We start from the raw sequence: 57,671 nt of genomic DNA, 5'->3' as shown, positions 1-57,671 counted from the left end.
CATAATATGGCGAGTATCATGATTCATATCTAAATTATCAAGCTCAGGATATGCACACTCTTGCTCTACAACAAAGACATCAACTCTTAATTTTAAAACTTGATAAAGTTCAGTTGTAGTTAATTGTGAAAATGATTTTGACACTTTTTTTATCATAAACTGGTTATCTCTTTCTCTATTTTTTGGCGCAGCGAACCTGAATTTTTTATATCTTGTTTTGCGTAAATATAACCAATAACGGCACCACATATCATACCAAACAAATGACTTTCAAAGCTCATGCCTTCTTTAATCGGTAATACGCCCCAAGCCATGCCACCATATAAAAATATAACAATGACTGAGATAACAACAGATTTAATACTGCGACGTACAAAACCATAAAAAACAACATAGGCCCAGAGGAAATATACCACGCCGCTCAAACCGACATGAATTGACGTGCGTGCAAATATCCACACCAGTAAACCGGGCAGTAAGGTGCCCAAAATTAATAATGTCCAAATTCTATTGGGTTTAAACTGCCATACTAAAGCTGAAAATAAACTAAATGAAATTAAGTTATTAATTAAATGGGACCAACCACCATGAAGAAAGGGATGAAATATTATGCCGTATAAACCTGAACTCTCTCTTGGTATCACACCATAATGATTTAATTGCATGGCAAAAAGTAAATTAATTAAATGAATCGAAACCAGTAAAATACAGGTTGTTATTAGAAAAGGGAGCAGTTTAGGTTGGGAAATAGAATTCATGCACTATATCTCCTAAAAAAGAATGGGAACATACAATATTGTATATTCCCATATTTAGTTAATAATTAAAGTAACAAGCCCAATATTCGAGCTTACTACTTATCAAAAAATTAATTTAATAAATGTTCAAGCTGATCACATAACTGCGATAGGTTTACTTGATCGTGCTCGATAGTCATATCAACATAACCATCACCTCTAAATGCACGGTCTAGCTCAATTAATACATGCGTTTTATGCGCTTCAGGCACAAAAGATAACTCAACTTCCTTCAAACCAAATAAGCTCGATGAATTAGGTTTGTATTCTAGTTCTTGATAACAACCTGAAGTAGATTGAAAAGTTGATGCCTGTAAAAAGCCTTTTTCGACGTCAGATTTAACTAAATTAAAACCACATCTGTCCATCGCTTGCATAAAGGTTCTAACAGCATCATTTGGATAAACATAAATAGGATCTTTATCTGTCGGATCCAATGCCATATCTATATTTAAACCCGTAGCTAACCAAACTTGTGTTTGATTTAAACCTTGGTTTAATTCTGTTATTGGTGTTTCTGAGTGTAAGCGTGCTTCAAAAGGAATACTTTTTAGCTCACCCGCGGCTACAGTACAATGATCAACAATATGCCAACTTTCGATAACATGATTGGTAAAATAATCGCCCTCCTCACCTTCCACTTTAACCTTTGTCATTAAGGCTAAATCGAGACCAGAGATCTCTTGCTCAACATCTCCGCCCTGAATTAAAATTTCTGCACTGAATTTTTGCCCAGGTTGTAAATGTTCAGTCTGTAATATCGTATCGACTTTTGCAGCGCCGATCCCTACTGTTGCCAAGATTTTTTTGAACATCTTGTACTCCTCTATTTTTCTTTACCTGCATATTAACGCTATTTATTTGTAATTGTCAGCGAATATTTTCACCTAATTGAGTAAAACAAAAAAACATATTAAATCTGATCTTATATTGAACTATTAGAGTAAGCTATTGTTCTAACTCATTTGAATTGGAAAAAATGTTATGGAACTTAACTCTACACGCTTCATTAGTATAATATCATTACTCAGTCTTATCTTTTTATCAGGCTGTAAATCTACTGAAACAATCGAAGTTAAAAACGGTTTTATCAGTAATTATAAACAAATGGAAAATGTTGTTCGTGAAGATAGTACAATTCAACAGCGCTGGACATCAAGAAAGTTAACGCGAAAAATAAAACCATTACAGCCACAATCTTTTTTTATTAAACCAGTAATCTACTACCCAAACCTTACAGTTGATGACCAATTTAATCACAAGTCAGCTGATATGCTTAAGACTTATTTTGATACTCAGCTCAAAACTGTTGTTGCTAAACACTTCCCAATATCAACAACTATAGGTCCAGGTGTATTTGTTTTAGAACCTGCGATTACGAGCATGCGTATATCACTAGAAGATTTTTCACCTTTAGAAGTATTGCCATTTAAAGCGGTTGTATCAAGTATTAATTACGCTATTGGCGGCAGAGATCGCGATGTGGAAGTCCGTTTAGAAAGTAAAATTAAAAATGGTGCCAATGATGATTTATTAGTTACTTCAGTCCTAAGAGGTGAGGCGTTACAGCTAGAGAATGATACTGAAAAATTAGATAAAGAACATATTAAAGCATTATTAGATTCTTGGGTTCTTCAATGGGATAAAGAGCTAGCAAACTATAAATCAATTATAGAAGAAAGATAATAAAATCGAAAACAATGCGTTTTTAACTTATAAAAAAGCTAAAACACGCCCTTGATCATATAAATAAGCGCTTAAATTAGTTACAATTTATCCAAACTCCCTTTTTATTTTAAGTCTATGGAAATCATTTTTTTCGCAACGGCATTTATTTGTGGTTTCATCATATTACAAATGAAACTCCCCCCACTCATTGGCTTTTTAGCTGCTGGATTTATTCTAAATTTTGCAGGTTTTGAAAGCACTGAATTACTGTCTAAAATAGCCTCTATTGGCATTACCTTATTGCTATTCAGCATCGGCTTAAAACTCAGAGTTAAAAACTTAACCCAGCTACAAGTTTGGGCGCCTGCTAGTTTACATATCATACTTAGTTGCGCACTGTTTTCTGGGTTTATTTTGTTGATGAGCTATTTTGGCTTATCTTTATTTAGCGAACTCACTTTAGAATCATCATTATTAATTGGTTTTGCATTTAGTTTTTCTAGCACGGTATTTGCTGTAAAAGTATTAGAGCAAAGAGGTGAAATGGCGAGCTTACATGGTAAAATTTCAATTGGTATTTTGGTAATGCAAGATATCTTTGCCGTGGTATATCTCGCTATAAGCACAGGCAAGGTCCCCAATATGTGGGCCTTAGTATTACTAGGTACTTTACCTGCGATCCGTCCTGTACTTTTTTGGATTTTAAACCACTCAAAACATGGTGAAATACTACCTTTATTTGGTTTTTTCTTTGCACTCGTTGGCGGTTATCAGGCTTTTGAATTTGCGGGTTTAAAAGGAGATTTAGGTGCATTAATTATAGGTATGTTATTTGCGCCACATAAAAAAGCCAGTGAGTTAGCTAAATCACTATTGAGTTTTAAAGATTTATTACTTGTTGGTTTTTTTCTTACAATTGGGCTAAATGCAGATATCACGCTTGAAACGTTAATTGTAGCTCTAATGTTTGTACTTATTTTACCACTTAAAACAGCGCTATATTATATCTTAACAAACATATTTCATTTACGTGCCCGCACATCATTACTAAGTAGTTTCACTTTGAGTAATTATAGTGAATTTGGCTTGATTGTGTGTGCAATGGCTGCAAGCAGTCAATTAATCTCAGCACAGTGGCTAGCAGTCGTAGCTATCGCCGTTTCAATTACTTTTATTATTGCATCTCCGTTAAATAATCACGCAAATGAAATTTATGTAAAGCTTGAAAATTGGCTTACTAAATTTGAATCAAATAAACGCTTAAAAGATGAACTTCCCGTTAATTTAAACCAAGCTAAAGTTCTTATTTTTGGTATGGGAAGAATTGGAACCGGTGCTTATGAAACCATTTACCATAGCTTCCCTGATTCAGTTGCCGGTGTTGATATCAAACCTGAGTGTGTAGAAAAGCACATAAAAAGAAATCGCTTTGTTATTTTAGCTGATGCAACCGATCCTGATTTTTGGCAAAGGGTAAACCACTCTCATGTGGAAATGATAATGCTCGCAATGCCAAAACATGTGCAAAATATATTTGCTTTAGAGCAATTAAAAGCGTCAGGTTTTTCTGGACAAGTAACAGCAATTGCTAACTATCCAGATCAACAAAAAGAATTGGAAAGTTTAGGCGTTGATTCAACCTATAATTTCTATTTAGAAGCCGGTAGTGGTTTTGCCGAACACGTAAAATCGAAAGTATTTAACTGAAAAACCACCTATATTAATAATCTTTATAGGTACATTCTAAGTTATACCAAATAGTTATCAGAAACAGTTTTACACACCACCAACTGCAACTGATAACTATTTTTATTTACCTTCAGTATATTACAAAGTTTTTCCGATGTTTTCATACTTTTTAAAATCACAATAACACAAATCCATTTACAAACATTTACATGTAAGTTAGCAATCTATTAGTTAAAGATCGTACAATTGATATCGAAATACCTCACAAGTGTATATTTTCACTACAAAGAAGTTATTCATAACTAAAATTATAAAAAAGCTAGTTTATAAGAATACCAGTTGGGAGCTTAAATGATGTCTAAAGAAATAAACAAACAACAATTTAAAGCCGTAGCCGCAGATCGTCAGAGCGATGCACTTATAAAATTGCAGCAAGAATTAGATCATATACAAAACTCCGGTATTAGCCCTTCACAGCTAAGAGAATTACTTTTTCAAAAAATGTTAGATATGTATCACGTCCCGCAAAGTCATGAACTCAGATCACTAGAAGCTCCTAGTCGATTAGATGATCCAAAAATAAAACAAACATTGAACTCACATGGGTTTTTCCGTAAATCATCAAACATCATTCACTAATTTAAAAAGGGCCTATATCCTCTTTTAAATAGACCGGCACTGCCCCTACCGGTCTACCCCCTAACAATTCCAATAAATATGTGACCAATCAAATGGGCTATATAAACCCACTTCTTTTAAATTACTGCTATTAAAACTTAATTACTAAGTTAATAGAATTGCTATAATGCAGCACTCCTTTAGCAATAGGTTAAATTCATATGGATAATAAAACGCTTATTGAAGCAATAAATGTCATTATGCCATTTGGTAAGTACACTGGGCGCCCACTATTAAACCTACCAGAGCCCTACCTTGTTTGGTTTAAACAACAAGGTTTTCCCCGAGGGAAGTTAGGGGAGCAATTAGCACTTATGTACGAAGTTAAACTAAATGGCTTAGAAGGTATGCTAAAGCCTCTATTAAAAAAACCTTATTAACGCTTTAATATTCTAAGATATTATTACCCGTTCAACCTTAATTAAAATAGGATCTCTCTGTGAGTCAATTAAGCCAGTTATCACCAAAGCCGCTTTGGTCTATTTTCGAAAAAATCTGTTCAATTCCTCATCCAAGTAAACATGAACAAAAAATATCAGCATGGATCCAGCAATGGGCTGCAGATCTAAGGCTAGATATCAAAGAAGATAAAGTTGGCAACTTAATCATAAAAAAACCAGCTACTGAAGGCATGGAAAATAAAAAAGGCGTTATTTTGCAAGCCCATATGGATATGGTTCCTCAAAAAAACTCTGATAAAGATCATGACTTTGTAACCGATCCCATTGAAGCTTATATTGACGGTGACTGGGTTACTGCAAACGGCACAACTTTAGGCGCTGATAACGGCATTGGCCTTTCAGCGAGTTTAGCCGTTTTAGCGAGTAGCGATATCAAACATGGACCGATTGAAGTACTTGTTACCATAGATGAAGAAGCGGGTATGACAGGTGCATTTGGTCTTGAATCGGGTTGGTTAGATGGAGAAATACTACTCAACACGGATTCTGAAGACGAAGGTGAAATCTACATGGGCTGCGCTGGCGGTATTGATGTTAATGTTAAGCTGCCAATTGAAGTTGAAGCTACAAGCACTGATATATGCAGCTATAACTTAACCCTAAAAGGTTTAAGAGGCGGTCATTCAGGTGTTGATATCCATTTAGGCCGTGGTAATGCTAACAAACTACTTGCACGATTTTTAAAACTTCATCAGCAAGATTTAGATATCTCATTAAGCGCATTTAATGGCGGTAGCTTACGTAACGCTATTCCGCGTGAAGCAAATATACGCATTAATGTTGCTACTGATAACTCAGCGGCATTAGAGCAAACAGTTGCATCATTTCAATCTTTATTATTAAGTGAATTAAGCATTATAGAGCCTAATTTAGAATTAAGTTTAGAGAAAGTATCACCTGAAAAACAACAATTTTCAAAAGCAACACAGTTTGCATTTGTAAATTCCGTAAATGCGTGTATTAACGGTGTTGTTCGAATGAGCGATGAAGTTGAAGGTGTTGTTGAAACATCTACAAATCTTGGTGTTATAAAAACTGAAGACAACCTATTACATATTCAATGCCTAGTACGCTCTTTAATTGATAGCGCACGCTTAAATACACAAAACATGATCACTTCTACATTTGAGCTTACAGCTGCCTCTATTGAGTGTACCGGCGCTTATCCTGGTTGGGAACCTAAAACAGATTCACCAATAAAAGATATTTTACGTGAAACTTATCAAACAATGTTTGGTACTTTACCTAACATAATGGTGATTCATGCGGGCTTAGAGTGTGGATTATTTAAAGATGCTTATCCGCATTGGGATATGGTGTCTTTTGGTCCAACTATTTGTTTCCCTCACTCACCAGATGAAAAAGTAAAAATAGATACTGTTGAGCCTTTTTATCAGCTTTTACTACAAGTGTTAGAGAATATTCCAAATAAATAATTAGTATAATTTCACCCAATTTAAAAAGATTCGAATTAAATTAAAATAATTTTGAACCTTTTTTAAAAGTGGCACTCTGAGTTAGTGCTACTTGTTGAAATTCAGTTATCCCGAATAAAAAAGCGCTCCTAGATGGGCGCTTTTTCTTTTTCTAAAACTTTTTAGTTTTATGCTATTTAGATTGCAGCTGTATTTATTAGACTTGGTATTAATCTTTATTTATAACTGGCAACTCAATCACAAAACAAGCACCACCTAAATCGGTCTTTTCTAAATAGCACTTACCCTTATGCCATTGAATTATTTTACTCACAATCGCCAAGCCTAGGCCAAAACCCCCCGTCTTTTTATGGCGACTTTTATCTAAACGCGTGAAAGGTTTAAATACATTCTCCCATTCACTTTCTTCTATACCAGGGCCATCATCTGCAACTTTTATTAATACTTTATCATCTACAGCAATTAAACTTACCTGAACTAACTCGTCTGCATACTTTACCGCATTACCAATTAAGTTTTGCACAGACCGGGTTAAAAAGTGACCATCACAATAATGTAAAAGCTCATCCTCAGATACCAAACGTATAGCACAGTCTGCGTTAAAGCTTAATTTATCAATTAAGTTGTCAGCTAATTCAACAAAATCAATAGGCGCAATATGCAATGCCGGCGTTTCTCTATCCATCTTAGCAAAGTTAAGCATTTCAGTTACGAGTGACTCTAACTCCGCAATATCGTAATTCATGCCATTGATATACTTTTTACTTCTGTCATTTAAATCTTTATCGTCCATCATAGCAATGGCAAATTTAAGACGAGCTAATGGTGTTCTAAATTCATGGGAAACAGATGAGGTTAATTCTTTTTGAGAATCTAATAAACGCTTAATACGCTCTTGCATTGCAGATAAAGTATCTGTTATTGGTAACAAAACAGAGTGAATTCCCGGCCCTAAATCCATATCTTCAGGTGCGTTCATGCTTTCACACATACCTCTGAGCCTTTCAAAATCACGCCAGACAACATAACTCCATAAACCAATAGGTAAGCCTATAAATGCTAATATAATTAAATATGGCCAACTAGAATCATATACAGGTGCAACAACAGAAATAGGTCCGATCTTCAATAATTTATCTTTATGATATTTAATATACCAAACAGCACGGTCTTCACTATCAAATAATAATATAGGGATATTTTTTTGTAACTTAATTTCTTGATGGGGTAAAAACGCGATATCAGATAACGCAATTTCCTGCGCTGAAAAGTGTTTTTTCAGCTGTGAAACTCCGTCATCTGTTTTTGATAAAAGCAGTAAACTTTGACTAAATTCAGCACCTAACATTAATGCATCGGCACCTTCTTTATGTGGCCATAACTTTTCCATTGTGCCACTAAGAAGAAATAATGAAATAATAATGTAGAGATATAAGCTGACAAAAAGCTTTCTCATTTAACTGCTAATCCTTATTTAATAGCAATCGTAAATCCATTATCCACTGTGCAGATTTTTGTTAATACGATTTGTTTTATACATTCCAAGCGTCAGAAACAAATAGATAACCTTGTCCCCAAACAGTTTTAATTCTATAAGGTTTATCGCTATTATCACCAAGTTTTTTACGTAATCGAGAAATACGCACATCAACAGTTCTATCTAAGCCATCGTATTGACGGCCTATCATTTTCTCGTGAACATGCTCTCGACTTAAAACTTCTCCTGCACTATTAGCTAATAACCATAATAACTCAAATTCATGAGATGTAAGTGATACTTCTTTATCACTTAATTTTACAATTCGGCTTGTTTTATCAATATTTAAATAACCGAACTTTAATTCCTCTGTTGTTTTTTGCGGTTGATGACGGCGTAATAACGCATTTACACGTGCTAACAAAACGCGAGGTTCTGCTGGTTTTATCACATAATCATCTGCGCCTAACTCTAAACCAATTACTTGGTCAAAGTCTTCGCCTTTTGCGGTTAGCATCAAGATAGGTAAAGAGTATTTATCACGTACTTCTCTACAAACACTAAAGCCATCTTTACCTGGTAGCATCACATCTAAGATCATAAGATCTGGCATATCTGATTCAATACGGTTCATAACCTGAGCACCGTTATCAAGTACTTCAACCGTCAAACCATTATGTTCTAGGTATTCACGTGTTAATTGTTGTAAACCTAAATCGTCTTCTACCAATAATACTTTAGCCATATCTCTCTCCTTTAAAAGAAACTCCAGGGTGAACGTAAACGACGTCGCTGAGTCTTTAAGTGTGAACTCTGAATTTCGACTTTCGTTTGGGCCAGTTTGTTACCCGTTTGTTGATTTATGAGAGAGTATACAGTCTCAACCTGAACGTAAGCTTTATAAGATAGCTTTGCTTGGCTAGTTTTTTGCCAACATTGCACTTGTTCACCATTTTCGAGTAAACAGATATCTTGTTTTTTCGCTAATTTCCATTCAAAGTTAAGGTTTAACTCACAGAGCGTTTTTTCTTCACTTAACACGCAGACTTTTGGCGATACGCTAAGTGAAGGCTGACTATTTTTAGCAACAGCATCCCCTAGCGCTAACAAAAGTGAGAGCGAAAAAATAATAACAAGACTTGTGGTTAATTTCATATTAAAAAATGTATTTTAAACCCATAAAAATGTTAACGGCATAATCATATTTGAACAAAGGACTATTACTTGTATCAGAGTAGTCATCATAACTTAATTTGAATAACACCGCTTTACTTTGCGATAAAGGATAGGTTAATTGTAGATGAGCGTAGGGTTGCCAAGTAGAACCTAGTTCATATGTAACACCTAGGTTATCTCTTTTGCTTAGACCATAATAATAATTATTGAGTTCTGCTGCTTTATGCCAAATACCAATCACAGGTTGTACAATTAAATTGCCGACATTAAAACTATGCTCTAATTCTAAACCTGCACGCCAACCATTATGTGTATTGCTGATATCAGCTAATAGATTAATCCTAGCCGTAAAGTGCTCATGAAAATACTGATAGTTAAGTCCGGAATCAATTGCCCACCTTCTTTTGGCGACAGCATTAGAGTCTATATTATGGGATTTTTCATCACCAATAACTTGCTCAGAGTTATCAGTAAAGGCGATAGTGTTTTTAAAAAAAACATTTGAAGGATTCCAAAAAACAAAAAACCTTTTCTCTGGATTTAGCTCTGCAATCAAACTAATCACATGATTTTTTTCATCTAAAAAAGTGTAACCGAATTGCCCATTATCAAAATAAAAGTGTTCATCATAATAAGCAATATCTGGTAGCAGTAATAATGGAAAATCATCACCTCCATGTAATGGGTTTTTAGCAACCCCAACACCGACACCTAAACCTAAATGCCATTGACCTAGCGCTACTTCCGAAGTATCCATTTTTACTTTTTTAGCACTGGCTGCAAAGCTAAAACTACACAGTAAAATAATTAAAATGTAACGCACTACAGTCCCCTTGTAATTTAAAAGTATGCATTTTGAACATACTTTACCAAGATATAACACTACAAACACCATGTAGTTACAATTGATAACAAATGAATCACCTTTTGCTTCAGAATGTGAATTATTGACTTTTAAGTTTTTGAGATATTTGCCACATAGCTTGAATCAATGGGTTTTGTAAATTTTTTCGTTGCACACATAAACCTATTTCAAAATCTTTTGGTTGATATGGCGCCTTGAGGACCTGAACTTTATCTTGTAATGGACTGTTATCCAAAACAATTTGAGGCACTAAAGCAATGCCAAAACCTAAACTCACCATAGATACAATAGCTTCATTACCTGCAACTTGGGCATAAATTTGAGGCGTTATATGATTTTTTTTCCACCAATGCTCTAACCTTTTTCGGTTCAAACCATGTTCTGGTACGATATAAGGCAAGGATTGCCACGGAATTTCTTGACCTGCACTTGAAATGATATTGCTAATATTACATTGCACTTTAGGCGCAATAAACTGTAATGCAGATGAACCCGTAGCACAAAAAGCCATATTTGAAGGCAACTGATCTGGCTTTGCTGCAATCGCCATATCTTCATAACCATCCAGTATGCGAGATATTGCCACGCCAGGATCGCCAGTATTAAGCTTAATTTCTATTTTTTGATGATGCTGGCGAAATGTTTCAAGCAATCGATATAAAAAACTATAAGATGCTGTAACAGAGCAATACAAACTGAGTTCGCCTGTAAGCTCGGTATGGTTTTCATCTAAAGAAGATTTAAACCTGTGCCATTGGGCTAAACTGACATTAGCATATTCAATAAAGTCCTTACCTTGTTTAGTCAAGCTCACAGTACGATTATCTCGATTAAATAACTCAACACCGACTTCTTGCTCAAGTTGTTTAATATTTCGACTCAGTGTTGAAGCACTTATATGGCACCGTTCACTTGCGCGACCAAAATGCAAGGTTTCAGCTAATGCTAAGAAGAGTTGTAGCGATCGATTATTCATATATGGTTCAAACTTTAACATTTCACTTTATGCAATACTCTAATGCAAATATATCATTTTACGCAAGGTAATTAATTGTATAGATTGAACTTAGGGTTTAAACAAACCAACTAATTTTTTTTGTAGGATGAATATTATGACAGCGAATTATTTCAACTCTTTAGCATTACGCGAGCAATTGGCACAACTTGGCCAATGTGAATTTATGAACGAATCAGAGTTTTCTGATGGCGTTAAAGCTTTAGATGGTAAAAAACTGGTAATTGTAGGTTGTGGCGCACAGGGTTTAAACCAAGGTTTAAATCTACGTGATTCAGGTCTAAATGTAAGCTATACATTACGTGAATCTGCAATTGCAGAAAAACGTCAGTCATACATCAATGCGACTGAAAATGAATTTCAGGTTGGTACCTATGAAGAACTCATCCCTGGGGCTGACTTAGTACTTAACCTGACTCCTGATAAACAACATACAGCTGTTGTATCTGCTGTTATGCCATTAATGAAGCAAGGCGCAACACTTGCTTACTCTCATGGTTTCAATATTGTTGAAGAAGGCATGCAAGTTCGTGAAGATATCACAGTGATCATGGTTGCACCTAAATGTCCTGGTACAGAAGTACGTGAAGAATACAAACGTGGTTTTGGTGTACCAACATTAATTGCTGTTCACCCAGAAAATGATCCTCAAGGAAAAGGTTTAGCCCAGGCAAAAGCATATGCAGCCGGCACTGGTGGTCATAAAGCAGGTGTTCTTTTATCTTCATTTATTGCTGAAGTAAAATCTGACCTTATGGGTGAACAAACTATCCTATGTGGTATGTTACAAACAGGTTCACTACTATGTTTTGATAAAATGGTAGAAAAAGGCATCGATGCAAGTTACGCATCAAAATTAGTTCAGTACGGTTGGGAAACAATCACAGAAGCGCTTAAATATGGCGGTGTCACTAATATGCTTGACCGTTTATCTAATCCAGCAAAGATCAAAGCGTTTGATTTAAGTGAAGAGCTAAAACAAATCATGCGTCCTCTATATAACAAACATATGGATGACATCATGGGCGGTGACTTCTCAGCTGGCATGATGGCTGATTGGGCTGAAGATGATGCTAAATTACTAGGCTGGCGTGAAGAAACTTCTCAAAGTGCTTTTGAGAAACAACAAAATACTGATTCTGAAATCTCAGAGCAAGAATTCTTCGATAACGGTATCCTAATGATAGCGATGGTTAAAGCAGGTGTTGAACTTGCTTTTGAAACTATGGTTGCTGCAGGTATTAAAGACGAATCAGCATATTACGAGTCTTTACATGAAACACCGCTTATTGCTAATACCATTGCCCGTAAGAAATTATTTGAAATGAACCGCACTATTTCAGATACAGCAGAATACGGTTGTTATTTATATAACCATGCATGTTTACCATTACTGAAAGATTTCATGGTAGGTATTGATACTGACGTGATTGGTAAAGGTCTATCAACTGAAACTAATAGTGTTGATAATGCCCGTTTAATTGAAGTAAATGCAGCATTAAGAAGCCACCCAGTTGAAGTGATTGGTACTACTTTACGTGGTTACATGTCAGCTATGACTAAAATTGTTTAGTAATAATTACTGACAATATAAAAATTCAAATTTTCGCTTGTCAAAGCCTAGCTATTTTTAGCTAGGCTTTTTTAATATTTACTCTTTTATATGTCTCGCCAACTTAAAGAATAGAGTATTTATTCCAAACTTTTTCCCAATCAGAATAATTGCCTTTAATTCAATAATCACAATGTGATAGCATAACTGTACCTTTTTCATCCATTCTAGAATTATGAAAATCACAATTACCCAAAAAGTTGCATTAGTTGCTGCTTTTGTTGCCATTACTGTTGCTACAATTATTGGCACAACCTCAATTCAATCTGCCAAATCAATCACAGAACAACGCATGATGGGATCTGAGCTACCGAGTAAAATTAAAGAAATAAAAAATTACTTAAGTAAAGAAATAAACATTTTACTTATGGCCAGCAAACAATTATCTGGTAACAAATTTATCGAACAATGGGCTAAAAACAATAGTGATAACGATGAATTACTGCTCAAAGAGCTAAACCGGTTAGTTAAGCAATACGACCTTGCAACCGCATCTTGGGCAAATAAACAAAGCAACAACTACTGGAACCAAGAAGGTTTTTTAAGAACATTGAATCACACACAAGATTCATGGTTTTATGATTTTAAAAACTCCAATCAAGCATTTTCCATTAGTATTTTTCAAGAAAGTGTGGGTGATGTAAAAATGTTCATTAATCACCAAGAACTCAATGGAATGGGCTTAGCTGGTTTAGCTAAAAGCATAGATGAAATGCAAAACCTACTGCAAAAATTCACAATTGAACAAACTGGGTTTGTTTATTTAGCCGATAAAACAGGTTTAGTAAAACTACATTCTGATAATCAGCTTGTAGCAAAAGCTAATTTAAATCAAATATACAATTCAAATGTGCAAACTCAGCTATTAAATAATGCTGAATTTTCTTTAATTGAAACACAACATCAAAACCAAACAATCTTGCTAGCTGCTAGTCCAATCGATAACACTGATTTATATGTTATTGCTCAAGTACCAAAAGCTGAAGTGTTTTCGCAAATAGATACATTAACGTGGAAAATCATTAGCTTTTCAGTGGTAGTAGCAATAATAGCCTGCATAATAGGTTTATATTTAGCACGTAGCATTAGTGCGCCACTGCAAAAAATCACAAATTTGTTTGAAGAACTAGGTCAAGGCGATGGAAAAATCACTTATAGATTACCGACAAACAGCCAGCCAGAATTAAACAAATTAAGCTTAGGATTTAATCAATTTTTAAATAAAATTGAACAAGCATTACGTGATGTTTTGCAACAAAGTCATGCTATTAAAACGACTTCAGATGATGTTTTTTCACAAGCGCAGCATCACTCATCTCAAATGAATTTACAAAAAGAACAAACTATTTCTGTTGCCGCTGCAATTAATGAGATGGGTGCAGCGGTGCAAGAAGTTGCGAGTAGTGCTGCAAATACAGCAGAGTATACACAGCAAAATCATCAACAAGCCTCTTTAATACAAAATCAAGTTCAGCGATCTCAATCAGATATCAAAGACTTAGCAAATGACATTGATTTAGTGAGCAATAAAATCAATACATTAGCTAATAAAACACAAGAGATCGGCTCAATTTTAGATGTAATACGCTCTATTTCAGAGCAAACTAATTTGTTAGCTTTAAATGCGGCTATTGAATCAGCCAGAGCTGGTGAGCATGGCCGTGGCTTTGCTGTTGTTGCCGATGAAGTTCGAGGCTTAGCAAAGCGTACATCTGACTCAACAGATCAGATTCAAAAAATGATTGAAGAGCTCAACAGCACATCACAGCAAGTTGTAACAGATATCCAAAAATCACAATCTAATGCCACTCATAGTGTTAGCTCTATGGAACACGCAGTTTCTCATTTAACTGATGTGGTTGAAAAAATAGAGCAAATAAATGATATGGCAACAATTATTGCGACAGCGACAGAAGAGCAAAATGCAGTTGTTACTGATGTGAGTCAAAATGTTGAAAATATCAGTGCTATTAATGAAGAGTCCATGAATAATCAAATCACCATTGAAAGTGCGATTGAGTCACTGTCAGTTAATGCACAGTCTTTAGATTCATTAGTTGATACCTTTAAACTACAGAGATAGAACTCAGTTTTATACGTCTTTCAATAAGGATTTAATATCCTTTATTGAAAGACTTTGAAGTTGAATCCTATGAAGAAATATTCGAATTAAGTGATGAACTTAAAGCACAACTAGTGAAGAACATTCCGAATAAAAACCCTCAATGAAAACTGCTAAAGATTTATTACATTTTATTTTTAACTCCGCAAATTACAACCTAGATTATCAATCCGGCGCCACGCTTACTGCCAATCAAACATTTAAACAACAAAATGTAAACTGCTTATCATTATCTAAAAAACGCCACACAAATAGCATCTCACTACTCACCAGCTTGGGGTAATTTAGGCATCTTATTTGAGATGACAGATAGTATTGAACAAGCCCAAGTAATAAAAAGAGAACTTGATACTAAAAGATAAAGTAACCCTTATTACCACATTGCTAAAGGCAATGAAGCTTATGTGCAAAAATTTTATAGAGAAGCCATCTCATATTATAAAAAATCAACTGAACTTGACAGAAAACTTCATGAAACTTATTTTGGTTTAGCTCGTAGTTTTTATCAATTAGGCGATTATAAAAAAGCCAAACGCTATTTAAAATCCGAAAAAAAGAATGCCTTTTTCATTGAGGATATAAACTCCTATCAAGGTAAAATAAACAGTTTAAATGCGATGGTAAGTTAATGTTTTTCAGATCTATATATTTTATTTTGCTACTTTTTAGCACCAATGCCGTTACACAAATATATCACTCAGATCAGAGCTTACTCAAAGACTTAAAAGCTTTAAGCTCATCAAAAATGCAAGGACGAAAAACTGGTAGCCAAGGTTCAAAGCTGGCTGCCCAGTATATTATAACGCGGTTTAAACAATTAAATTTATACCCTACAATTGATAATTATCAGCATAAATTTGAGTATAAAAGTGGCTTTTTTAGCACAAAGCAAGGGGTAAATATTATTGGTACCTTGCCTGCAAAAAACCCCCTATGTCGTATTTACCGCACATTATGACCATTTAGGACACTCAGGCAGTAAAATATATTATGGCGCAGATGACAATGCCTCTGGCGTTGCTGCCATGTTAAATATCGCTAAACGGCTACAAAAATTAGATTTAAACTATCATTATATCTTTATAGCGACTGATGCTGAGGAAATCGGGCTGTATGGCTCTAAAGCATTTTTATCCAGTGCGCTTGTTAATACTGATGATATTGCTTTAAACATTAATTTAGACATGCTGGCGGTTGCACCCAAACGCGGGTTTTTATATGCGTTTAGCTCAATAAAATTAAAACCACATAAAGAAATCATTGAAGTAGAAAGTATTGATGGTATTGCTAAAACACTTTTTATTAGCTCAAACAGGCAAATGAATGCAAAACAAAAAAAGACAGAATAGATTGGCGAAACGCCAGTGATCATGCCTCTTTTCGTAAATATAAAATCCCTTACATTTATTACGGTGTTGGTACACATAAAAATTACCATACCCATAAAGACACCTTTGAAAATATAGATGTAAAATTCTATCAAGCTGTTGTAAATAACATTTTTCAAACAGTGATGTCATTAAATGACAGTCAATTATAACTTTTCATTTAATTGAGATTTTTGCTCAATAACCCAAAGGCGCTTTTGTGCTTTTGAAAATTTTTTGACCTGACACTCTAAAATGCTTGCTGCACTGCGATCGCCAACTTGCCGATGAAAAATCAACTCTAGCGGACCTTTACCTCTGAGATTTTTTGCACCAGTACCCTTGGTGTGTTCTTCAAAACGTCGCTGAACATCAGTGGTAATTCCGGTATACCAATGCCCCAACCTCGTTTGCACTATATATAAGTGCCATTCTTTAAGTGCAACTTTTTCATTCTTTTTAGGCTTTATTGAACTTTTATGCTCAGTTTTAGTCAAAATTCCACTTTCCACTTTTACAAGACGACGGCACAAGGTAGTATATCTGATATTATGCTCAAAACCGTTAAAAATAGGATATACATAATTAAAATGCAGTGGTTTAAAATAATTTCAGTGACATTACTTCTTACTCTAGTTAGCGGTTGCTCTAGCTGGGTTTACCGTATGAATATCCCGCAAGGTAATTTTTTAGAACAAAAAGACGTAAATAAATTACGTATAGAGATGACAAAAGAGCAAGTCATATATGTTTTAGGTCAGCCAATTGCAACAGATGCGTTTGATGATACAGCTTGGCATTATGTTTACTTATTTAATTACAATCGTAAAAATGAGCAGAAGAAATCTCTTGTTGTTCATTTTGAAAATGATGTATTAAAAACTATTTCAGGCGATTTTGAATTACCAGAAACTTTTAATACACCGCTAGAAAAATAAACTGTTAACTAACTTATTTAAATAAAGTTAGTTAAATAAAAAAGCGCTTCATGATTTTTATCATAAAGCGCTTTTTTAATGTTAAAGCAAGTATTAGCCTCTTGCTCTGCCGCCTGTAATTTTATCTGCTCGGCCTTCATCTTTTGCTTTTTCAGCTCTTCGTCGACGGGCATCTTTTGGATCGGCAATCAAAGGTCTATAAATTTCGATACGGTCGCCATCTTTAAGCTGAGTATTGAGCTTACACGTGCGATTCCATATACCTACTTTTAACTTATCTTGATCTATTTCTGGGCATTTATCATAAATACCCGACTTTAAAATAGCTTGTTCTACTGTTGTTTCATCGTCAATCTCAACCATTAAACAGGTTGCTCGATCTGGTAATGCAAATACAACTTCAACTTGTTTCATTCTATGTTACTCCACGCCTAACCTAGCTAAAACCTCTGGTACCGTATACATGTTTAGCACGATCTGTAAAAGCACCTAACATATTATTGGCAACTTCATTAAATACTCGGCCAAATGCCATTTCAACTAACCGGCTTGAAAATTCAAAGCTTAATTTTAACTCTACTTTACAAGCTGTTTCATCTAATTCAGTAAATAGCCAACCACCTTCAAGTTTGTTAAAAGGGCCATCAACTAAAATCATATTAATTTCTTTATCTGTGATTAACGAATTTTCAGTGGTGAACCATTTTTTTAAACCACCTTTTGCGATCTCAACTGAAGCTGTCATTTTTTCATCTGATTGAGAAATCACTTTAGCATCAGAACAATGAGGCAAAAATTTACGATAGTTGGCCACATCATTTACCAAAGTAAACATTTCTGTTGCGCTATACATCACTAACGCACTTTTTTTAATTTCAGGCATGATATCTCACGGTAAAAAACACAGCGACAGATTTTAGCAAGGTTTTGCCACATTTTCTGCAATATATGCCTCTGCTGACTCAAATTAAAAATATGATTTTAAGTTAAGCGTAAAAAACGGATGTAAATCATAAGATATTGCGTATAATAAGACAGATTATGGCAAAGAAAAAATCCCCTAAATCAAACAGCAATACCATAGCGCTTAATAAAAGAGCACGACATGAGTATAAACTGTTCGACAAAATAGAAGCTGGCCTTGAACTTCAAGGCTGGGAAGTTAAGAGTATCCGAGCGGGCAAGGTAAACATCGCAGATACTTATATACACATTAAAGATGGCGAAGCATATTTATTAGGTAGTTTAATACAGCCTTTGATCAGCGCTTCAAGCCATGTAATTTGCGATCCTTTAAGATATCGTAAATTATTACTTAAGAGAAAAGAGCTTGATAGACTCGCAGGCTCTGTTGATCGAGGTGGCTTTACTTTAGTTGCAACTGCGATGTATTGGAAAAAATGTTGGGTGAAACTAGAGTTTCATTTAGCGAAAGGTAAAAACCTTCACGATAAACGCAGTGATGATAAAGATAAAGATTGGGCTCGAGAAAAAGAACGCACAATGAAGCACGACGCTAGATAGTCTCCCTTCTTAGAAATTAGTATTAAACGCACTTTTTCGTGCGTTTTTTCGTTTTTATAGCATATAAAAACCAATCTATTGTACTAAAAACAAACAAAACGTACTCATAAGTTTACTAAATTTTGTTCCCACCCAAGCAAAGCAATTGTTTCCTTGTTAATCTTGTGTTATCATTAAAATACAAGTTTTTCACATTGAAATTTGTATCCAAAGAAAAGCAAAATAATATAACAAAGTATGACAACAAGGATTTCAGGATGAACAATAAAACACAGCGTAAGTTCAACACCGTATTATATGCGATGGCAGCCACAGGTATCAGTATATCTAGTAATGCAATAGCAAAAGATAAGCAAGAGGTTGAACGCATTGAAGTAACAGGTTCCCATATTAAACGTACAGATATGGAAGGCCCCTCTCCTGTTACAAGTATCTCAGCAGCTGACATTTCAAATACTGGTGCAACCGATTTAATTGGCTTATTTGCTAAGCTACCAATCTCCGGTCAAGGTACTTTCTCTACACAAGCAAACAGTAGCGATGATACTGCTAATGGTGGTTCAAGTGTTTCTTTACGTGGTTTAGGAGCAGATTCAACACTTATTCTAGTAAATGGTCGCCGTGTTTCAGTCAGCCCTTTTGCAAAAGGAATTGATACCGCTTTTGTTGATATTAATAATATTCCAGTATCTGCAATCAAACGTGTTGATATCTTAAAAGATGGCGCATCTGCAACTTACGGCTCAGATGCTGTAGCAGGTGTAATTAATATTATTTTACGTGATGATATTGATGGCATGGAGCTCAACGCAAAAATGGGTGATACTGCTGACGGTGGTGGTAAAGAAGAAAACATCAGCATGGTTTGGGGTAATACTGCAGAAAACAGCAGTCACACTTTCATTTTAGATTACTTTAAACGTGAAGAAGTACTTTATGCTGATAGAAATTACTCTAAATCAGCAAATCAAGCAGCACGGCTTCCAAATGACACATTTGCAGATGATTTTAGAAGTTCATCAGGTATCCCTGGCACAATCGCTTTAAAATCAGATCCAACAAACCGTTTACCTGATACTTTTGGTAATGATGTATGTCCTGCAGAAGATATTGTTGGTACTTTATGTCGTTACGATTACGCACCTCATATGACGATGGTGCCTGAAACTGAGCGCTTTAGCTTTAATTATATGGGTAAGCTAGAACTAAATGATGATATTCGTGCTTTCGCAGAACTAAATGGCCAAAATGCAAAAACAACAGTTAAAGGTGCAGGTAGCCCAAGCTTTAACGAATTATTTATGTCTGCAGATAATGTAAATCACCCTTTTGCAAATATGCCAGATCATGATTTTTACAATCAAGATTTAACGATGCGTCGCCGTATGGTTGATATTGGCAACCGTAAAAAAGAAGTTGATTCAGATTACTACCGTACTATTTTTGGTTTAGAAGGTGAATTTGGTGATTGGAGCTGGCAAGCTGCATATAGCTATATAAAAAGTAAATCTGTTGAACAAGGTGTAGATGGTTTCCCTAATTCTCGCCGAGTTCAAGAAGCAATCGATAACGGTACTTGGAATCCATTTGAACCATCAGCTAACAGCCAGCAAGCACTAGATTATATAGAAACCACAACTACACGCATTGGTAAATCAACTAACCGCTCTTGGGATGCTAAAATCTCTGGTCCATTAATGGAAATGGCTTCAGGCGAACTAATGATGGCTGTTGGTTACGAATTCCGTGAAGAAACAATCAGTGATAGACCTGATGATCAATTCTTACGTGGGGAAGTATTTGGTACTGAAGCAACACAAGCCAGCGGTGAACGTGATAATACCGCTATTTTTGCTGAATTAGCCATCCCAGTTTTAGATGAGCTAGAAGTACAATTAGCAGTTCGCTACGAAGATTATAGCGATTTTGGTACAACAACCGATCCAAAAGTATCTTTCCTTTGGAGTCCAAGTGAAGATCTTTCTTTACGAGGTTCATGGGGTACAGCATTTAGAGCGCCTTCTTTATCTCAACTAGGTTTAGGTCGTACAGATGAATCACCTAATTTAGTTGATACACTGCGTTGTAATGCTGTGGGCAATGTAAACAAAGCCTGTGATAAACAAGAATACACCGCGATATTTGAAGGTAACCCTGATTTAGGGCCAGAAGAGTCTACAAGTTATAACTTAGGCATGATCTTCAATGTAACCGAAGACTTAAGCTTTTCATTAGATTACTACAGCTACGATATTGAAAACATAATTGATTCTGATACACAATTTTTATTATCAAACCAAGGGTTAGATTCAAGTGTTGTTGAACGTATTCCTACGGGAGTTGAAGGCGACCCAGGTGAAATCGTACGTATTTTTGATACTTTTCAAAATATAGGTGATTTGACAACAACAGGTTTAGATTTAGATGTTAAATATAAACTTGATACTGCATTTGGTGATGTAAAACTATCTTATGTTTTAAATTATGTTTTAGAGTATGAAGATAAGCGCCCAGACGGTAACGGCGGACAACGTGTCAATATTCAAGAAGGTGGCTTTGAGCAACCACAATTCCGCTGGACTGCAGCAGCTGATTGGAGCAACGATGACTTTGCTGCACACGTAGGTATCAACTTTGTTGATGAGTTTGAACAAGATCCATCAATTCAAGCGCTTGGTATGGGTAATGTAGATTCAATGACAACAGTTGATACATCTATCAACTACTACGGTATTGAAAAGACAACATTAACTTTAGGTGTAACCAACTTATTTGATGAGCAACCACCAATGGCATACCATGATTTTATGGGTTTTGCAGTAAATGTACACAGCGGTCAAGGTCGCTTTGCTTATTTACAAGCTAGCTATAAATTCTAAATCGTTTATTAAATAGCTGAATAAAAAGTAGTGTTAATTCACTGCTTTTTCATCACAAAATTAATACAATTGGTATAAAACATAAAAAAACCAGAATAAGTAATTATTCTGGTTTTTATTTAGCGCCACAAAGTGGCCCTAATAAAACTTCGCAGGTTCTTAGTTCCAAACAGACCCTAAGCACCTACATCCATATAGGCGAAGCAGGTTTATTTGTATTTTTGCATTACTAAAGTTGCGTTAGTACCGCCAAAACCAAAGCTGTTAGACATAACAGTATTGAGTTCTACGTCACGTTTTTCAGTAACGATATCTAAGCCTTTAGCTTGCTCATCTAATTCTTCAACATTAATTGAAGGCGCAACAAAGTTATTTTCTAACATTAATAATGAGAAAATTGCTTCGTGAACACCAGCCGCACCTAATGCATGACCAGTCATCGCTTTAGTTGCACTGATAGCTGGAGATTTACCACCAAATACTTCTTGAATCGCACCAAGCTCTTTTACATCGCCAACTGGTGTTGAAGTACCGTGTGTATTTAAGTAATCAATCTCACCGTCTACAGTTTCCATAGCTTGTTGCATACAGCGTACAGCGCCTTCGCCTGATGGAGCAACCATATCGTAACCATCAGAAGTTGCACCATAACCTACAACTTCACAGTAGATATGTGCGCCACGCGCTAAAGCGTGCTCTAATTCTTCAACAACAACGATACCACCACCGCCAGAGATAACAAAACCATCACGGTTTGCATCATATGTACGAGAAGCAAGTTCAGGTGTCTCATTATATTTAGTAGATAATGCACCCATAGCGTCAAATTCCATTGCAAGTGTCCAGTGAAGTTCTTCACCACCACCTGCAAAAACAACATCTTGCTTGCCTAATTGAATTTGCTCTACTGCATTACCAATACAATGTGCCGAAGTAGCACATGCAGAACTAATTGAGTAGTTAACACCTTTTATTTTAAATGGTGTTGCTAAACACGCTGATGCCGTACTCGCCATAGTACGAGGTACCATGTAAGGACCAACACGTTTAACGCCTTTTTCACGTAAGATATCAGCAGCTTCTACTTGATACTTAGATGAACCACCACCAGAACCGACAACTAAACCAGTACGCGGATGAGAGATTTGATCTTCAGTTAAACCTGAATCTGATACAGCTTCAGCCATTGCGATGTATGAATAAGCAGCAGCGTCACCCATAAAGCGATAAGCTTTACGATCAACATGTGCCTTAGTATCAATATCAATATGACCACTTACTTGGCTACGAAGTTTATACTCAGCAAACTCTTCGTTATGTTTAATACCAGAACGACCAGTTTTAAGTGATTCTAGAACTTCTTTTTTGTCGTTACCGATACTAGATACAATACCGATCCCCGTAATTACGGCTCTTTTCATGGGGGTTCCCCTAATTTACAAACTTAATTGTTGGCTATTTTACTGAAAAATTAAGCTGAACTGGTCAGCTTTGCTGATTTTCTTGATATAACTGACAATTACATTAAATAAATGTTCAATTTATATCGTTTTAATTATGCTATTTTATGAATTAAATCAGTGAATTTACAATAAAAACCATTAAAATGACGCAAAAAGATGGCAATTAGTTGATTATGATCGAAAACGCACACATATACTTCAACCAATCGGGTACACCCGTTGCAGATAAGTTTGACGATATTTATTTTTCTACCGATGATGGTTTGGCAGTTTAGTGTACCAGAATAAATTGCGTATATATTTTTTTGTGAATTTCAATTTACACTCCCAATAAAAGCCAAAATTACACATACAAACCTGATAAATAACAATAAAAAAACACTGCTAAAATCTAAACCATCAGGACAAATCAAAATATCAAATTGCGTATTTATTTCATGAAATCATGTTTATGCGCAATATTTGCGCATTTATTATTGACAAGTCATTTTAATACACAATACTGTATATAAAGTCAGCATGTTATTTTATACAGACACATTAATTCCCCCATATATGCCAAGGAATTAGCGATATATGAAAAACGTCACACCAATTAAATTGCTAAATGGAAACCGTAGATTGCTATTGAACAGCAACAGTATGCCCATAGATGCATTTACTCAATTTGTTGAGCACATGAAGGTGAAGCTGGGCCTTGGAGCAGGGACAATTGTTCTATACAGCGATAATGTCGCTAAGTTTATTGACTACCTAATTGAAGCTGGAGTTTTTCTGTGCGATAACGCGCCTACACAGGATGCTCTGGATACAGCAGTCGAAGCGTATCCAGATTTTTTGGTAAACGGTGTCAGTTCGACAGAACCGTACATTGTAACCATTGCCGAACGGATGGAGTTTAATGGGATTAAATCTGATGGCACTCATATTGCCGCTGTAAATCATTTTCTCACATTTGCTGTGCGATTGGCTAAGGATATGAAGTTGCTAGCGGAAATAGAAACAGGTATTAAACTCGATTCCCCTGCGTTCGTATTTACTGCGTTGGAAGGTGAAGTGAAAATGTCTCATCATGAGATCAAGCGCATCAAGGAAAATTCAATTCTTGGTGCAAACCTCCGCGTTATTAAATCTATTAAAAAGAATAAGTTAAAGTCAGTAAGGAAAAGCAGTAGAACCTCCATAATAGACCCTAATAGTGGAGTTTCCTTATTGGAACAGATGGAAGAATACGAAGAAGGTAGAAAGAGGGCTTTCCCATTCGATAGATTTCAAGAGTTACTTGAAAAAGAACCCTGCCCTCGAAACCGCACGTTATGGTCTTTGTTAGGGGGTGGTGGACTGAGACAGAGTGAAGGCGTGGTGACATATATACCTTTGGTCATGCCTGAAATGCAAGAGGTTTATATCGTAGACCCTAATGATTATCGCGGTTCGTCTAAATACGAAAACCCAAAGAGATGGAAGGGTCGTGAAACGGCTAAGGTATACCTTATTCCTACTATCCGCCAAATTTTTTTTGACAGTTACCGTGAATGGATGAAGATAAGGCCGGAATCGGAAGAAGATTTCGTGTTCTTGAAGCTTGATGACGTTGGTTATGGTCAACCTCTTCATCTGGCAACCTATTGGGCACTCAATAAAGCGTTTAAGGTGGCTCAGAGACGTATCGGCATGACACGTATTTACAGCCTGCACTCCTTACGACATTTGTACGGGGTATTCATGATCAACTTCTTCCCTACTCCTTGGAAAAATGAGCCTGGACTTGACCTGAATACTGTTCAGACATTGATGGGTCATGCATCCATCACTAGTACGCAGGGTTATGCCATAAAAGATAAAAATGTTCTAGAAGCCAAACTTGAAGCCGCGGATCGGATGTTGATGGGTGAGACGCACCTATCGCTACCTGAGATGATAATCAAAAACTTACGAAAGCAGGCTGACGAGTTCGAGAGGTTGTATCTAAACATAAACAAGCAAACACTATAGGGATGGAGATATGATTAATTACACTGATGATTTGATTATTCCAGATGAAGACAAGTTTTTGAAAGGGGTTAGCGACTTCTTAGTGATGTATTTAGATTCGAGGAAGAAGAGTAAACTACCCTATCTTGAAATGAAGTCCCCAAGTAGTATCAGTTTAGGAGCCTTCGAACACTACTTATTTCCTGAGTTAAAAACTATCACTCTAGGTAAAGTGCGAGTATTGTACCAAGTAACACTAATACCAACTAAAGATCCAAAGCATCAAAAAGTTCAAGATATCCTTAAACTTAAAACACATAGCTCTTACGCTAGTGCTGGTATTTTCTCAACCTGCACAACCATGTTCCAATGGCTATGGGAGCAAGGGTTGGTAGTTCTTAGTATAGGGTTTCCATCTAATCCAAACATTCGGTTTACTAGCAGTATTAAAAACGAAATTTTTGAGGGCCTCTTTGGTTTAGTAACTCCAGAATTTAAGAGAAAAGGTAAGCACTATCAAACTTACTTGGTTTCTTTAAAATTTCTAAGGATGACTGATTGGAAAACCTGGCAAGATGTATCACTTAAAGAGTATTGGTCAGATGTACGAGATAGAAAAGTTACGAATGCCTTTGGAAAGCGGCAGAGTCGCCCTGAAAATTTATTTAAAATTGCGCTCGAAAACGGGGCGGAGTTTACACAAGGCGACTTATCCAATGTATTTAATACTGGCGCTCATCATACGGCAGCTAGTGCAAGCCTAGAGTTCAAACTAAATACGCTGGAACAACTTGCTGAGTATCTAGATGGTATTAAAACATTGCAAAGTGGACTTAAAGTATATAACTCATCAGGCCGTGAATTAGAACAGATCGCTAACAAAGTAAATGACGCTGGCATTAGTATCACTTCACCTTTAAGTTTACCTCCTAAAGACAGATTGATGTACTTTGCAAGCAATAACGACATGGATAATTACTGTAAACACGTCAGTGCTTACAGTAAAAGTCATAAAACGCTTAACTACATGTCTGCTGATTTTTACCCTGGACTAAGTGTTGATCCGCAAAAAGAGTTCCCTGATTGGTGTTATGTAATAGCAGCTTTTTTTAAAAGTCTGGAAAAGAAAACACCTAGCATAATATCTCGGTCTAGAAGAGCAATAGGCCACCTCGCAGATTACTTATTCGTCTATTTGTTTGATTTTTACGCTTCCAATCCTGACGCGATTCACCACCTGCCTGTGAAAATGCAAGATTTTAGCCGCGTGATTTTCTGGGAACAATCGGTGCTTGATGGTAAAATGAGCGATAATGCACCGAAAACACTAATCGACTGGATCAGCAGTAAAGTTACGACTCCAAAACCATTATATCATTCGATTGATGATTTTTTTCAGTTTGCTACGTTGAACTTCAATACAAAACACCCATCAGTGCCAGATGCTCCCTTGCTCAAGGACTTTGTAAACCCTGTAGATGTTGCAATAGATGTCAAGCAATCCGCAGCAGGGATGAACAACCCCAATAAACCGACTGATAAAGTTGCCATGCCGATGTGCACGCTACCATTTGTGCATAATACCCTTAAAGTTCTCAATGAAATTCATTGTCAATTACAGAAAATTCTTATTGAAGACCTGAATGCTGAACAAAGAAAGCAATATCTACAAAATAACCCCTTAATCAAGCTTGCAGACTGGGGGTTGGAGTGTAGCTTTGAACTGAATAAAGAGACTGTTCGATTTGATGTTATGCCCAACTTATTTTCTTGGAACAACCGTGTGACAAAGGATGTTATTCCTACACTTAGCTGTTTTAGAATGCTTAGAACGAATGTGCACGCAGGCCAACGAATGGAAAATATACAATGGTTGGATATTAATAACTTTGATAAATTAGCCCCTGTAAAAGGCTATTTTCAACCGATTTGGATTGACATTGATAAGGTATTTGAAAACAGAGTAATTAAAGTACCTACCTACATTTATGATGAACTTCAGGCAGAGAAAGAGTTTCAACGTAAATATACTCATGTTGAAACAGATCCAGTAATATCAACCTATTCTGATACATTGATTTCGCCTCTTTTTAAGTCTTTCCATGAAAAGAGTAAGGGAGTGCCTGTATCAGATACTTCATACGCCGAGATGTGGGTAGATATTCTACATTTTATTCAAATTCACTACAACAAATTTGCTCCTAAGTCAGAACAGCATAACTTTGTGCAGTTGAGACCCAAAAGACCACGTTCGAATGTCGAGCCTTACCAGTGGAATTATGGTGAGGCTTGGGTCGATCTGGATGGCATTCAACGTCCAGGAAATGCCTCAGCAGTTTTTCTTTATGCTATCCATACGCCACACAGTATGCGGAATACATATGCGGTGGCGCGTAAAGGACTTATATCTACTGAAGACATCAAGGAGCAGCAAGGATGGTTGACAGATAACATGATGTTTCACTATCAACAGGCGCAACATCAAACCGACACAGATAAACAACTTGAGTTGGCAGATAAAGCGATGATGGAAGGCACATTTTTGCTTGGGAACAACGCAATAAAACCATCAGAGTCTGACTCTGCGATGAAAGCATCACTTAACGCTGGCGCAAAAGCCGTAATTGAAGATCAAGGCATGATCTCTATTTCTGTCCCAGAGTTCAATGAATACAGTGGAGTTAGTGGGCGGGAGATGCTGATAGCGCAGCAGCGTAGTGTAAAGTCAGTAGTGTATGACCACTGCATATGCCCTGCGGGAGGCGACTGTCCTAAGGAAATTGTTACTATCATTGGAGAATCAAAGCGTTGTGGCCTTTGCCCGATTGCTTGTTATGGTATCGATAATATCTCTGGCCTGAATGCTCGCATAAATGATAAGCGCAGATCTGCTGGTACTGGCCTGAACCAAGTGATCAGGCTGGAGAAATTAAAGGTTGATGTGGATACAATTACACCAATTAAAACGCAGATCTCGCTTGACCAAACCGAAGCATCAGTTATGCGAATGACGGTAGGTATGCTTAAGAAAAAGCTTGAATCAGGTAAGAAAAAAGACCAGTTTATTTGTAGACGCCCTGATATGGTGAAGGATGTTGTTGAGATATCGATTAATACTGATAGTGAAAAAGGCGCATTTTTGTCAAGGATAATCGAGGCTCAGCAGCACCCTGAATACTGTCACGAAGATTTTATTCGCCAGTGTTATTTTCAGTATAAAAAAATGAACAAAAAAGGTTTCAAAGATGATGAAAGCGATCCTGTTGGGCTTGTAGCAGGGCATTTATCGGCGCTCATGCAAGAAAAGGGAGTCGGTTTTGACAAGTTGCTAGCCAGCCCTCAAATTTTTCAATTAAGTGAGGTGATATAAGATGGGTAGACATAAAGGTGACAATCCGTTCGAAGCGCTTCAGAAGAGCCGCATTGACGAAAAGGTCAAAATAATCAAAGGATATTTGGCATCGCTTCCAACTGGAGCGACATTTAAAGATATTAATGCATTGATCAACCACATGGCTAAGCTAGTTGGGTGTGCTACTACTACAATAAGTAGGCAACCTGCATACATGAACCTACTTGCGGCTAAATTCAGTGAGATGCACCCAAATGCTGACAATATAGATCCCAAATATGCAACTCCGGCTCAGGTTAAGAGAGCATTAGACTCTTACAAGGTTGATATCCAAACCCTACAGGGTAAATTCAAGGTTAAAGAAAAATACTACCAAAGCAGTGAATACATTAATTTGTGGTTGGAAGAAAACGCTAAAAGTGAGCAGCCACAACTTATCCCTTACCTTTTAGGCGACTTTGAACAGCAGAAGTACCTCCCTGGCAGCTCTGCTTCCGCAGATCAATCAAAAGCTCTCCCTGTTAGTTTAGACACGTCTAATAGCACAGCTAATAAAGCAAGTTGGCAAAAAAAATTTGAAGTGACCTGTGAAGCTTTCGCTCTTTTTATCACCCACATGCGAGATGAATGGGGTATACAGTATGACCATGAACGGGGAATTCTTTTTGAAATTAAAACGGACATGGGAATGGAAGATGAGGATGAGGGCTGTATTGACTCGATAGTGCCACATCCTAGCGCACCAATGGCTGATCTGAAGTATTTTCGTAAATTCCTTGAAGTTAAAGGTCGAGACTTAGGATTGCCAAAAGATAAAAATAAAGGGAATTAATGATGAGTGACAGTATTTTAACTAAATTATGCAACAAGACAGTCACCGCAAAAACAGCGATTAAGCTACAAGATTATCTTATCAAACTTGTAAAGTCAGACGGTAAGTTACCTGAGGGTGATAGCAAGGAAGGTGTGGATATAACCGCACTTACGGAAACCGCTGGAATTGATCGTCAAAACCTTTATCCAAAAAGAGGTGCAGCTGAAACCATCGAGCTGTACCTGTGGGCGGTTAAGTATATCGGTATTGAAACGATTTTAGAGGCAGAGAAACGTGTATTAAATTCATCTACACCAGATGTTAAAGTGTTACAGAACATGCTCAAGCATTCTGAAATGAAACTTAGTGAAACAGAGGCTAAAGTGCTTGAATTAAAAGCACATAACGCTAATTTAGTTAAGCAAGTTCACAAACTTAATATCTATATAGAACAACTACAAGCCGGAAATGAGGCCCTTTCGAATGGATATGTAGTGGAGATAACACCGTGGATAAGTCAGTAACTAGAAAAAGTTACATGATGCTAGTCACATCAATTAAACCGCTCTTTAAGTCCGTCAGGCTCTCTGGCACCTATAACGCGGCTCAACGTGTTGCTGAACTGCCTGATGACGGCAATATTCCAAGGATTGGGGACTTAATTCGACTGAGCGGAACTCTCGAAAAGGGTGAATATCACCGCAAGGTTCTCAAGGCTGATAGTTGGAAGCTAGCACCTGTCACTGCTGCAAATGTCTTTGAGTACATTAGAAAATCCAAAGACTTCAAAGCTCTGTTAACTCAGAAGCAGTTAAGGGCGCTTTCTGATAAATATGAAAAATACCCTAAAAAGATGATGGTAGTCATGGGGGGCAGCAAATCAGCAGAACTAGCTAAAGTAGTTGAATGCAGCGAGGTAGCTGCTAAACTTGAGGTATTATGGGCAGATAAAATCAGTGATATACGGGCAGTACAACACTTGGCAAATCTAGGTCTTAATTCTCAAGATGCACTGGCTATGGTCAAGTTTCACCGAATCAGAACAAATGAGGTCGTAGATAGCAATCCTTATTCGCTCGCAGTCGTGGTGGGTTTTGATAGAGCTGACAATATCGCCACAACAAAATACAAATTGAAGCGGGATGATCCACGTCGCCTAGCTGCACTGGGTTCGCAGCTATCAAGATCACTAACACAGGAAACAGGTAGCAGTCTGTTCAAAACTCATGAATTCAATGAAGGGGCAATGCAACATGGTGTTGATGCACATTCAATAATTTATCAATCAAAACTTCATGGTAGCATTCTAACTGACGGTAATTGGTTGATATCTTCACCTAATTATCAAATGGAAACTAAGATCAGATCATTTCTGACCGAACATGATAAGCCGACAACCTACCAGTTTTATGATTATGAAATTGAGCGAAAAATCGACCTGTTTGAAAACATGAATAAACCTCTGCATCAGCTTCAGCGAGATGCAGTGAAGTTAGCTATGCACCACTCTATTTGTTGTATTCAAGGTGCGGCTGGCACGGGTAAAACCGAAGTGATCAATGCTATCGCATACGTTAACAGCCTTATGGTTGGCAGCGCGATAACAGCAACCGCACTCTCTTCAATTGCGGTAGATAGGATTAAACAAGCTACAGGACTTGAAGACTGTTACACCATCGCAAAATTAAAGTCAGATTTAATGTTGAAACAACTTAATATTCCTGAAGGCTCAGTTTTAGTGGTAGACGAAAGTTCCATGTTAAGTGTTCAAGACATGTACACATTCGCAACCCTTGGATTGCACGGTATTCGCATCATTTTTACAGGAGATAATAACCAGTTAGCCCCCATTGGTTATGGAGCTTTTTTCAAGCAGGCGGTTGCATACTTCCCCACCGTGACACTAACTAAAATATGGCGTGCGGCAGCACAAGAAATTACAGGGGCAGCTAATGCTATTTTAAGCGGTGAAAGACCTGATGCACAGGGCGCTTTTGGCTATCTAAAACGTAGCACAAATGAAATTGTATCGTATGCGGTAGAGGAAGGTGCACAAGTGATTGCAGCTACAAACCGCACCGTGACATTGTTAAATCACAAAATCCAGGCTCAGATGGTGTCTTCTGCGCTATCAGAGCCACTGTGTTCAATTCTTAATATACCTTTTTATGTCAATGACCGTGTGATATTTACCAAAAATGTTAATAATCTTGGGATTTACAACGGACAGTTTGCTAACTTGAAATGGAAGTGTGATGGCAAACTGATATTTCATATGGATACCGCAGAGGGAAAACCAAGGGAAATATTATTAAGCTATTCGGATGCGATCAATGCTGGTATTCAGCTAGGATACTGTGTCACAGGTCATAAATCCCAAGGTGCTGGTTTTGATAAAGTTGTGGTAGTGATGGAGAACCTATCTATTTGCAACAAGAATTGGGCGTACACAGCGATCACTCGTGCCAAACTCGCAGTTAAAGTGGCAGAGATTACACCGCTTGAGCGGGTTATGAGTCAGCCTATTAAAAAGCGTACCACCCAAAGAATGGTGCCTTTGATGTTGTAGTTTTAGCTTAGATCAAAACTAAAACTTGATGGGTCATGTCTGCATTGTGACACAAGATTAAATTTGAAATTTTCCACATCAAAAAGCAAGATTGAAGGCTGAACTCAATCTGCACGTAGCTAGAACTGTCAACCAGAAAATCTCCGCCCCCACCTTGTCAAGCCGTCTTTTATCAAGCTATCTCTAGGCGATACTTTAATGATAGTGAGTTTGCAAATATTCTTTCAAAACAAGATTATTGTTCTTTAGGGCGGTTGGAAAGTTTACCTTGAGCTATAACTAGTAGACTGTTAATTGGTTAGCCAGTAGATAAATATCGAAATCGTTATGAAAAAAGTTAATGTTTTATTAGAATGCTCTACAAGGTCATTTAAGAAATTAGACATGAATACTCGATAAATTTGAGTACCATAATACCCATCAGAACATTCCCCATGCTCAATTTTAAGATATTCCCTTCTATATATCCTAGGCAAACAAAATAAGCTTTGAGTCAAAACACCTAAATGGTAATTTATGTAGAAAATTTACTTTAATATAAAGATCATCTTTGGATGGAACATTCGATAACTGAATACGGTGATGACCTTCAATATAAACGAACATATCGAATGGAATTCGAGTAAAATATTTTGTGCCTTGTGTAGCTTTTTCTCACTCATTCAAATACAACTCGGCCATATCATCCAGCTTAGCTTTGACTTCTTTCCAATTTGGCATTACCTGCGTCAGTAAACGCCAAAACCTATCACTGTGATTATGCTCTGCAATATGGCAAAGCTCATGAAGGATAACGTAATCAATACACTCTTTAGGGGCTTTAATCAAATGAGGGTTGAGCATTAAGCTACCTTTTGCAGAGCAACTTCCCCATTGTTTTTTCATAACCATAATACGAAATGAAGGTAAGCCTTCTACCCAAGTCGCTTTAGTAAGCATTTCATGTAACCGATCATGAAAGATTGCATTGGCTTTTCGGGTATACCACTTTTCTAAAAGTGTTTTAACTTGAGATACCCGATCATCCTTTTCTTGCTTCAATTTGACAGTCAATTTTCCTCTGTGCAATTTCACATTTGAGGCATGTTCACCATCAATTATCACCTTCAAAACATAGCGTCTACCAAGGTAAAACTGCGTTTCACCACTGACATATTGCCTTGGCATCACATATTCATGTTGAGATTCAAATTCTACAATACTCTCCCATATCCAACGGGCGCGTTTGATCATTGCCTCTTGAATCACTTCAGTAGTTGCATTATGGGGTACTGTTGCAACTACGCGTTGATCTGGATGAACTTTGATCAAAATTTTTCTAGGTTTAGGCTTGGAACTATTATCATCTGCTATACGGCGAATGATGTCATAGTTAATGACTTCTTCGCCGTAAACAAACACACCTTGCTCTTGGGTTGTTTTCTGTATTTCACTCATTAAAACGACTTATCCACGAGACAAGCCTAATCTGGTAATTTTAAGGACTTCTTCAATTAACTTCTGAGCGTTTTCAATACCTAAATCAGCAAACAACATTGGCAGCAATTTAACGCTTATCGCGTTTTCAATTTCACCTGGGTTTATCGAAAACTCTGCGACAGCTGTTTTAACAATTTCATCAATGTCAAAAGCATATTTTACAAGTTTGTCTTCACTTATATCACCACTTGCAAGCACATCATCTTCGAAGATATGTTTAAACAATCCAAAGTAAGCTTGCGCATGTTTGTTTTGCTTTCCATCAGCATCAGTAAAGGCGCTAGGCATTCCCTCAACTTTACGATCTTTAACCTCCTGTTCAAAATCAGCAAATAACATGTATTGTTTAACAGGCGCATCAAACATCGCCTTAGTCTCATCAATGGCTTTTTTAAGTAAGTTTGAGAAATACTCTTGCGCATATGGATCATCAGCCAAGTCTTGTTCGATCATCTTAGTGATTCTGCCAGTGATCTTATCTGTCTGGTTGCGAGCTTCGTCATCAGTTAAATCTTGAGGTTTAACATCCTTACCCAAGTTATCAACTGAATACACACCATCCGGTTCTTTAACTTCAATACCTGCGATATGTTTATCTAGAAGCTGACGAATATCTTCTGCATAGACGTCATAATCTACCGTTTCGTTCGCATCTTCACGAATTTGCTTTCGCAAGTTAACAAACATTTTAAGTGTTTCTTTGTAGTGATCGCGTTTGTTGTCAAAGCTTTTATCATCAAAGAATGTAGCTGACTGTAAAGCTACTTTCATACAGTTAGAGAAGGCGGTTAAAGCAGCATAAAATTCGTCACGCTTTTTGAGGTTTTTATCTAATAGTTGGCCTTTTACATCTTCAATTTTTGGCGCGAGTGCTTGGCGTAAAGCTGCATGATCTTTTTTGTTTTTAACACCTTCAAAAATAGCCCAGAGATCGTTATACAGCCCAGAGAGTTTTTTATATTCGGTATCCATGCGGTTGTATAAACCTTTCAAGTCATCAACATCAAAACCATTTTGATTTCGTTCAGCAAGCTCTTGATATTTTTCAATTGTCATATCAAGTTCTTTTAAAATACCTCGATAATCAATTAAGTACCCAAACTGTTTTTTACTGTGTAAGCGATTAACACGAGCAATAGCTTGAATTAAACTATGTTCTTTTAGCGGTTTGTCTATATACAATACAGTATTTTTAGGTTCATCAAAGCCTGTTAGAAGCTTATCAACAACAATCATAATGTCAGGGCCTTCATCGCGACCATAATCTTTGATGATTGCTTTGGTATACGCTTTTTCGTCTTGTCCATAAGTGTCAGCAACATTATTAGTCCACCAATTTTGAACAATATCTTTGCTTTCTTGGTCAACTACCTCGTGCCCCTCTCGCGTATCAGGAGGCGACATAGCTACAACAGATGTAACTTTACCTATTTTGTCTAAAGCCTCCTTGTATCGTATTGCAGAGGCTTTAGAGTCACATGCTAACTGACCTTTCAATCCCTGTTGCTTAAAGTTTTGGAAATGATCTGAGATATCATGTGCTATTAACTCTATTCGGCCTTCCGTTTGATAAATCTGTCCCTTTTGAGAGAATTTCTTCTTTAAATCTGTTTTTTGTTTTTCGGTTAGTTTCTCTGTGATTCTGTCAAACCAAGCATCAATAGCTTTGTCATTTACGTTAAGGTCAGCAATACGTTCTTCATAAAGTAGCGGTGTCACTGTTTTATCTTCAACAGCTTGTTGCATAGTGTAAGAGTGAATAATAGAACCAAATTTATTTTCAGTTTTATCATCTTTTAGCAGTGGAGTACCTGTAAATGCAATAAACGCAGCTTTAGGTAAGGTTTGCAACATGCGAATATTATTTTCACCATTTTGGCTACGATGACCTTCATCCACTAATACTAAAATATTTGGGCTATCGTTGAAGCATTCATCATGTTTGATTGCTGAACCAAATTTATTAATGATTGAAAAGATAACTCGCTCATTACCTTTACCAATCTGCTGCGCTAAACGCTTACCAGATGTTGCTATCGCTTCCTTTTGGTCACGTTTTGTTAATACGCCACCAGAAGCAAATGTACGGCTTAACTGGTCTTCTAGGTCAACTCTGTCAGTTACAATAACAACTCGGCACTGAGCCAGTTCCTGAAGCCATATCAGTGCTTTTGAGAGGAATACCATAGTAAAAGATTTACCACTTCCGGTGGTATGCCAAATAACACCGCCATTTCGAGCGCCTGGGCGTGTGCCTGTTTCATCATAACTAGAGATACGTTCAACTAGTGCTTTAATACCAAATACCTGTTGATATCGAGCAACTATCTTACCTGCTTTTTGATCAAAAAGCGTATATAAACGAGTCATTTCTAATAATCGGTCTGGGCGTAATAAGCTAACTATTAATCTATCTTGATCTGTTACTGTAAGTTCGCCTCCAGCCAATAACGACAAATATTCATCTTTTGCAGCGGCTGGTCGGTGGCCGAAAATGGCATCTGATTGTTCAGAGGTTAACCCTAAGTTTTTTAATCGAACAAACTCAGCTTCAATTATTTCTTCCTCTTTCCACTTTGCCCAGAATTTTTCAGGTGTACCACATGTCCCATACAAACCATCATGACCATTTACAGCGAGCAATAACTGACTATAAGCAAATAAATGAGGAACTTCAGCTTGCCCTTGATTACGAATTTGCTGCGAGACTGCTTCATTTAATGTTGATTTACCTTCAGTAGAAGAGTCAGGACGTTTTGCTTCAATCACTACCCAAGGTAAGCCATTTACAAAACAAACAATATCGGGAATGCGGCTACCTGTACCTTCAGCATTTTGCACAATCATCTCTTCAGTAAAGTGGAAAAAGTTGTTTGTAGTATTCTGCCAGTCAATCAATTGAATCGTTGGTGATGCTTTTTTGCCCTCAATAAACTCTGTTACACCCACACCATACATCAGAGCATTGTAGAGTTTTTCATTAGCACCTTTTAAGCCTTCATTCATGGCAGGGTTAAGTTCATGCATTATTTTATCAATAGCAGCATCTGAAAGCTTATGGTCTTTTCCTGCAAACGGGAAGGTTTGATTACTTAAAAAATCTCGCATCACAGGTAACAGCATTACTTGGCTTGTAGACTTGCCCGTAATTGAATTACCCCTAAGTTTCTCACAAGCACCTGGAGGGATAAAAGAGTAGCCAAGCCTACTAAGCAGTGTAAGAGCGGGGATTTTTGAACTAAATTCTTCTTTGAAATTGGCTAGTTTATCAGTCACAATTTATCCTATTGAGTTAAGCTGCTTTCAGAGTCAGCTCTTAAAATATTCATAACAATCTCTAGCCAATTATCTCCTTCAACACCACGCGTTGAAGTATCGACTGGAATCACAGTTAACAAATGACTTGAAGTATGGGCAATTCTCAATTTATTCCTTAGTTTGCGCTTTTGCTCATCAGCAGACCCTTCAGACGTTGGGGAAATCACGAAAATTCGGCGTCCTTGAGATTCAACCAACTCGCGGAATAGCCCATTTATATGACTATCGTCTTTATGAAATCCAAAACCGACAACCACAATTGCGTCTGACTCAGAATAAGAGTCAAACAAGCTGACATACCTTCTTGACATTGCAACAGAGGTTAATGGTTTTAATCCGCTTTGAGTCAATATAAACGGTACTTGGATTTGATTAGTATCAAGATCTTGAGAGTTTTCACAAGTAACTACAGAGTTCTTATAGGGGTTGTAATAGTCATGGACACTACCATTTAAGTGGATTACTTCCATTAGTTCTGCTTCTAATGAATTAAAAACTTGAGATAAAATACTATTATAGTTCGCGGTTCCAATAGCTGAAATCTCAATCTGAGAACTTGCCGTTGCTAAGTCATGATAGTACCCCTCACTCGGAATATCATCTATTTCAGGTACTTGAGAGCTGATGTAGTCTCTAGCCACTTTTAAAAAAATAACCATTCTAGTAAATTTGGCCCATTCTGTAGAAGGCGAATACAAATAACGAAAGTGGTTATCAATAAGTTGCTGATAATCCAATACCGTTGTAAAGATATTCTCTAATACTTGCTGTGCAATGGCTGAAAACAAAGTAAGCGCTGTTGCGCCCTCGCCAGTGTTAAATTGGCGGTTCTCCTCCAACAGTAACTCTAGTGCCGTAGAGCCTACTCTATTAAATTCTAGTTTGAACATTCCTGATATATCATCAAATATAGGAAGGTCATCTGGAGCAGCTTCGAATAATTCTTGGTTTAAACGCTGCACTAATGATTGACCATGTGCACCAACAAGCAACTGTAAAAATGCTGTTACATAGCGTTTCAAATCGTCACAACTCTCTTCAACACGAACAATATCTAACATCGCTGAGTAAAACTCAGATTCAAATAATCTCACATCTCTCGATAGCATTTCATTTAAACGAATATCGTGTGTATAAAGCCTTTCACCAAGAGCACTACCTGTTAAGCTTGAAAAGGCTTGGCTAAGCTCCTCTCTATCAATACCTAATGATTGAATTGCCCAGTCACATTCTTGGTCAAAGTTATTTAGCCTCCGAATAATCTCATCGCGTTTATATTCAATAGAAGATTCAATAAGGCTAGTAAATTCATTTCTACCAAATGCATGTATTCGCTTATCAGTGTACCCTTGAGGTAGCCACTCACTTGCATAAGGTGAGCGAGAATCAATGGCTCTCAATTGCACTCTCAATTCAGTTTTATACTCACTTGGTTCCTGCCTAAATAAATCAATAGCAAACTTTCCACCACTTGGAAGGCCATACCCAATTTCAGCTCCGGCCCCAAAGAAAAAACCTAGTCTCATAAATCTTCCTTAATCGTTAAATTTGCACTCTACGTTTACCAGTTAACAACTGCTGCATTAAAGCTTTTTTTTCTTGCTTTAAATCAACTAGTTGCTTTTCCAGTAATTCTATCTCTATGCCTGCATTACTTAATACCGATGATATTCTGCGCTGTTCATCAATTGGAGGTAATGGTATATGAATAGCACTAAAGTCTTTCCAACGAAGGCTACCTCGGCGGTCAACTGATGCATTAGTTGAAGCAGAAAATATTTGGCGATAGTGTTCTGTTTTTAATAAAGCAAATAAAAAATCGTTATCAATTATTTTATCATTAGTTTTAAATACAACATAAATCGGACTTACGATTCCAAACTCATAAAGCTTTTGTAATCCGATAGAGCCTTCTTCTATATGATTAGAAGGAAAGCCGAAACATCCTTTTGGAATAATTCTGTAACCACTTGTGTCGTCACTAAATACTTTTTTGTTGAAATATTTAAGCGAGTCTACAAACCCTACATATTTTGAGCAGGAAAGCACTGGATAGTTATTTTGTTCACTATTTTTCTTAGATATTTGTTCACTAACTTCTCTTATAGCTGGGTACTTCCAATCCTTTGGAATTTTTCCATATCGTGTTTCAAAAAAACTAAAAGAGCCTGTTTTTAAGCCAAGGCGCTTTTGACCAGTTAGAAGCTGCTGTGCAAGAGCTTTTTTTTGTTTTTTATTAATACCTATTAAAGCTTCTTTTATGGCAATAGCCTTATCCCAAACAGACAAAACTTTCGCTATTTTTTTTTGTTCCGCAGGAGGAGGTAGTGGCATGGGATAAGCCTTTAATGCATCCATCTCTATACCCGTTTGTCCAGAGGTTCTTTGTGAGAATGATTCAATAACCCTTAACAGAGAACTTCTTTTTAACGAGTAATACATAAACTCTTTATTAACGCCATCATGCGGTATAGCTTTAATCAGAGCTACATTATAAGCTCCTGCAATCCCTCTAAGGATCTGAAATATCGGAGGGCCATATCTCCCAATCATAACATCGTCAGTTGAGCAAAACTTTTTTGCTAAGTCCTTAGGAACATATGTTGCGTGCTTATTGCTTTTATAATCCCTTATTTGAATAAGGCGAATGTGCCCTTCTTCAGGCTCAAATTTAAATACATTTCTTGGCGGTTGTGCCCCACCTGAAAATGTTATGTTGTCATTAATCGTTGTATTTGACCAATCTTTAGGAATCATAACCTAGCTCCTTTAAGTATCCTTCCATTTCAACCTCTAGCATTCTTAATTCACTTTGCAAATGTAAACGCTCAGTTCGCACGGCAATAAGGTCAATTTCTTCCTCCTCTTCAAAAGTATCAACATAGCGTGGAATATTTAAGTTAAAATCGTTTTCTTCGATTTCTGCGATACTTGCTAAATAAGCGTATTTTTCAACATTCTTACGAAGACTGTAAGTTTCTATAATTTTTTTAATGTTATCAGTGGTTAATTTATTTTGGTTTTTACCTGGTTTAAATTCACTGCTCGCATCTATAAATAATATATTCTCATCAGTCTTTCTCTTTTTGAAGATAAGAACCACCGCAGGAATACCAGTTCCAAAAAATAACTTTTCAGGCAAACCGATAACAGCATCAAGCAGATTTTCTTCAATCAGTTGTTGACGGATTTTACCTTCACTTGATGCACGGAATAACACGCCATGTGGCACAACTACACCCATGCGACCTGACTCTGGCTTTAAGGTTTCTATCATGTGACTGATAAATGCATAATCACCTTTAGTCTTTGGCGGTACACCACGGCGGAAACGTCCATATTCATCATCCGCAGCACCTTCGTGACCCCACTTATCTAATGAGAACGGAGGGTTTGCAGTTACTATATCGAAGTGTAATAAGCCTGTGCTTGCTTTATCTAACAGCAAAGGGTGACGAATAGTATCGCCCCATTCAATACGGTGGTTGTCTTCTCCGTGTAGAAACATGTTCATTTTGGCAAGCGCCCATGTAGAGCCTATCGCTTCTTGACCGAATAAGGCATATTTTTTTGAGCCAGAATTTTTGCGCACCATTGCACCACACTTCATAAGAAGCGAACCAGAACCACATGCAGGGTCGCATATTTCATCACCTTCCTTAGGTTCTAAAATAGCCGCTAATAAATCGGATACTTCAGGTGGTGTATAGAATTCACCAGCTGATTTACCACTGCCTGCGGCAAAATGTTTGATCAGGTACTCGTATGCGTTACCAATAATATCAAGAGAGCCAACTCGACTAGGACGAAGGTTAAGTATATCTTTGCCAAAGTCTTCTAAAATATGGCGAAGAATTTCATTTTTTTGCTTTTCTTGGCCGAGCTTATCAGTATTAAAACTGATGTCTTGAAATACGTTTTTTAGCTTAGTGCCGTTGGCTTCCTCAATAGCATGAAGTGCTTTGTCGATACGCTGACCATTACCTGCTTCATGGCGTTTTTCGTATAAATCCCAAAAATTTGACCCTGCTGGCATTACAAAACGTTGTTTTGCAATCATTGCAAGAATAAGCTCAGGGTTATCACCATATTGCTCAACAAGCTTGTCATATTCATCTTGGTAAACATCAGAGATGTACTTTAAGAACAGCATAGTTAATATGAAGTCTTTATAAATTGATGGATCTACCGTGCCTCTAAAGGTATCGCAGGCAGCCCATACCGCCTTGTTAATTTCGTCTTGGTTTATCTGTGTTGTTGTCATCTTATAAGTCCTTAAATTTAAATTCTTTCTAGTTCTGGTTACCAGAATCTAATAATTCTTTGGCAATGCCTTGCATCTGCTTAGATCTGTTGTCGATTAAAGCATTTAATAAATGCTTTTCTTGTTTAACTTTGTTATCAAACTCAACTATTATGTTCTGTTTTTCAATATTTGGGATAACTAAAGGAGTAGCCTCTAATACTGCTCGTCTAATACTTGTTTGTGCACTGCCTTCTGCTGAGTTAGCAAAATAACGCTGTGCACCATCTTGGTTTAATTGCCAAGCAATAAACTCTGGTAATACCGACTTATCAGTTACTTTAATTAAAAAATAATGCGGTGCACATAACGTTGGTCTATCAATATTCCCAACAAAAGCCGCTGCATTACGTGCTCCACGGGCAGCAAAAAGTACATCGCCTTTTTTCAGCCAATCAGGGATTTTACGCCCTGTTATATTTGTGCGAATGAGTTGGTGCCAATGTATGATCCCATCGTTATCTATATCCCTGATCTGCACCACATAAGCGTTACCTTCGAACTCTTCAGGTATCTTGCCCCTAAAAGGGTGGCCTGCTTTCACAATCGCAATATCAGATAATGTTTTATTCATTTGCTACACCTAATTAACTGCACCATGTAAATGATGCATTAAAAGATAGCGAGAGATGATTGTTTAGTCAAGATTTTTTTGCATCTTTTAAATGGTGCAGAATTTTAATGTGTTTGAGAAGAGTTTCAAATCTTATGGATACTGCTTTAACCTTTTGATTTATTGGTTTTACTGTCATTTATTAAGAGTTTTAGTAATTGAGTGAATAATAAACACTTGATGATTCGCGGTACATTCAAGTGGAAAATAAAAACACAAAGTGTGAGGGCAACATTTAGATGTGAATTTTAGTCATTGCATAAAAGTTATTTTATTTTTACGCCATTAACTTCTGGAAGTATTTCTGAAAGTGGGCATTCAAGTGCTGCGGCTAACGCATAAACTTTAGCAAGTGTGATTTTATATGAGCCGCTTTCTATTTTACTTAAGTAACTTCTATCGAGGTTAGCTTTACCGCAAAGTTCTTCTTGTTTCACACCTATCTTAGCTCTGGCTGCTCTTATATTTCTTCCAAATTGAATCGCTAAATCATTTTCAAAATTTTCGTCACGCACTTGTGGTTTCCTTCAGGTAAAAGGATATATGTTCCCACGTTGTTAAGTATAAATGTATAGAGTATACTCCACACTATGTAGTGTATACTCCTCATTAGATTGTATATACTCTACTTTCAAGTGCTGAAATTGGATAAGTTAATGGATAGTTCAACCTTTAATCAGATAATCGTTTTAAAAAACATAGATCATTTCTCTGCTGTCGAGATCAGAACTGCTTATCTTTCAATTAAAAGGGACGAGGGACTAGATCCTACTTCCGTTCGACGTTTTGTATATGAAGAGCTTTTAAAACTAGTAAAAAGAGGTTGGTTAAAAAAGAGAACATCAGTTAAGAAAGGGGTTACTCGCTATATAAAAACCAACTTGTTTGAACCTGACTATTTTAAAAAATTAGTAACTTTAGGTGATGATGGTTCGATGAAAACTAATGAGCTTAGTTACGAACAAACATTAACTAATCGTTTAAAACAATACAATTCTGAGCTTCTTGAAGGATTAGGTGCTGTTAAAGAATATGTAGCACTTAAGAATATTCACCCTGAACGACATGCAGCTTTAAAGCAACGTTACGTAGCTGTTAAGGAAAATAACCAAGTTTTAAAAGGAAAAATTTCGGCTTTAAATGAACTAATGAAATCAAATAAAGAGACTTAAAAATGAAACTGAGAAATTGGCAGTCAGAGTGTATTAACTCTGCAATTTCTAAATATAAATCAAAGAAGCACTTTTTAGCACTCGCTACCCCTGGTGCTGGTAAAACTGTAATGGCATCAGTGTTAGCCAAGATACTTTATGATCGAGGCGAAATCGATCTCGTTCTTTGCTTCTCACCTTCTTCTATTGTCGCTCATGATTTTAGTTGTGCTTTAAGCGAACAGTTTGAAGCCCACTTTGACGGCAATATTGGCGCAATGGGGAATTCATATACTTATCAGGCGTTAAGTACATTAAATAGCACTGTATGGCGTTTGTTTGATAAATATCGGGTATTTGTAATATTTGATGAAATTCATCATTGTGCAGGCTCAAGCGTCAAAGATGCTAATGCTTGGGGAAAACCGATCATCACAACAATAAAGGAACGAGCAGCCTTCACTATTGCTGTAACTGGTACAGCTTGGCGTACAGATGCATTGCCCATAGCGCTAGCCGACTACTGTAACGAGTCAGGTAAAATACAGTGTGATTACGCATATGGTTTAAAAGAGGCTATAAGAGATAATGTGTGCCGTATACCTCAGGTCATAGCATTAGATAATGACCAGATAACAGTTGTGGAAAATGGTGAAACAAACCACTTCACTAGCTTCTTAGATTTATTGTCACAATCAATAATTCCGTATTCTAAGATTGTTACTAACCCTAGCGTTATTGAACAATTATTAAACCATTCGAATACCAAGCTAAATGAGATTCGCTGCTTTAATAAAAGTGCTGGCGGTTTAATTGTGGCTTCCTCGATTCCACACGCCTGGAAAATAGAGCTAATTTTGAAGCAGACTTTAGGAGAAAGCGCCATTGTTGTTACTAGTGATGAAGATAACGCAAATGAACTGATTACGTCCTTTAGGCACAGTCAAGATAAATGGATCATTAGTGTCGGAATGATTTCAGAAGGCACTAATATCCCACGTCTTCAAGTATGTTGTTATCTTTCGAATGTAAAAACTGAGATGAATTACCGCCAAGTTTCAGGTCGTATATTACGTATTACCGATGCTCCAAACCAGCAAGCTTTTCTCTTTATGCCAGCTGAACCAAAGCTTGTTGAGTATGCTTACCGTGTTGCTCAGGACGTTCCCGATGGATTAGCAAAAGTAAAACTGGCTCAATTGGATGAAGAGATAACAGCTGAAGTAGATAAGGCGAACCAAGGTGAACAGGTTATTCCTGACGGTGATCCTATAGATACTTTTTCTGATGAACCAATAATTAATATTGGAGATGCAATAACTGATAATGATGAAATTAAAGACCCTATTAATGAGATTCAAGAAGGTAAAATAGCTATAACCGCCGATAAAATAATGGGGATCTTTGGTCAGTTCAATCATAAAGAACTTGAAATTGATGGTTTTGAACATTTGGTTATTTCAAAGCAATCAATGGCTCAACTCAATCAATACAGTGCAGAGGTATTTTAAAAATGATAGATAATAATGAAACCTTAGGAGATTTAATTCATGGGTTTACCGCACAGGGTGACAAGTTCACTGCAGGTTGTGAAACCGACAAGATCAAGCATTACATTGCTGTTTGCCATTCTATAAATCCAAAGAAATATGTATGTACTGTGAAAGCTTGGCAATGGTGGGATCTAGACGTAGGAGAGAAGCTCGCTAAACTGTTTGCCAGCGCAGGACAAACTCCTAGTGTTATTAAGTCCGATTATGTCATTGATGATCAGGTAGGACGCTTTAATGAAGGTGACTGGGTACGATCTTCCTTACTACTCACTTTTCATGAAAATTGCATTTTCGAAACGCCTAATACATTTTATCTACTAGTCGGTGAGGGAACACGTAAAAGCATTAATTCAAATTTGGCTGGGGCAATGTTTTAAAGTGTCAGTCAGTAGAGTGGTATTCGAAGAGCCAAGAACAGCAGAAACTACTCTTTAGCTGCTCTTACATGTAATGGATGAGTGGTAGGTTGATGAGAAAGGTCAACTTACCTTAGTTAACCTTCTATACAGGGCAAGTTAATACCTCATACCCGTATAAACTTAGAAGCACTCAAGCCAGAGTTTGAATACTTTCGCACACCAATGCATGCGTTAATCATAGATATGCTTCAATCGAATATTCGATTTTATTACCTGCCCAACATGGACTTAATGTCATCGTTTCTTCTTGATAAACAATAATTAATCAAGTTTTGTAAGTGTTGGCTACAAACACATTATGAAACCAACTGTCACAAGATGACTTTGTGATGGTAATGAAACCTTAAAAGCAATCAAAATGTAACTTGGGATAAACGCTAAGTACCACCCTATAAGCCTTTCAATATATACACGTATAGCTGCTTCAAGAAACTAATCGCTAGCTTACATCTGAGCCTTTCGCAATTTTACTACCTTTGACCATACTTAGCCTATAGACTTGCGCGTTGCTCATTTTCAAGGCTTCTCAGTGCCTCTAAAGTGACAAATACATTACGGAAATGAATGAACATGCTAAAAATATCCATAAACGAAAGAGTATTTCAAAAACTCACCAAAAGTTAACTTCCTGAAAGTTAAAACAAGCTAAAGAATCAGATTCTGAATATGGAAGGATATTTCCAAGCTGTCCATTATGAAGCTTAAGTTGCTCTTTATTTATCGTCTTCCAAAAAGTAATATGTGGTTCTTTAAAAATGATTTTGTAAACTTGTTGAAACATGAAAGCTTAATACGCAAAACCCGCCAATGTATTTAGATGTCTTTTTTGTGAAAATAAATGATAAGGATTGTAATGATTGAAAACGCTAAAATTCACTTCAACTCAGATGGTATACCAGTTTCAGATAAATTTGGCGATATTTATTATTCGAAAACAATCACTACACAGACTACACATAAAGGGATGAACACGGTATCTCAAATTAATGAATCTAGCTTTGTATTTGTTGAAAAGAATCAAATTTTAGAACGATTTAGCAATCATGATCAAAATCACTTTGTTATCGCTGAAACAGGTTTTGGCACAGGTTTAAACTTTTTAAATACCTGGCAACAATTTGAAAACAGTGAAAATAAAGCAGTAAAAAAGCTTCACTTTATCTCTTTTGAAAAATATCCAATCAAGAAATCTAACTTAGCCCGATCACTGGCAGCATGGCCGAGTTTAAAACCCTATGCAGAGCAATTAGTTGATTTATATCCTGTGGCAATGCAAGGATGCCATAGATTGGAGTTTAACAATGGTAGTATTGTATTAGATCTGTGGTTTGGTGACATTCAAGATACTTTACCGCAAATATGCTTTCAAGAAAAAGGCATTATTGATGCGTGGTATTTAGATGGCTTTGCCCCAAGCAAAAATCCAGATATGTGGCAACAATCACTTTTTAATGCCATGGCTGATTTAGGGCGTGATAATTGTACTTTTGCGACTTTCACCGCTTCAGGGTTTGTTAGAAGAGGATTAATTGAAGCCGGATTCGAAGTAAAAAAACACAAAGGCTTTGGCCGTAAAAGAGAAATGATCAGCGGCCAGCTCATCAAAGCCAATGATAAATTTAGCGAACCCAAATATTACCCTAGAGATTCTGCTGAACTAAAAAGTATAGCCATTATAGGCGGCGGTATCGCCACATCAAGTCTCGCTTTATCATTAAGTAAGCGTGATGCCCAGTTTGAAGTATTCTGCAAAGATGAAAAAGTCGCGATGGGTGCATCTCACAACCATCAAGGTGCTTTATACCCTCACCTTCAAGCTAACTTTAGCCGTGAAAGTCAGTTTTATGCTCACAGTTTTTTTTACGCTAGACGGTGTTTTGATGACGTATTAGCAAAAGGCTATGAGTTTCCATATCAGTGGTGTGGAGTATTGCTTCATGGCATAAATGCAGAAAAGCAAAAAAGGCAAAAATCACTCATAAAACAAAATAACTGGCCCTTTGAATTAATTCACTATGTAAATGCCGAGCAAGCATCTGCTATAGCAAATGTAGATACGCCATACTCAGGTTTATTTATCAAACACGGAGGCTGGATAAATCCGCCTAAACTGGTAGAAGCCATGTTGGCTTATAGTCAGTCAAATCACCCTTTTAAATTAAATACCAATACGAAAATTGAAAAATACTATCAAAAAGACAATGCCTGGTATTTATTTGATGGTAAAAATGAGCACGGCCCTTATTCTCAAATCATTATAGCAGCAGGTGAGCACAGTGATACATTTGAGCAAACTAAAACTCTTGATTTACATCCAGTAAGAGGTCAAGTCAGCCATGTTAAAGCAACAGATAAATCAGAGAAACTCACAACGGTTTTATGCCATAAAGGTTATTTAACGCCACAATATTTAGATCATCATTGTATTGGGGCAACATTTACTAAAAACAGTAAAGAAACACATATCAGCGATGACGATAATAATATAAACCTAAAACAAGTGACTGATTTTTATGGAGACTGTGAATTTACCTCTGGTTTAAATAATATAACCAGTGCAAAAGCTGCGATCCGATGTACTAGCTTTGATCATATGCCATTAGTTGGCCAAGTTACCGATATAGCTAATTATCAAACAAGTTTTGCCACACTTCGCCATGGCAGTAAATATGGTTACTTACCTTATCAATCTTCAACTCCTGGTCTTTATATTTTCACAGGTTTAGGCGCTAGAGGTTTATGCAGCGCACCATTAAGTGCAGAGCTATTATGTAGCGAACTATTTAATGAACCTTTACCGATAGATTTAGCCATGAATCAAGCCCTTCATCCAGCGAGATTTATCGTCAGAGATTTAAAACGAAATAAAGTATGAAAAACAATAAATGATTGTTTATAGTTAATTAATAAGGAGATTTTATGAACAAAGTAATTGCCGATATTATGACAACTTCTGTATTTCAACTAGATATAGAAAACAGTATGTATGAAGTACATAAACTCATGAAAGAGTCACAGATCCGTCATGTGCCAATTTCACAAAACAATGAATTTAAAGGCGTGGTAACACAAAAGACTATTATCGCTAAGGTAATGTATTTATTAGATAATTATGGTTCTTCTTCATTAGAAAGAAGAGAAAAATCGGTGAGTGTATCTGATTTAATAGACAAAAAAGTGGGGTTTGCAAATCCTAATATGCCTTTAGTTGATGCGGCAGAGTTTTTTTTAGCCAACCGCCATGGTTGTTTACCTATCGTAGACAAAGACAATTTATTACAAGGAATAGTGACCTCATCTGACTTTGTTAAGTTATCATTAACTTTATTAGATAAAGGAATATAATCATGTTAAAAGCCTGCCAATCACTCATATTTTTATCTTGTTTTATCAGCTTTTTTAGTTTGGCAAATTTATCATCAGTGCCAATGCCTAATGATACTGAAATTAGAATGAAGCTAGATGATGAATTTCCGATGATCTTAAATGGTTTTGTGAAAATGTCAGATACTGATGTTATGGCGTTTTACCATAATCAATTAGGCTCGCCTGATAAAACAATTGAAGATATTGGACGATATACTTACTTTTATCAAATTGATGATAACCAAGTAAAAATAAGTATATATCAACAGACTCAATGGACTGAGATCAGCGTGATGATCACAGCCCTTTAAGCTATTAATCAATTTATTAAGGGTTGGCTATTTGGATGACTACGCGTCTATTTTTATCTCTTCCTAATATTGTTTTATTTGAAGAGATATGACGTTTTTCACCAAAGCCCTCTACTTTTACTCTTGCGGCTTCAACACCTAACTCTGTCATATAAGTTTTAATTGCTGTTGCACGCTTTTTTGACCAGGTTTCATTAAGGTAGCGCCCACCATAACTATCTGTATAGGCTGAAATTAATACGGACTCTATGCTAGGGTCATTTTTAAGGTATTCACCAATTTTGTGTAAACGCACTTTTGATGCTTTTGTTAACTCCCCTGTATTGGGTTCATAATTCATAACTGTAAAAGCAATATCTTCAAAGCTATAAGGTAAAAGCTCATCTCTACACTTTAAAAATTTCAAATACTCTTTTCTAAAATTAACCGCTAATAAACCAACCAATACTTTATCATGTTGATTATTCCAGTCTTGATAATACAAAGTAGGTGTAAATCCTTTTTCCAGCTCAGTGAGCATTAACCAAGATACATTGCTATCAAGTTCACCATCAAATTGCTTTAAAATTTTTAAATTAGCTAAATCTTTTGACGGTACTCCTGGCATCCACATAGGCGGCACTGATTTTACAGCAGCAACATCGTAACCCTCAGGTTGAACCAACATATCAAGAATAAAAGACATTGGCTTAGATTTACTTGCCGAGCTCATAAATTGGGCTTGACCATATGACGGAATATCATGATTAAGCTGACAAGATAAACGTGTCGTTTTTTCTAACTGCCAAATAGAATCATCTGCATTGGCAGTGTATTGCCGTATTCCAGCATTAGCATCAAAGCTCATGGCAGCACAACTGAGTAAACTTGATGAAAATAATAATAAAGCCACGCGACTAAACACAAATACAACTCCAATTAAAACAGTGCATTATAAAATAGTATGCACTTTAAATGATTTAGTGAATCTCATATTTAAATGATAGGCCAAATAAAACACCTTAACCAATTAAGATACTATGCAATTTATCGGCCTCAATTTAAAAAAATGAAACTTTAATTAACATAGTAAGATTTTTATTATCTGTTTGAGTATAATAGTCACACTCATTCTTTAAAAAAAAATATAATGTATTCAAACGAACAAACACTATTTTCAAAACGCTTTCGAGGTTATTTCCCGGTTGTTATTGATGTTGAAACAGCTGGATTTAACAATAAAACAGACGCTTTATTAGAAGTCGCTGCAAGTATTTTAAAAATGGATGACAATGGTGTTATTTCACTTGATCATACATTACATTTTCACGTTGAGCCATTTGAAGGTGCTAATATTGAGCAAGCTGCAATCGACTTTAATGGCATAAAGCCATTTAGCGCTTTACGTGGTGCAGTACCTGAATCTGAAGCAATTAAAGAAATTTGCAAAGCAGTTAGAAAAGCGCAAAAAGCAGCAGGCTGTCAACGTTCAGTGATTGTTGCGCACAATGCCGCATTTGATCATGGTTTTTTAAATTCAGCAATTGAGCGCTGTAATATAAAACGCACACCATTCCACCCATTTGTAAGTTTTGATACCACAACATTATCAGGTCTTGCATTAGGTCAAACAGTATTGGCCAAAGCCTGTGCAGCAGCAAAAATAGATTTTGATAATAGCCAAGCGCACAGTGCTTTATACGACACTGAACGCACAGCTGAGCTATTTTGTTTTATTGTTAATAAATGGCAAGCATTAGGTGGATGGCCGCTTGTAGTGGAAGAAGAGCCAAGCGATACAAGCGAAGATAAGTAATATCAATAAGATGTGAGGTTTAGTTTTAGCTAAACCTCTATAATTTAGCTGTACTAAGATTTAAATGTTTGGGTGATTTTACCTTCAGTAACCTTTAATAAGTTGGGCGGGTATATTCTAGAAAATTGTTTGTTATCTTTCGCAATATGAAGCTCAACACCAGGGTGCATCAACTCATTTATTGTTAACCGGCTTGTTTGCAATAACATATTAAGCTTTCTTCTCAATAAGTCTCTATTTTTATAAACCTGTTTCAACTTAGTGAGTACCATATCTTCACTGGCTTTTATTTTACTTTGATAGGCTTTTTTCTGTTCTGCACCTGGTATTTTTTCAGCTTTTTTTTGAGCTTGTTTTAAAGCATTTGATTTTGAATTAAGCGTTTTTTCGATATTAGCTAAATGGTTTAATTTCTCTCTGAGTTCGTGCCAGTATTGTGCTAAATAAATTTTTGTTTTTGTACCAGATGGTGCACCTAATTCACCGGTTTCAACACGTAAAGCATCAATAACCTGACCTCCAATTATTTTTCCTCGAGGTTTATCACCCTTACCTACTCTAATTAATCGTCTAGCCGATAATTCACAGTGCAAAGCCTGCTTATCTATCATTAAATCTTGCTCAGAACTCAACTTACTATATTGCGCATAGCCAATAGATACAGTACCGTTAGCTTGTACTGAGCATGTATAATTAGCACCATCTTCTTTTTTTCTTCCGATAACACCGTTTATAATTGTTATTGCAGATTCTGAACTTATATCAGCAGATTCCACAAAACCCATTATCGTAATATCACCGCTCGCTTTGATTTTCATACCATCTTTAACATCACCCGAGACAATCACACTGCCATCAAACTCTATGTGCCCAGTTGTCACATCAACATTGTTGTAACATACAACATCATCAACTCGCATACCTCTTGGAACAGAAACAGGTACACCTACTGCGTCAGCAATTAAAATATTTGAGTTTTTAGGATCTAGAGCTGTGCCATCCATGACTTGTAAAGGGAAGTCTTTACCTGGAACTGCAGGAATTGTATCGCCAAAAACAGTATAGCCATCTTCTCCATTTGTTGGTGGTACACGCTGCATTAATGGTGCACCTGGATTTACAGTGATAAGTGCGCCTAAATCGCGCATATCAACCTTGCCGTCTTCTTTAGTTTGAGGACTTAAGACACGATCTTGTGCCGTTTCACATAATCTGACAAAACGTGTATCAATACCGTTTTTAGCTCTTTTACCATGAGCGACTATACAGTTATATATATCTCCCGCTTGGGCTTCAAATTGACGACCTAAAAAATTTTCAATTGCTTTATTGCTCGCACCATTTTTTACACCGGCAGCTTCTAAAGCTTGTTGCATGATATCTGCATTAGCAATTTCACCGCCTTTAGCAGACGTTAATATTGCTTCGGCTGTCATATTTGTATCATCAACTTTTATTGATATTGTGGCGTCGATTGCTTTTGCAATATAATAAGGAGGCGCTTTAATGGTATTTGAATTGGAAAAAAGTGAACGGATCGTTGCTAAATCAATTTCAAACTCTGCAAATTCAGATGATTCAATTAATTCAATCAGCTGTTCTGCAGACGCAGGATAACCTGAATCAGCTGGATGCTGCTCTAATTGAACTTGCTTAGTTTCTTTATTTAGCGAAAACAACGACATTTATAACCTAATTCCATAATTCAAGGTTTTACCCATTTGAGCACAACTAGAATTAAAAGTTAAGTCTTGTCGATAAAAGTAGACATGATAAATTATTTAATACAAAAAAAAATACATTTAGCGTATTGCTTTAATCACAAAACCATTATTAAAAGTGTTGAATAAATTTACCTTCATAAAGGTTTTTTTCATCACATAACTACTAGTCTTTACACTTCAAATTTAGAAGTCGCATCTAGTAAGTTATCAGATAGATAATGTAAGTTTTTTGCAACTTCCCTAATTGATTTTAGAGACTCTTGCGTGTCTTCAAACGAATCATGCATATTTGATACGTTATCTACCACCATAGCAGCGACTGAAGTTTGCTCTTCGGTAGCAGCTGCAATTTGTGCATTCATTCCATTAATAGCAAGGATCTGTTCAGAGATTTTTTCGATAGATACGCCAGTTTCTTGTGCTGAATTAGCATTATCTCTAGCCATATCTCTTGCAGAGTTCATCGCTCCAACAGATTCATTAGCTGCACCGGTTAAAACTGTAAGCAGCTCTCTAATTTCATTGGTAGATTTTGCAGTTCTTGAAGCTAACTCTCTGACTTCATCTGCTACAACAGCAAAGCCACGTCCTTGCTCACCAGCCCTTGCAGCTTCTATTGCGGCATTTAAAGCGAGTAAATTAGTTTGCTCTGCAATCGAAGTGATTACATTTAAAATTTGTGTCACATTTTGCGTATCACTTGCTAATTGGTCAATGGTGGATGACGCATTTTTAATTTCTTCACTTAATGCTTGCGACATTTTCACCGAGACATTAATCTGCTGTAAACTTTGCTCAACTTCTTTTTCAGCAACTTGCGCGGCATCTGCTGCATTTGCTGCAGAGCCTGAAATATCTCCAACACTCTGCTTCATTTCTTCCATAGACTGCCTTACAATTTCAGCATCTGTTGATTGTTGTGTTGTTGCTCTTTCAGCTTTTTCCATGCCTTGCACTAAACGTGTAGAATTTTCCATTAAAGGCTCAACTACAGCCATAATGTTTAAAACAGAGCTCTTCAACAGGCCAATAAAAGCATTAAAATGAATAGCAACTTGCCCTATTTCATCTTTAGAACATACAGTTAATTTTGAACTTAAGTTCCCTCCGCCACTAGCAAGCGATTCTAAACCATCGGCTGCATTTTGGGCTGAAACCCCGATTTTTTTAGCAATAAATATGGCTAATACAATTAAACCTATCAACATAAAAATACTAATAGAAAGCATTAAAAATAATGCTTCATCCGATCGCTCTAGAGTACTTTTTACTAATTCAATAAAACGTGCGTCCGCTTTATTTTGAATCGATTTAAAACCTTTTAACAAAACATCATATTTTTCAGTTTTATCTTTAGCGTCTTGCTGAATTTTTGAAAAATCAGCTGTGCCATCTATCATTCCTCTGGCTATTTTTGATGAAATTTCAGCATATTGATTTAAATGACTAATTTCAGAACCGCTCTGGTAACTTTTATCTAATCTATTTAATTCTTTTAAATTATCGTAGATCTCTGCTTTTGTGATATCAGCCTTATCAACCAACTCACCATCACCAAATGTTACTGCTTGTGTATATAAATCATCTAATTTTTCAAGTAAGTATTTATTAGAAGTAGCAAGCTGAACAACCTTATAGGATGTAGTTTGTAGTTCATCTAATGCATGTTTATTATCGACCATAGCTGAGTAGTTGATAATTGCTGACACTAAAAATACCACAACAGAAATACTTGTAATAGCATGTATTTTTTTGGTGATACTTAAATCACTAAACGAAAAACCATTCGACATTTATTTTCTCCGTAAACAGCTAGAATTACTTTTAAACTTTGTATCTGTCTTTTAATTGTTATCTATTTTATGAATTTATCTAGTTTTTTTTAAATTGAGCTACAATTTATTTAATTAGTTTATCTAGTTTTTTAAATTGAGCTACAATTTATTTAATTAGTTTATCTAGTTTTTTAAATTCAGCTACAATTTATTTAATTCATTTATCTAGTTTTTAAATTAAGCACAATTTATTTAATTCGTTTATCTAAATCAAGGATAAATTATGAAAGTTCAACTAACAATAGCAGTAATAACGACACTCTCTTTGCCCTTGCAAGCTGACATAAATATTTCAGGTTTTGCCAGTGTAAATGGCGGTAAAGTTTTAAGTGGAAGTGGCGTTCCACACTATGGTATTGAACCTACCTTTTTAGCTGACTACCCCATAGTCAGTGCCTACACTGAAGATTTCTCAATGAAACCAGAGTCGCTATTTGGTTTGCAGTTTACAGGAGATCTTTCGGAAGGGCTCTCAGCCACAGCTCAAATAGTGGCCCGTGGTGCCAATGACTATGATGCTAAATTTGAATGGGCTTATATATCTTATGAGCTTAATGATAGTTGGACCATTCAAGCAGGTAAAAAAAGGCTACCATTATTTTATTACTCCGATTTTTTTGATGTAGGTTACGCATACGTTTGGATGCGTGCTCCTGCTGATAACTACACATGGCAAATATTTAACTATAACGGTATAAATGCGTTATATAGTGGATCAGTTGGTGACTGGTCAATCAGAGGAAATATTTATGGTGGTCGAGAAGATGACACCAATAATAAATTACTATCTGAGTTCTTTTTTATGGAGCCAACACGTGAAATTTGGAAAGACATACTTGGTGGTGTTATACAAGTTAGTAATGATTGGTTAGAGATCAGAGCTACTCATATGCAATATACTAATGAAAGGTTTCGCAGTGGTGAGCAAGTGTTATGGGATGGTAAACCTCAAAGAGATGGTAAATTTTACGGTTTAGCCGTAAATGCTGACTTTGGAAATTTATTTATATTAACTGAATTAAACAGGCTTGATTTAGGCGGCAATCTAGATACTGCAATGGTTACATTAGGTTATCGCTTTGATTCCTTTACTCCTTTTATTTCATATGCTGAATTTGAAGAAGATGCTTTAGATGGAGAAAACCATAATACTAAATCATTTGGTATTCGCTGGGACTTTCACTCATCCGCAGCATTTAAGCTGCAATATGACGATGTAGAAGATAATTCATTTGATTTAGCCGTAGCCGGTGATAGCAAAGCTATTACTTTTGGTATCGATGTTGTATTTTAGGAGAGTCATGATGAAAACATCTACATTAGCGATAACTCTATTTTTATTCAGTACATCAACTTTAGCAGATGTCGCGGTAATTGTTCACCCTTCAAATGGCAGCGCCATTGACGCCACAGCTGTAACCAAAATATTTACAGGAAAGAGTAAATCTTTTTCTGATGGCAGTAAGGTTGCCCCAGTTAGTCAAAACGCAAGTTCAGATGTAGCAAAAGAGTTTAACAAAAAAGCCCTTAAAAAATCATCTAGCCAATTAAAAGCTTATTGGTCTAAATTAGTTTTTACTGGAAAAGGCACCCCGCCAAAGGACCTAAGCAATGATGCAGCTGTATTAAAACATGTCGCATCAACACCAAACGCGATTGGTTTTGTAAGTGCAGGTTCTGTTGATGACAGTGTGAAAGTTGTTCAAAACTACTAATTCACCTCAAAAATACAAAGTTAGTAGGTTTAACTTTGTATTTTTTCTACAAATTGCATAGAAATCAGCCAACAACATACACAAATACAATTAAAACTTGTGCCATGCCAAAATCTTCGCGTATACTTAATGTATTAGCATACATACCAGTAGCTATAGTCAAACAAACTGAAGTTTATTTCGACGTTAGGAAATAGTGAAATTAATATTCTTTCATTAAAACAGATTTCAGGGGCTGATTAGGATTCGACGGGATTCAAGAAGCCTTAGGTGCATGTCGAGGTGCGGCTGGCCTCGTAAAAAAGCCGCATTTAAAGTAATCGCAAACGACGATTCTTACTCTCTAGCAGCTTAGGCCGCTAGCGCTTCATCCAAGTATTCTCATGGACTTGGAAATTGAAGTGTCACCCTACATCGAGATCGCGATGGAAACCCTGGCCGGGGTTGAAGCGCTAAAACTAAGCGGCCTCGCCTTTGCTTATCGTGTACGTCCGAGACTTAAAGGTTAACTAAAAGACGATACTAAACATGTAGTACCGAAGGTCGACGCTTTCCGGACGGGGGTTCAAATCCCCCCAGCTCCACCACTTTATAGTGTTATAAATCAGGCAGTTAAGTTAAATCTTAACTGCCTTTTTTGTATCTATAATTTAAAGTGTCCAACAATTGTCCATAAAATTTAATTGTCCATTGCGAAGACTTAAAATCAAAATCAAAAGATACAATCAAAACATTATAATGATATCGCTACGCTCTGTTTTATAAGATCAAAAGATTAAGGTCAAAAGACTGGCTTGTCAGGTGGGTATCAAAATTTATTTTTATGTCGTTTTCAGCTCCCTATCAACATATTAGGATAACTTAAATCACACTGTTTTCGCTTCGCTTACATGGCTTCGCCATTGAGTGCAAACCATTGAATTAAATGCAAAAATAAAGATACCCGTTCAACTTAATTATAGTGAACGGGTATACAAATAACTAATGCCAATCTTCATTTTCAGTCGTCCTTGCTCAGGCTTCGCCGTCCTCCTTTAAATCTCGATTGGTTACAACAATCAAAGTCCATGAAGATAATGACCTCAATTATGGGCTATTAAAAAAGTATTTTTACACTGCTTTTTTCATACGACCTGTACTTAGAGATCTAACCATAGCAGGAACATAACCATGATTTTCACATAAAAAATCAGCCATTGATTTCAACTCAACTTCACAATCTTCAGGAACCCATAGCGTTATCTTCTTTTGACCTTTATTTTTACGTTTCTTCTCATATTTAGCATTTCTATTCATATCTACCCCCATGTCACCAGTGACAACCTCTTAAAACACAAATATCAATCAACAATAGACTCAATTATGAACTATTAAAAATATGTACGAGTATTATAATTTCAAATCTAAATCATTCGATTGTTCTTCATTCGATGAAACTAAAGATTCATATTTAATAGGTGCAAAAGGTATGAGTCTAAAACCATTGTTATCAGTGATCTTAACTAAAGAATCAGAATAGTATTGAAAGCGATAACCCATTTTAGATAAATCATTATCTGAAACGTAAAACTCATCATCTGCAATTTTTAGAACAAATAAATAACTAAAATCTATTTCTTTAATTGTATTTACTTTGCCATTAATCACCTCATAAGATTTAGCCTTATACACTTTATTCAATGCTGTAAGATAAATACTGTCTGCATTAAACGGCATCACTAAAGCACTAGCATTCTCAAACACATTCTTAGAATTAACATCACCACTAATAAGACTATTATTTTTTTTAATATCTTGAGTATGAGCTTTAGCAGTTGTTTGCTTTTGGCCATTAGATATCTGTACGCTTTGAACTTCATTAGATGTTGATGAACTACTAATACTAGATTCACGAAAGAAGACCACATAAATGATAAAAACAACAAGGGCAATAAAAAAGGCAGCACCAAGTAATAAAGTACCAGTAATAGGCGAGTTGCCCGCACCTGATTTTGTTGACTGACCTGTGGCAGTTGATTTGTAAATTTTGAATACATCAAGGGGTATCTTCCTAAAGCTTGTTATGTCACCTTTTTTAACAGTGACACCATTAGACGAGGGTAAGTGTTCAAGTACACGCGGTCTGCGTTTGAAGTATGGAATGGGTACGGCATCTTTAGAGCTATGAGCATATGCAACTTCTGTTACTGAACGTATAAAACCTGCAACCTCTT

51 protein-coding genes and 1 other RNA gene (2 of these 52 only partly in view) are annotated in these 57,671 nt (G+C 36.5%); 28 read left to right on the top strand and 24 right to left on the bottom strand.

Annotated elements, in window-relative coordinates:
* The 3 genes from PSA_RS06850 to PSA_RS06840 all read right to left on the bottom strand — a co-directional run.
* Positions 1 to 156, bottom strand: the beginning of a protein-coding gene (locus PSA_RS06850) for a GNAT family N-acetyltransferase (protein ID WP_042149599.1). The gene continues 300 nt to the left of window position 1, outside the view; 156 of the gene's 456 nt are visible here — the first part of the coding sequence; the start codon lies at positions 154 to 156; its stop codon lies beyond the left edge, outside the window.
* Positions 153 to 758, bottom strand: coding sequence for a rhomboid family intramembrane serine protease (locus tag PSA_RS06845; protein ID WP_052380161.1), 606 nt, complete (start codon positions 756 to 758; stop codon positions 153 to 155). The genes PSA_RS06850 and PSA_RS06845 overlap by 4 nt, the downstream gene beginning before the upstream one ends.
* 110 nt (positions 759 to 868) lie before the next feature.
* Positions 869 to 1,612, bottom strand: a complete 744-nt coding sequence (locus PSA_RS06840; protein ID WP_042149596.1) for a sporulation protein — start codon at positions 1,610 to 1,612, stop codon at positions 869 to 871.
* Positions 1,613 to 1,781: 169 nt separating this feature from the next.
* On the opposite strand from PSA_RS06840, the gene PSA_RS06835 reads away from it, so the two are divergent.
* The 5 genes from PSA_RS06835 (at position 1,782) to PSA_RS06815 (ending at position 6,729) form a co-directional block, all read left to right on the top strand.
* On the top strand, positions 1,782 to 2,483 hold the full coding sequence (locus PSA_RS06835; protein WP_042149593.1) for a DUF3313 domain-containing protein: 702 nt from the start codon (positions 1,782 to 1,784) through the stop codon (positions 2,481 to 2,483).
* Between the two features lie 117 nt (positions 2,484 to 2,600).
* Complete coding sequence (locus tag PSA_RS06830) at positions 2,601 to 4,172, top strand: cation:proton antiporter family protein (RefSeq protein ID WP_042149590.1); 1,572 nt, start codon at positions 2,601 to 2,603, stop codon at positions 4,170 to 4,172.
* Between the two features lie 336 nt (positions 4,173 to 4,508).
* Positions 4,509 to 4,793, top strand: a complete 285-nt coding sequence (locus PSA_RS06825) for a hypothetical protein (RefSeq protein WP_042149705.1) — start codon at positions 4,509 to 4,511, stop codon at positions 4,791 to 4,793.
* A gap of 200 nt (positions 4,794 to 4,993) precedes the next feature.
* A complete protein-coding gene (locus tag PSA_RS06820) occupies positions 4,994 to 5,212 on the top strand; it encodes a DUF3820 family protein (protein ID WP_042149588.1) in 219 nt (72 codons plus the stop codon).
* Between the two features lie 59 nt (positions 5,213 to 5,271).
* Positions 5,272 to 6,729: an aminoacyl-histidine dipeptidase gene (locus PSA_RS06815; RefSeq protein ID WP_042149585.1), complete on the top strand. Its 1,458-nt coding sequence runs from the start codon at positions 5,272 to 5,274 to the stop codon at positions 6,727 to 6,729.
* Between the two features lie 208 nt (positions 6,730 to 6,937).
* On the opposite strand, the gene PSA_RS06810 is transcribed toward PSA_RS06815, so the two are convergent.
* The 5 genes from PSA_RS06810 to ilvY form a co-directional block, all read right to left on the bottom strand.
* On the bottom strand, positions 6,938 to 8,119 hold the full coding sequence (locus tag PSA_RS06810; RefSeq protein WP_337590000.1) for an ATP-binding protein: 1,182 nt from the start codon (positions 8,117 to 8,119) through the stop codon (positions 6,938 to 6,940).
* A gap of 142 nt (positions 8,120 to 8,261) precedes the next feature.
* Entirely contained in the window at positions 8,262 to 8,951 is a 690-nt protein-coding gene (locus tag PSA_RS06805) for a response regulator (RefSeq protein ID WP_042149581.1), read from the bottom strand.
* An 11-nt stretch (positions 8,952 to 8,962) separates the two neighbouring features.
* On the bottom strand, positions 8,963 to 9,361 hold the full coding sequence (locus tag PSA_RS06800) for a DUF3019 domain-containing protein (RefSeq protein ID WP_042149579.1): 399 nt from the start codon (positions 9,359 to 9,361) through the stop codon (positions 8,963 to 8,965).
* Position 9,362: 1 nt separating this feature from the next.
* Complete coding sequence (locus tag PSA_RS06795) at positions 9,363 to 10,205, bottom strand: MipA/OmpV family protein (RefSeq protein ID WP_052380159.1); 843 nt, start codon at positions 10,203 to 10,205, stop codon at positions 9,363 to 9,365.
* Positions 10,206 to 10,326: 121 nt separating this feature from the next.
* On the bottom strand, positions 10,327 to 11,223 hold the full coding sequence (gene ilvY / locus PSA_RS06790; protein WP_042149699.1) for an HTH-type transcriptional activator IlvY: 897 nt from the start codon (positions 11,221 to 11,223) through the stop codon (positions 10,327 to 10,329).
* Positions 11,224 to 11,359: 136 nt separating this feature from the next.
* Between ilvY and ilvC the strand changes: the two genes are divergently transcribed.
* The 5 genes from ilvC (at position 11,360) to PSA_RS27125 (ending at position 16,536) form a co-directional block, all read left to right on the top strand.
* Positions 11,360 to 12,835, top strand: coding sequence for a ketol-acid reductoisomerase (gene ilvC / locus PSA_RS06785; protein ID WP_042149576.1), 1,476 nt, complete (start codon positions 11,360 to 11,362; stop codon positions 12,833 to 12,835).
* Positions 12,836 to 13,049: 214 nt separating this feature from the next.
* Entirely contained in the window at positions 13,050 to 14,957 is a 1,908-nt protein-coding gene (locus tag PSA_RS06780; RefSeq protein WP_042149573.1) for a methyl-accepting chemotaxis protein, read from the top strand.
* 443 nt (positions 14,958 to 15,400) lie between these two features.
* The gene (locus PSA_RS06770) at positions 15,401 to 15,625 is read left to right on the top strand and encodes a tetratricopeptide repeat protein (RefSeq protein WP_042149568.1); all 225 of its coding nucleotides are present in this window, start codon (positions 15,401 to 15,403) and stop codon (positions 15,623 to 15,625) included.
* Positions 15,626 to 15,901: 276 nt separating this feature from the next.
* Positions 15,902 to 16,345: a M20/M25/M40 family metallo-hydrolase gene (locus PSA_RS06760; RefSeq protein WP_193216548.1), complete on the top strand. Its 444-nt coding sequence runs from the start codon at positions 15,902 to 15,904 to the stop codon at positions 16,343 to 16,345.
* Positions 16,342 to 16,536: a M28 family peptidase gene (locus PSA_RS27125; protein WP_082305795.1), complete on the top strand. Its 195-nt coding sequence runs from the start codon at positions 16,342 to 16,344 to the stop codon at positions 16,534 to 16,536. The genes PSA_RS06760 and PSA_RS27125 overlap by 4 nt, the downstream gene beginning before the upstream one ends.
* Here PSA_RS27125 and PSA_RS06755 read toward each other — a convergent pair.
* On the bottom strand, positions 16,531 to 16,860 hold the full coding sequence (locus PSA_RS06755) for a GIY-YIG nuclease family protein (RefSeq protein ID WP_082305652.1): 330 nt from the start codon (positions 16,858 to 16,860) through the stop codon (positions 16,531 to 16,533). The two genes, PSA_RS27125 and PSA_RS06755, sit on opposite strands and share 6 nt — an antisense overlap.
* Positions 16,861 to 16,953: 93 nt before the next feature.
* Between PSA_RS06755 and PSA_RS06750 the strand changes: the two genes are divergently transcribed.
* Complete coding sequence (locus PSA_RS06750; protein WP_042149562.1) at positions 16,954 to 17,301, top strand: outer membrane protein assembly factor BamE; 348 nt, start codon at positions 16,954 to 16,956, stop codon at positions 17,299 to 17,301.
* Between the two features lie 93 nt (positions 17,302 to 17,394).
* Here PSA_RS06750 and PSA_RS06745 read toward each other — a convergent pair whose 3' ends face one another.
* Complete coding sequence (locus tag PSA_RS06745) at positions 17,395 to 17,715, bottom strand: RnfH family protein (RefSeq protein WP_042149559.1); 321 nt, start codon at positions 17,713 to 17,715, stop codon at positions 17,395 to 17,397.
* A 22-nt stretch (positions 17,716 to 17,737) separates the two neighbouring features.
* Complete coding sequence (locus tag PSA_RS06740; RefSeq protein ID WP_042149557.1) at positions 17,738 to 18,184, bottom strand: type II toxin-antitoxin system RatA family toxin; 447 nt, start codon at positions 18,182 to 18,184, stop codon at positions 17,738 to 17,740.
* 158 nt (positions 18,185 to 18,342) lie between these two features.
* On the opposite strand from PSA_RS06740, the gene smpB reads away from it, so the two are divergent.
* Both smpB and PSA_RS06730 read left to right on the top strand, forming a co-directional pair.
* On the top strand, positions 18,343 to 18,825 hold the full coding sequence (gene smpB / locus PSA_RS06735; protein WP_042149555.1) for an SsrA-binding protein SmpB: 483 nt from the start codon (positions 18,343 to 18,345) through the stop codon (positions 18,823 to 18,825).
* Positions 18,826 to 19,082: 257 nt separating this feature from the next.
* A complete protein-coding gene (locus tag PSA_RS06730) occupies positions 19,083 to 21,704 on the top strand; it encodes a TonB-dependent receptor (RefSeq protein WP_082305651.1) in 2,622 nt (873 codons plus the stop codon).
* 209 nt (positions 21,705 to 21,913) lie between these two features.
* Here the strand turns inward: PSA_RS06730 and fabB are convergent, their stop codons facing one another.
* Positions 21,914 to 23,125, bottom strand: coding sequence for a beta-ketoacyl-ACP synthase I (fabB, locus tag PSA_RS06725; RefSeq protein WP_042149552.1), 1,212 nt, complete (start codon positions 23,123 to 23,125; stop codon positions 21,914 to 21,916).
* Between the two features lie 618 nt (positions 23,126 to 23,743).
* Here fabB and PSA_RS06720 point away from each other — a divergent pair.
* The 5 genes from PSA_RS06720 to PSA_RS06700 are packed head-to-tail and all read left to right on the top strand — an operon-like array spanning position 23,744 to position 31,876.
* On the top strand, positions 23,744 to 25,162 hold the full coding sequence (locus PSA_RS06720; protein WP_042149549.1) for a tyrosine-type recombinase/integrase: 1,419 nt from the start codon (positions 23,744 to 23,746) through the stop codon (positions 25,160 to 25,162).
* Positions 25,163 to 25,172: 10 nt separating this feature from the next.
* Positions 25,173 to 28,511 carry a hypothetical protein gene (locus PSA_RS06715; RefSeq protein ID WP_042149546.1) on the top strand — a complete coding sequence of 1,113 codons (3,339 nt, stop codon included), beginning with the start codon at positions 25,173 to 25,175 and terminating at the stop codon, positions 28,509 to 28,511.
* Position 28,512: 1 nt separating this feature from the next.
* Complete coding sequence (locus PSA_RS06710) at positions 28,513 to 29,325, top strand: hypothetical protein (RefSeq protein ID WP_042149543.1); 813 nt, start codon at positions 28,513 to 28,515, stop codon at positions 29,323 to 29,325.
* Between the two features lie 2 nt (positions 29,326 to 29,327).
* Entirely contained in the window at positions 29,328 to 29,831 is a 504-nt protein-coding gene (locus PSA_RS06705) for a hypothetical protein (protein ID WP_127924191.1), read from the top strand.
* Positions 29,816 to 31,876 (top strand): ATP-dependent RecD-like DNA helicase, encoded by a 2,061-nt coding sequence (locus PSA_RS06700; RefSeq protein WP_042149537.1) that lies wholly within the window; start codon positions 29,816 to 29,818, stop codon positions 31,874 to 31,876. The genes PSA_RS06705 and PSA_RS06700 overlap by 16 nt, the downstream gene beginning before the upstream one ends.
* Positions 31,877 to 32,530: 654 nt before the next feature.
* Here the strand turns inward: PSA_RS06700 and PSA_RS06695 are convergent.
* The 7 genes from PSA_RS06695 to PSA_RS06665 form a co-directional block, all read right to left on the bottom strand.
* A complete protein-coding gene (locus PSA_RS06695; RefSeq protein WP_042149534.1) occupies positions 32,531 to 33,313 on the bottom strand; it encodes a M48 family metallopeptidase in 783 nt (260 codons plus the stop codon).
* Positions 33,314 to 33,322: 9 nt separating this feature from the next.
* Positions 33,323 to 36,631 (bottom strand): type I restriction endonuclease subunit R, encoded by a 3,309-nt coding sequence (locus PSA_RS06690; RefSeq protein ID WP_042149530.1) that lies wholly within the window; start codon positions 36,629 to 36,631, stop codon positions 33,323 to 33,325.
* A gap of 8 nt (positions 36,632 to 36,639) precedes the next feature.
* Positions 36,640 to 38,199: a hypothetical protein gene (locus PSA_RS06685; RefSeq protein WP_042149529.1), complete on the bottom strand. Its 1,560-nt coding sequence runs from the start codon at positions 38,197 to 38,199 to the stop codon at positions 36,640 to 36,642.
* A gap of 16 nt (positions 38,200 to 38,215) precedes the next feature.
* Positions 38,216 to 39,430 (bottom strand): restriction endonuclease subunit S, encoded by a 1,215-nt coding sequence (locus PSA_RS06680; RefSeq protein ID WP_042149526.1) that lies wholly within the window; start codon positions 39,428 to 39,430, stop codon positions 38,216 to 38,218.
* Positions 39,420 to 40,937 (bottom strand): type I restriction-modification system subunit M, encoded by a 1,518-nt coding sequence (locus tag PSA_RS06675; RefSeq protein ID WP_042149523.1) that lies wholly within the window; start codon positions 40,935 to 40,937, stop codon positions 39,420 to 39,422. Before PSA_RS06675 ends, PSA_RS06680 begins: the two co-directional genes overlap by 11 nt.
* Before the next feature lie 28 nt (positions 40,938 to 40,965).
* Positions 40,966 to 41,550 carry a restriction endonuclease subunit S gene (locus tag PSA_RS06670; RefSeq protein WP_042149521.1) on the bottom strand — a complete coding sequence of 195 codons (585 nt, stop codon included), beginning with the start codon at positions 41,548 to 41,550 and terminating at the stop codon, positions 40,966 to 40,968.
* 305 nt (positions 41,551 to 41,855) lie between these two features.
* Positions 41,856 to 42,104 (bottom strand): helix-turn-helix domain-containing protein, encoded by a 249-nt coding sequence (locus PSA_RS06665; protein ID WP_042149519.1) that lies wholly within the window; start codon positions 42,102 to 42,104, stop codon positions 41,856 to 41,858.
* 141 nt (positions 42,105 to 42,245) lie between these two features.
* Here PSA_RS06665 and PSA_RS06660 point away from each other — a divergent pair, with 141 nt between their 5' ends.
* From PSA_RS06660 to PSA_RS06635, 6 genes are all read left to right on the top strand, one after another.
* Entirely contained in the window at positions 42,246 to 42,761 is a 516-nt protein-coding gene (locus tag PSA_RS06660) for a hypothetical protein (protein ID WP_042149516.1), read from the top strand.
* Between the two features lie 2 nt (positions 42,762 to 42,763).
* Positions 42,764 to 44,251 carry a DEAD/DEAH box helicase gene (locus tag PSA_RS06655; protein WP_042149514.1) on the top strand — a complete coding sequence of 496 codons (1,488 nt, stop codon included), beginning with the start codon at positions 42,764 to 42,766 and terminating at the stop codon, positions 44,249 to 44,251.
* Between the two features lie 2 nt (positions 44,252 to 44,253).
* Positions 44,254 to 44,670, top strand: a complete 417-nt coding sequence (locus PSA_RS06650) for a hypothetical protein (protein ID WP_052380157.1) — start codon at positions 44,254 to 44,256, stop codon at positions 44,668 to 44,670.
* Between the two features lie 895 nt (positions 44,671 to 45,565).
* A complete protein-coding gene (gene mnmC / locus PSA_RS06645; RefSeq protein WP_042149512.1) occupies positions 45,566 to 47,587 on the top strand; it encodes a bifunctional tRNA (5-methylaminomethyl-2-thiouridine)(34)-methyltransferase MnmD/FAD-dependent 5-carboxymethylaminomethyl-2-thiouridine(34) oxidoreductase MnmC in 2,022 nt (673 codons plus the stop codon).
* Positions 47,588 to 47,631: 44 nt separating this feature from the next.
* Positions 47,632 to 48,057, top strand: coding sequence for an HPP family protein (locus tag PSA_RS06640; protein WP_042149509.1), 426 nt, complete (start codon positions 47,632 to 47,634; stop codon positions 48,055 to 48,057).
* 2 nt (positions 48,058 to 48,059) lie between these two features.
* Positions 48,060 to 48,389, top strand: a complete 330-nt coding sequence (locus PSA_RS06635; protein ID WP_042149506.1) for a hypothetical protein — start codon at positions 48,060 to 48,062, stop codon at positions 48,387 to 48,389.
* A 16-nt stretch (positions 48,390 to 48,405) separates the two neighbouring features.
* Here the strand turns inward: PSA_RS06635 and PSA_RS06630 are convergent, their stop codons facing one another.
* Complete coding sequence (locus PSA_RS06630) at positions 48,406 to 49,236, bottom strand: OmpA family protein (protein WP_042149689.1); 831 nt, start codon at positions 49,234 to 49,236, stop codon at positions 48,406 to 48,408.
* Positions 49,237 to 49,518: 282 nt separating this feature from the next.
* Between PSA_RS06630 and rnt the strand changes: the two genes are divergently transcribed.
* Positions 49,519 to 50,184 carry a ribonuclease T gene (gene rnt, locus PSA_RS06625; protein WP_042149503.1) on the top strand — a complete coding sequence of 222 codons (666 nt, stop codon included), beginning with the start codon at positions 49,519 to 49,521 and terminating at the stop codon, positions 50,182 to 50,184.
* Positions 50,185 to 50,237: 53 nt separating this feature from the next.
* Here the strand turns inward: rnt and PSA_RS06620 are convergent, their stop codons facing one another.
* Both PSA_RS06620 and PSA_RS06615 read right to left on the bottom strand, forming a co-directional pair.
* Entirely contained in the window at positions 50,238 to 51,869 is a 1,632-nt protein-coding gene (locus PSA_RS06620) for a DUF342 domain-containing protein (protein ID WP_042149500.1), read from the bottom strand.
* A gap of 209 nt (positions 51,870 to 52,078) precedes the next feature.
* Entirely contained in the window at positions 52,079 to 53,701 is a 1,623-nt protein-coding gene (locus PSA_RS06615; protein ID WP_042149497.1) for a methyl-accepting chemotaxis protein, read from the bottom strand.
* A 265-nt stretch (positions 53,702 to 53,966) separates the two neighbouring features.
* Between PSA_RS06615 and PSA_RS06610 the strand changes: the two genes are divergently transcribed.
* The 3 genes from PSA_RS06610 to ssrA all read left to right on the top strand — a co-directional run bounded on the left by PSA_RS06610 (position 53,967) and on the right by ssrA (position 56,045).
* A complete protein-coding gene (locus PSA_RS06610) occupies positions 53,967 to 55,037 on the top strand; it encodes a porin (RefSeq protein WP_042149494.1) in 1,071 nt (356 codons plus the stop codon).
* A gap of 10 nt (positions 55,038 to 55,047) precedes the next feature.
* Complete coding sequence (locus PSA_RS06605) at positions 55,048 to 55,458, top strand: phosphate ABC transporter substrate-binding protein (RefSeq protein ID WP_042149491.1); 411 nt, start codon at positions 55,048 to 55,050, stop codon at positions 55,456 to 55,458.
* Positions 55,459 to 55,689: 231 nt separating this feature from the next.
* Positions 55,690 to 56,045: a transfer-messenger RNA gene (ssrA, locus tag PSA_RS06600) on the top strand.
* Between the two features lie 523 nt (positions 56,046 to 56,568).
* Here the strand turns inward: ssrA and PSA_RS06595 are convergent.
* Together PSA_RS06595 and PSA_RS06590 are read right to left on the bottom strand one after the other, a co-directional pair.
* Positions 56,569 to 56,754 carry a hypothetical protein gene (locus PSA_RS06595; protein WP_042149685.1) on the bottom strand — a complete coding sequence of 62 codons (186 nt, stop codon included), beginning with the start codon at positions 56,752 to 56,754 and terminating at the stop codon, positions 56,569 to 56,571.
* A gap of 93 nt (positions 56,755 to 56,847) precedes the next feature.
* Positions 56,848 to 57,671, bottom strand: the 3' portion of a protein-coding gene (locus PSA_RS06590) for a zonular occludens toxin family protein (protein ID WP_052380156.1). Its footprint extends 556 nt past the window's final position; only the last 824 of its 1,380 coding nucleotides appear in the window; its start codon lies beyond the right edge, outside the window; it ends in the stop codon at positions 56,848 to 56,850.

Source organism: Pseudoalteromonas sp. '520P1 No. 423', assembly GCF_001269985.1.
In the GTDB taxonomy this organism is placed as follows: Bacteria; Pseudomonadota; Gammaproteobacteria; order Enterobacterales; family Alteromonadaceae; genus Pseudoalteromonas.
This window is presented reverse-complemented; position numbering and strand designations above follow the sequence as displayed.

Bases quoted from the DNA above. Each gene is read 5' to 3' on its own strand.
- PSA_RS06845 (WP_052380161.1), bottom strand. From the start codon at position 758: ATGAATTCTATTTCCCAACCTAAACTGCTCCCTTTTCTAATAACAACC.
- PSA_RS06840 (WP_042149596.1), bottom strand. From the start codon at position 1,612: ATGTTCAAAAAAATCTTGGCAACAGTAGGGATCGGCGCTGCAAAAGTC.
- PSA_RS06835 (WP_042149593.1), top strand. From the start codon at position 1,782: ATGGAACTTAACTCTACACGCTTCATTAGTATAATATCATTACTCAGT.
- PSA_RS06830 (WP_042149590.1), top strand. From the start codon at position 2,601: ATGGAAATCATTTTTTTCGCAACGGCATTTATTTGTGGTTTCATCATA.
- PSA_RS06825 (WP_042149705.1), top strand. From the start codon at position 4,509: ATGTCTAAAGAAATAAACAAACAACAATTTAAAGCCGTAGCCGCAGAT.
- PSA_RS06820 (WP_042149588.1), top strand. From the start codon at position 4,994: ATGGATAATAAAACGCTTATTGAAGCAATAAATGTCATTATGCCATTT.
- PSA_RS06810 (WP_337590000.1), bottom strand. From the start codon at position 8,119: ATGGAAAAGTTATGGCCACATAAAGAAGGTGCCGATGCATTAATGTTA.
- PSA_RS06805 (WP_042149581.1), bottom strand. From the start codon at position 8,951: ATGGCTAAAGTATTATTGGTAGAAGACGATTTAGGTTTACAACAATTA.
- PSA_RS06800 (WP_042149579.1), bottom strand. From the start codon at position 9,361: ATGAAATTAACCACAAGTCTTGTTATTATTTTTTCGCTCTCACTTTTG.
- ilvY (WP_042149699.1), bottom strand. From the start codon at position 11,223: ATGAATAATCGATCGCTACAACTCTTCTTAGCATTAGCTGAAACCTTG.
- ilvC (WP_042149576.1), top strand. From the start codon at position 11,360: ATGACAGCGAATTATTTCAACTCTTTAGCATTACGCGAGCAATTGGCA.
- PSA_RS06780 (WP_042149573.1), top strand. From the start codon at position 13,050: ATGAAAATCACAATTACCCAAAAAGTTGCATTAGTTGCTGCTTTTGTT.
- PSA_RS06750 (WP_042149562.1), top strand. From the start codon at position 16,954: ATGCAGTGGTTTAAAATAATTTCAGTGACATTACTTCTTACTCTAGTT.
- PSA_RS06745 (WP_042149559.1), bottom strand. From the start codon at position 17,715: ATGAAACAAGTTGAAGTTGTATTTGCATTACCAGATCGAGCAACCTGT.
- PSA_RS06740 (WP_042149557.1), bottom strand. From the start codon at position 18,184: ATGCCTGAAATTAAAAAAAGTGCGTTAGTGATGTATAGCGCAACAGAA.
- smpB (WP_042149555.1), top strand. From the start codon at position 18,343: ATGGCAAAGAAAAAATCCCCTAAATCAAACAGCAATACCATAGCGCTT.
- PSA_RS06730 (WP_082305651.1), top strand. From the start codon at position 19,083: ATGAACAATAAAACACAGCGTAAGTTCAACACCGTATTATATGCGATG.
- fabB (WP_042149552.1), bottom strand. From the start codon at position 23,125: ATGAAAAGAGCCGTAATTACGGGGATCGGTATTGTATCTAGTATCGGT.
- PSA_RS06720 (WP_042149549.1), top strand. From the start codon at position 23,744: ATGAAAAACGTCACACCAATTAAATTGCTAAATGGAAACCGTAGATTG.
- PSA_RS06715 (WP_042149546.1), top strand. From the start codon at position 25,173: ATGATTAATTACACTGATGATTTGATTATTCCAGATGAAGACAAGTTT.
- PSA_RS06710 (WP_042149543.1), top strand. From the start codon at position 28,513: ATGGGTAGACATAAAGGTGACAATCCGTTCGAAGCGCTTCAGAAGAGC.
- PSA_RS06705 (WP_127924191.1), top strand. From the start codon at position 29,328: ATGAGTGACAGTATTTTAACTAAATTATGCAACAAGACAGTCACCGCA.
- PSA_RS06695 (WP_042149534.1), bottom strand. From the start codon at position 33,313: ATGAGTGAAATACAGAAAACAACCCAAGAGCAAGGTGTGTTTGTTTAC.
- PSA_RS06685 (WP_042149529.1), bottom strand. From the start codon at position 38,199: ATGAGACTAGGTTTTTTCTTTGGGGCCGGAGCTGAAATTGGGTATGGC.
- PSA_RS06680 (WP_042149526.1), bottom strand. From the start codon at position 39,430: ATGATTCCTAAAGATTGGTCAAATACAACGATTAATGACAACATAACA.
- PSA_RS06675 (WP_042149523.1), bottom strand. From the start codon at position 40,937: ATGACAACAACACAGATAAACCAAGACGAAATTAACAAGGCGGTATGG.
- PSA_RS06670 (WP_042149521.1), bottom strand. From the start codon at position 41,550: ATGAATAAAACATTATCTGATATTGCGATTGTGAAAGCAGGCCACCCT.
- PSA_RS06660 (WP_042149516.1), top strand. From the start codon at position 42,246: ATGGATAGTTCAACCTTTAATCAGATAATCGTTTTAAAAAACATAGAT.
- PSA_RS06655 (WP_042149514.1), top strand. From the start codon at position 42,764: ATGAAACTGAGAAATTGGCAGTCAGAGTGTATTAACTCTGCAATTTCT.
- PSA_RS06650 (WP_052380157.1), top strand. From the start codon at position 44,254: ATGATAGATAATAATGAAACCTTAGGAGATTTAATTCATGGGTTTACC.
- mnmC (WP_042149512.1), top strand. From the start codon at position 45,566: ATGATTGAAAACGCTAAAATTCACTTCAACTCAGATGGTATACCAGTT.
- PSA_RS06640 (WP_042149509.1), top strand. From the start codon at position 47,632: ATGAACAAAGTAATTGCCGATATTATGACAACTTCTGTATTTCAACTA.
- PSA_RS06635 (WP_042149506.1), top strand. From the start codon at position 48,060: ATGTTAAAAGCCTGCCAATCACTCATATTTTTATCTTGTTTTATCAGC.
- PSA_RS06630 (WP_042149689.1), bottom strand. From the start codon at position 49,236: ATGAGCTTTGATGCTAATGCTGGAATACGGCAATACACTGCCAATGCA.
- rnt (WP_042149503.1), top strand. From the start codon at position 49,519: ATGTATTCAAACGAACAAACACTATTTTCAAAACGCTTTCGAGGTTAT.
- PSA_RS06620 (WP_042149500.1), bottom strand. From the start codon at position 51,869: ATGTCGTTGTTTTCGCTAAATAAAGAAACTAAGCAAGTTCAATTAGAG.
- PSA_RS06615 (WP_042149497.1), bottom strand. From the start codon at position 53,701: ATGTCGAATGGTTTTTCGTTTAGTGATTTAAGTATCACCAAAAAAATA.
- PSA_RS06610 (WP_042149494.1), top strand. From the start codon at position 53,967: ATGAAAGTTCAACTAACAATAGCAGTAATAACGACACTCTCTTTGCCC.
- PSA_RS06605 (WP_042149491.1), top strand. From the start codon at position 55,048: ATGAAAACATCTACATTAGCGATAACTCTATTTTTATTCAGTACATCA.
- PSA_RS06595 (WP_042149685.1), bottom strand. From the start codon at position 56,754: ATGAATAGAAATGCTAAATATGAGAAGAAACGTAAAAATAAAGGTCAA.